This window comes from Streptomyces sp. NPDC111744 (genome assembly GCF_055634995.1).
This window is the reverse complement of sequence record NZ_JBVKCG010000005.1, coordinates 1-57,436: the sequence shown is the minus strand read 5'-3', so window position 1 is coordinate 57,436 and position 57,436 is coordinate 1. Positions and strand designations below refer to the sequence as shown.

At 71.0% G+C, this 57,436-nt stretch carries 42 protein-coding genes, 3 tRNA genes and 2 pseudogenes (1 of these 47 cut by a window edge); 22 read left to right on the top strand and 25 right to left on the bottom strand.

What is annotated here, in order from left to right:
- The 3 genes from ACZ7OO_RS12960 to ACZ7OO_RS12950 form a co-directional block, all read right to left on the bottom strand.
- Window positions 1–212, bottom strand: partial view of a hypothetical protein gene (locus tag ACZ7OO_RS12960; RefSeq protein WP_471504333.1) — the start only. 220 nt of this gene lie to the left of the window's left edge; 212 of the gene's 432 nt are visible here — the first part of the coding sequence; its start codon is at window positions 210–212; the stop codon falls past the left edge of the window.
- A gap of 189 nt (window positions 213–401) precedes the next feature.
- On the bottom strand, window positions 402–1,544 hold the full coding sequence (locus ACZ7OO_RS12955) for a serine hydrolase domain-containing protein (protein ID WP_471504913.1): 1,143 nt from the start codon (window positions 1,542–1,544) through the stop codon (window positions 402–404).
- A 61-nt stretch (window positions 1,545–1,605) separates the two neighbouring features.
- Complete coding sequence (locus ACZ7OO_RS12950; RefSeq protein WP_352218808.1) at window positions 1,606–1,824, bottom strand: hypothetical protein; 219 nt, start codon at window positions 1,822–1,824, stop codon at window positions 1,606–1,608.
- 720 nt (window positions 1,825–2,544) lie between these two features.
- Between ACZ7OO_RS12950 and ACZ7OO_RS12945 the strand changes: the two genes are divergently transcribed.
- Window positions 2,545–4,374, top strand: a complete 1,830-nt coding sequence (locus ACZ7OO_RS12945; protein ID WP_471504912.1) for an ATP-binding SpoIIE family protein phosphatase — start codon at window positions 2,545–2,547, stop codon at window positions 4,372–4,374.
- A 146-nt stretch (window positions 4,375–4,520) separates the two neighbouring features.
- Here the strand turns inward: ACZ7OO_RS12945 and ACZ7OO_RS12940 are convergent, their stop codons facing one another.
- Window positions 4,521–5,948 (bottom strand): MFS transporter, encoded by a 1,428-nt coding sequence (locus ACZ7OO_RS12940; RefSeq protein ID WP_471504331.1) that lies wholly within the window; start codon window positions 5,946–5,948, stop codon window positions 4,521–4,523.
- A 101-nt stretch (window positions 5,949–6,049) separates the two neighbouring features.
- On the opposite strand from ACZ7OO_RS12940, the gene ACZ7OO_RS12935 reads away from it, so the two are divergent.
- Together ACZ7OO_RS12935 and ACZ7OO_RS12930 are read left to right on the top strand one after the other, a co-directional pair.
- Complete coding sequence (locus ACZ7OO_RS12935) at window positions 6,050–6,934, top strand: helix-turn-helix transcriptional regulator (RefSeq protein WP_471504329.1); 885 nt, start codon at window positions 6,050–6,052, stop codon at window positions 6,932–6,934.
- A gap of 87 nt (window positions 6,935–7,021) precedes the next feature.
- A complete protein-coding gene (locus ACZ7OO_RS12930) occupies window positions 7,022–7,369 on the top strand; it encodes an SCO4225 family membrane protein (RefSeq protein WP_471504328.1) in 348 nt (115 codons plus the stop codon).
- A gap of 31 nt (window positions 7,370–7,400) precedes the next feature.
- Here ACZ7OO_RS12930 and ACZ7OO_RS12925 read toward each other — a convergent pair whose 3' ends face one another.
- Window positions 7,401–8,852 (bottom strand): MFS transporter, encoded by a 1,452-nt coding sequence (locus tag ACZ7OO_RS12925; protein ID WP_471504327.1) that lies wholly within the window; start codon window positions 8,850–8,852, stop codon window positions 7,401–7,403.
- Window positions 8,853–8,982: 130 nt separating this feature from the next.
- Here ACZ7OO_RS12925 and dusB point away from each other — a divergent pair, with 130 nt between their 5' ends.
- Together dusB and ACZ7OO_RS12915 are read left to right on the top strand one after the other, a co-directional pair.
- Window positions 8,983–10,125 carry a tRNA dihydrouridine synthase DusB gene (gene dusB, locus ACZ7OO_RS12920; RefSeq protein ID WP_471504325.1) on the top strand — a complete coding sequence of 381 codons (1,143 nt, stop codon included), beginning with the start codon at window positions 8,983–8,985 and terminating at the stop codon, window positions 10,123–10,125.
- A 130-nt stretch (window positions 10,126–10,255) separates the two neighbouring features.
- Window positions 10,256–10,384 carry a hypothetical protein gene (locus tag ACZ7OO_RS12915; RefSeq protein ID WP_471504324.1) on the top strand — a complete coding sequence of 43 codons (129 nt, stop codon included), beginning with the start codon at window positions 10,256–10,258 and terminating at the stop codon, window positions 10,382–10,384.
- Between the two features lie 311 nt (window positions 10,385–10,695).
- On the opposite strand, the gene ACZ7OO_RS12910 is transcribed toward ACZ7OO_RS12915, so the two are convergent.
- From ACZ7OO_RS12910 to ACZ7OO_RS12900, 3 genes are all read right to left on the bottom strand, one after another.
- Window positions 10,696–12,867, bottom strand: coding sequence for a sulfatase-like hydrolase/transferase (locus ACZ7OO_RS12910; RefSeq protein WP_471504323.1), 2,172 nt, complete (start codon window positions 12,865–12,867; stop codon window positions 10,696–10,698).
- Window positions 12,868–13,072: 205 nt separating this feature from the next.
- On the bottom strand, window positions 13,073–15,010 hold the full coding sequence (locus ACZ7OO_RS12905) for an amylo-alpha-1,6-glucosidase (protein ID WP_471504321.1): 1,938 nt from the start codon (window positions 15,008–15,010) through the stop codon (window positions 13,073–13,075).
- 64 nt (window positions 15,011–15,074) lie between these two features.
- A complete protein-coding gene (locus ACZ7OO_RS12900; RefSeq protein ID WP_471504320.1) occupies window positions 15,075–16,490 on the bottom strand; it encodes an MGH1-like glycoside hydrolase domain-containing protein in 1,416 nt (471 codons plus the stop codon).
- 119 nt (window positions 16,491–16,609) lie between these two features.
- On the opposite strand from ACZ7OO_RS12900, the gene ACZ7OO_RS12895 reads away from it, so the two are divergent.
- On the top strand, window positions 16,610–17,833 hold the full coding sequence (locus ACZ7OO_RS12895; RefSeq protein ID WP_471504318.1) for an ROK family transcriptional regulator: 1,224 nt from the start codon (window positions 16,610–16,612) through the stop codon (window positions 17,831–17,833).
- A 461-nt stretch (window positions 17,834–18,294) separates the two neighbouring features.
- Window positions 18,295–21,015 (top strand): pyruvate, phosphate dikinase, encoded by a 2,721-nt coding sequence (ppdK, locus tag ACZ7OO_RS12890; protein ID WP_471504317.1) that lies wholly within the window; start codon window positions 18,295–18,297, stop codon window positions 21,013–21,015.
- A gap of 557 nt (window positions 21,016–21,572) precedes the next feature.
- Here the strand turns inward: ppdK and ACZ7OO_RS12885 are convergent.
- Window positions 21,573–22,283: a rhomboid family intramembrane serine protease gene (locus tag ACZ7OO_RS12885; RefSeq protein WP_471504315.1), complete on the bottom strand. Its 711-nt coding sequence runs from the start codon at window positions 22,281–22,283 to the stop codon at window positions 21,573–21,575.
- Window positions 22,284–22,547: 264 nt separating this feature from the next.
- Here ACZ7OO_RS12885 and ACZ7OO_RS12880 point away from each other — a divergent pair, with 264 nt between their 5' ends.
- Window positions 22,548–23,711 carry an alpha-hydroxy-acid oxidizing protein gene (locus tag ACZ7OO_RS12880; RefSeq protein ID WP_471504314.1) on the top strand — a complete coding sequence of 388 codons (1,164 nt, stop codon included), beginning with the start codon at window positions 22,548–22,550 and terminating at the stop codon, window positions 23,709–23,711.
- A 459-nt stretch (window positions 23,712–24,170) separates the two neighbouring features.
- Window positions 24,171–24,794 carry a YciI family protein gene (locus ACZ7OO_RS12875; RefSeq protein WP_471504312.1) on the top strand — a complete coding sequence of 208 codons (624 nt, stop codon included), beginning with the start codon at window positions 24,171–24,173 and terminating at the stop codon, window positions 24,792–24,794.
- Between the two features lie 57 nt (window positions 24,795–24,851).
- Here ACZ7OO_RS12875 and ACZ7OO_RS12870 read toward each other — a convergent pair whose 3' ends face one another.
- Window positions 24,852–25,784 carry an aminoglycoside phosphotransferase family protein gene (locus ACZ7OO_RS12870; RefSeq protein WP_471504310.1) on the bottom strand — a complete coding sequence of 311 codons (933 nt, stop codon included), beginning with the start codon at window positions 25,782–25,784 and terminating at the stop codon, window positions 24,852–24,854.
- 124 nt (window positions 25,785–25,908) lie between these two features.
- Between ACZ7OO_RS12870 and ACZ7OO_RS12865 the strand changes: the two genes are divergently transcribed.
- A complete protein-coding gene (locus ACZ7OO_RS12865) occupies window positions 25,909–26,847 on the top strand; it encodes an oxidoreductase (protein WP_471504308.1) in 939 nt (312 codons plus the stop codon).
- Between the two features lie 97 nt (window positions 26,848–26,944).
- Here ACZ7OO_RS12865 and ACZ7OO_RS12860 read toward each other — a convergent pair whose 3' ends face one another.
- The 8 genes from ACZ7OO_RS12860 to ACZ7OO_RS12825 all read right to left on the bottom strand — a co-directional run bounded on the left by ACZ7OO_RS12860 (window position 26,945) and on the right by ACZ7OO_RS12825 (window position 36,528).
- On the bottom strand, window positions 26,945–27,730 hold the full coding sequence (locus ACZ7OO_RS12860; RefSeq protein WP_471504307.1) for an SDR family NAD(P)-dependent oxidoreductase: 786 nt from the start codon (window positions 27,728–27,730) through the stop codon (window positions 26,945–26,947).
- A 101-nt stretch (window positions 27,731–27,831) separates the two neighbouring features.
- On the bottom strand, window positions 27,832–28,416 hold the full coding sequence (locus ACZ7OO_RS12855) for a TetR/AcrR family transcriptional regulator (protein WP_471504305.1): 585 nt from the start codon (window positions 28,414–28,416) through the stop codon (window positions 27,832–27,834).
- Window positions 28,417–28,445: 29 nt separating this feature from the next.
- Complete coding sequence (gene nirD, locus ACZ7OO_RS12850) at window positions 28,446–28,829, bottom strand: nitrite reductase small subunit NirD (protein WP_471504303.1); 384 nt, start codon at window positions 28,827–28,829, stop codon at window positions 28,446–28,448.
- Window positions 28,826–31,435, bottom strand: a complete 2,610-nt coding sequence (gene nirB / locus ACZ7OO_RS12845) for a nitrite reductase large subunit NirB (RefSeq protein WP_471504302.1) — start codon at window positions 31,433–31,435, stop codon at window positions 28,826–28,828. Before nirB ends, nirD begins: the two co-directional genes overlap by 4 nt.
- Before the next feature lie 402 nt (window positions 31,436–31,837).
- Window positions 31,838–32,461 (bottom strand): class F sortase, encoded by a 624-nt coding sequence (locus tag ACZ7OO_RS12840; protein WP_471504301.1) that lies wholly within the window; start codon window positions 32,459–32,461, stop codon window positions 31,838–31,840.
- Between the two features lie 223 nt (window positions 32,462–32,684).
- A complete protein-coding gene (locus tag ACZ7OO_RS12835) occupies window positions 32,685–33,206 on the bottom strand; it encodes a hypothetical protein (RefSeq protein WP_352218787.1) in 522 nt (173 codons plus the stop codon).
- A 740-nt stretch (window positions 33,207–33,946) separates the two neighbouring features.
- Window positions 33,947–34,621, bottom strand: a complete 675-nt coding sequence (locus ACZ7OO_RS12830) for a YceI family protein (protein WP_471504299.1) — start codon at window positions 34,619–34,621, stop codon at window positions 33,947–33,949.
- Window positions 34,622–34,884: 263 nt separating this feature from the next.
- Complete coding sequence (locus ACZ7OO_RS12825; RefSeq protein ID WP_471504298.1) at window positions 34,885–36,528, bottom strand: M4 family metallopeptidase; 1,644 nt, start codon at window positions 36,526–36,528, stop codon at window positions 34,885–34,887.
- A 137-nt stretch (window positions 36,529–36,665) separates the two neighbouring features.
- Here ACZ7OO_RS12825 and ACZ7OO_RS12820 point away from each other — a divergent pair, with 137 nt between their 5' ends.
- Together ACZ7OO_RS12820 and ACZ7OO_RS12815 are read left to right on the top strand one after the other, a co-directional pair.
- A complete protein-coding gene (locus ACZ7OO_RS12820) occupies window positions 36,666–37,106 on the top strand; it encodes a gamma-glutamylcyclotransferase family protein (RefSeq protein WP_471504296.1) in 441 nt (146 codons plus the stop codon).
- A 259-nt stretch (window positions 37,107–37,365) separates the two neighbouring features.
- Window positions 37,366–38,757 carry an AMP-binding protein gene (locus ACZ7OO_RS12815; protein ID WP_471504295.1) on the top strand — a complete coding sequence of 464 codons (1,392 nt, stop codon included), beginning with the start codon at window positions 37,366–37,368 and terminating at the stop codon, window positions 38,755–38,757.
- A 66-nt stretch (window positions 38,758–38,823) separates the two neighbouring features.
- Here the strand turns inward: ACZ7OO_RS12815 and ACZ7OO_RS12810 are convergent, their stop codons facing one another.
- On the bottom strand, window positions 38,824–39,522 hold the full coding sequence (locus ACZ7OO_RS12810) for a SanA/YdcF family protein (protein ID WP_471504294.1): 699 nt from the start codon (window positions 39,520–39,522) through the stop codon (window positions 38,824–38,826).
- A 174-nt stretch (window positions 39,523–39,696) separates the two neighbouring features.
- On the opposite strand from ACZ7OO_RS12810, the gene ACZ7OO_RS12805 reads away from it, so the two are divergent.
- The 5 genes from ACZ7OO_RS12805 (at window position 39,697) to ACZ7OO_RS12785 (ending at window position 46,694) form a co-directional block, all read left to right on the top strand.
- The gene (locus tag ACZ7OO_RS12805) at window positions 39,697–40,431 is read left to right on the top strand and encodes a sirohydrochlorin chelatase (protein WP_471504292.1); all 735 of its coding nucleotides are present in this window, start codon (window positions 39,697–39,699) and stop codon (window positions 40,429–40,431) included.
- A gap of 192 nt (window positions 40,432–40,623) precedes the next feature.
- Window positions 40,624–41,904: a deoxyguanosinetriphosphate triphosphohydrolase gene (locus tag ACZ7OO_RS12800; RefSeq protein ID WP_471504291.1), complete on the top strand. Its 1,281-nt coding sequence runs from the start codon at window positions 40,624–40,626 to the stop codon at window positions 41,902–41,904.
- A 149-nt stretch (window positions 41,905–42,053) separates the two neighbouring features.
- Entirely contained in the window at window positions 42,054–43,319 is a 1,266-nt protein-coding gene (locus ACZ7OO_RS12795; RefSeq protein WP_471504290.1) for an NAD(P)/FAD-dependent oxidoreductase, read from the top strand.
- A 47-nt stretch (window positions 43,320–43,366) separates the two neighbouring features.
- Window positions 43,367–45,274, top strand: coding sequence for a DNA primase (gene dnaG, locus ACZ7OO_RS12790; protein WP_471504289.1), 1,908 nt, complete (start codon window positions 43,367–43,369; stop codon window positions 45,272–45,274).
- Between the two features lie 235 nt (window positions 45,275–45,509).
- On the top strand, window positions 45,510–46,694 hold the full coding sequence (locus ACZ7OO_RS12785) for an RNA polymerase sigma factor (protein ID WP_471504910.1): 1,185 nt from the start codon (window positions 45,510–45,512) through the stop codon (window positions 46,692–46,694).
- Between the two features lie 32 nt (window positions 46,695–46,726).
- Here the strand turns inward: ACZ7OO_RS12785 and ACZ7OO_RS12780 are convergent, their stop codons facing one another.
- From ACZ7OO_RS12780 to ACZ7OO_RS12765, 4 genes are all read right to left on the bottom strand, one after another.
- On the bottom strand, window positions 46,727–48,655 hold the full coding sequence (locus tag ACZ7OO_RS12780) for an ABC transporter ATP-binding protein (RefSeq protein ID WP_471504287.1): 1,929 nt from the start codon (window positions 48,653–48,655) through the stop codon (window positions 46,727–46,729).
- A complete protein-coding gene (locus ACZ7OO_RS12775; RefSeq protein ID WP_471504286.1) occupies window positions 48,655–50,388 on the bottom strand; it encodes an ABC transporter ATP-binding protein in 1,734 nt (577 codons plus the stop codon). Before ACZ7OO_RS12775 ends, ACZ7OO_RS12780 begins: the two co-directional genes overlap by 1 nt.
- Window positions 50,389–50,541: 153 nt before the next feature.
- Entirely contained in the window at window positions 50,542–51,996 is a 1,455-nt protein-coding gene (locus tag ACZ7OO_RS12770) for an FGGY family carbohydrate kinase (RefSeq protein WP_471504285.1), read from the bottom strand.
- Between the two features lie 170 nt (window positions 51,997–52,166).
- Window positions 52,167–52,478, bottom strand: coding sequence for a YtxH domain-containing protein (locus ACZ7OO_RS12765; protein WP_352218771.1), 312 nt, complete (start codon window positions 52,476–52,478; stop codon window positions 52,167–52,169).
- A 144-nt stretch (window positions 52,479–52,622) separates the two neighbouring features.
- Between ACZ7OO_RS12765 and ACZ7OO_RS12760 the strand changes: the two genes are divergently transcribed.
- From ACZ7OO_RS12760 to ACZ7OO_RS12750, 3 genes are all read left to right on the top strand, one after another.
- Window positions 52,623–52,695: transfer RNA gene (locus ACZ7OO_RS12760), tRNA-Asn, on the top strand.
- A 5-nt stretch (window positions 52,696–52,700) separates the two neighbouring features.
- A tRNA-Asn gene (locus tag ACZ7OO_RS12755) sits at window positions 52,701–52,773 on the top strand.
- Between the two features lie 189 nt (window positions 52,774–52,962).
- Window positions 52,963–53,039, top strand: a tRNA-Ile gene (locus ACZ7OO_RS12750).
- Between the two features lie 178 nt (window positions 53,040–53,217).
- Here ACZ7OO_RS12750 and ACZ7OO_RS12745 read toward each other — a convergent pair.
- Together ACZ7OO_RS12745 and ACZ7OO_RS12740 are read right to left on the bottom strand one after the other, a co-directional pair.
- Window positions 53,218–54,287: pseudogene (locus ACZ7OO_RS12745) on the bottom strand (IS110 family RNA-guided transposase).
- Window positions 54,288–55,749: 1,462 nt separating this feature from the next.
- Window positions 55,750–56,017, bottom strand: a pseudogene (locus ACZ7OO_RS12740) (transposase); the annotation flags it as partial.
- A gap of 266 nt (window positions 56,018–56,283) precedes the next feature.
- Here ACZ7OO_RS12740 and ACZ7OO_RS12735 point away from each other — a divergent pair.
- Both ACZ7OO_RS12735 and ACZ7OO_RS12730 read left to right on the top strand, forming a co-directional pair.
- Window positions 56,284–56,949, top strand: coding sequence for a hypothetical protein (locus ACZ7OO_RS12735; RefSeq protein WP_471504283.1), 666 nt, complete (start codon window positions 56,284–56,286; stop codon window positions 56,947–56,949).
- Between the two features lie 35 nt (window positions 56,950–56,984).
- On the top strand, window positions 56,985–57,436 hold a 452-nt coding region (locus tag ACZ7OO_RS12730), incomplete at its 3' end, for a transposase (protein ID WP_471504282.1).

Below are 57,436 nucleotides of genomic sequence, written 5' to 3'. Positions count from 1 at the left end.
GTCACCGTGTCACCGGCCTTGATCGAGGTCTTGCTCGCCCTGATCGTGATCGAGCCCATGGTGGACATGGACGGGCTCGGCTTCGGGCTGCTCGGCGCGGGGCTCGGCTTGGCCTCCGCGGCGAAGGCGCCGGCACTACCGGCCGACAGCAGGGCCAGGGAGAGGGCGCCGGCGGCGAGGGCCCGGGACACCGGGCGGTGGATGGGGTGCATGGCAGAGCTCCTGTCGACGGGGACGGGGGACGCCTCCAGGCTTGGCCGGGTCGCGCGCGGCGGCGACCCGGGAAGTTTCTCAAGCGGTGAACGCCACCCTTTGCTTCGGTAAAGTCCGCAGGTGGCGACATGTGGCGCTGACCTCGCGATACCTACCTGCGCTATCACCCGAATGCAGTAACGGGAGGGCTAGGCCGTGGCTTGCCAGAAGTCCCGCATCAGCGGTGTCGGCGTCGGGTTCGTCATGGCCACCTGGGTCAGCAGGACCGTGACCGCGCCGGTGGTGGGGACGAGGTGCGCCGTGGTGCCGGTGCCGCCCACCCAGCCGTAGCGGCCGGGGACGTTCCAGGGGGCGGCCGGGGTGACGTCGACCTGGCCGCCGTAACCCCAGCCCTGGCCCTCCAGGAAGAGGGTGGCGCTCTCGCGCTGGGCCGCCGTCAGATGGTTGGTGGTCATCCGGCTGACCGAAGTGACGGAGAGGAGACGGCGGCCGTCCGGGGCAGCGCCGGCGTTCAGCAGCAGCCGGGCGAAGGCGAGCCAGTCGTCGGCCGTGGAGACCAGGCCCCCGCCGCCCGAGGGGAATCGCGGCAGGCGGCTGTAGTCGCCGTCCGGGGTGTCCGTCAGGCGCAGGGAGCCGTCCTCGGCGGGGGCGTAGGCGGAGGTGAAGCGGTGCCTTTTCGACGCCGGCACCTCGAACGCCGTGTCCCGCATGCCCAGCGGCTCGAAGATCCGTTCCGCCAGGAAGTCGGGGAGGGTACGGCCCGACACCCGCGCGACCAGGATGCCCTGGAGGGCGGACGAGGTGCCGTACAGCCAGGCCTCGCCCGGCTGGTGGAGCATCGGCACCTGGGCGAGCAGGCCCAGCCAGGTGTCCGGGTCCGGCCAGTCCTGGAACGGGCGGCTGTGATCCTCCACCGCGAACAGGGCCTGTGCGGCGGGCAGGGAGAAGTCGTCGGGCAGGCCCCAGCCGGTGCGGAAGCTGAGCAGGTCCTCGACGGTCACCGGGCGGTCCGCCGGCACGACGTCGTCGACAGGGCTCGCGGGCGTCCGGACCACCACCGGCTTCGCGAGTTCCGGGAGCCACCCGGCCACCGGGTCGTCGAGCCCGACCCGGCCCTCGTCCACCAGCATCAGCACCGCCGCCGCGACGATCGGCTTGGTGATCGACGCGATCCGGAAGATCGACTCCCGGGTCATCGGCGTGGACCCCTCGGCATCCAGGTCGCCGACGGTCACGACCTCGACGTCGTCACCCCGGGCGACCAGCCCGACGGCTCCCGGGACCGTGCCGTTGTCCATATGACGGTGCAGGGTGGCATGGAGCGGGGTCATGGTCATCGGTCGTCCTTCCGTCGGGTGCGGTCGTGTGCACGACTGCCACGCCGGCGGAAACTCATCGGGAGGGCTGGGCTCCCGCGGGGTCCACGGTGGCCTGGTGGGCCTCGGCCAGATGCTCCTCCGCCTTCAGCCAGGGCAGGAACTGCGCGCCCTGCTGCCAGCCGCAGGTGTCACACCTGATCGTGCGCTGGATGCCGGTGCGCTGCACCCGCACGGTGTGTTCCCGCCCGTGCTGGTCCCAGCGGCTGACCTTACTCGAGTCGATCTGTGACATGACGCCTCCGAGTCCGTGCCTGATCTGCCGTTCGGCACGTGTCGACGGGAGGAGTGTGCAGCAAGACCAACATCAACAGGGATTTCTTCACAGCGAGTTGGCCAAGCCGTTTCCGGGCGGCCGGGTTTCGGCCGCTGGGCAGGCCGTTTCGTGTACATCCCAGCCGTCGGACCAACCGCCCGACCGTGCACCCGACTTGGTGTACCGGCGGAAACCCTGGACACGGCATTGACCAAGGCTCAAGATGAGAGCGACCTTAGCTGAAGCGGCCACCGGCACGGAGAGGCGATGCTGCCGGATCCTCAACGTTTCCTGGCCGTCTCCGGCCGCCGGATCGCTCGCGCCGAGGGCGCGGCCCAGGTCGTCAGGGAACTGTGCCTGTCGACCGTTCCGGACCTGGCGGACGGGGTGTTCGTCTACCTCGCCGACCAACGGCGGGACCCGGACGGCCCGTTGCGCCTGCTCCTCGACGGGCTGCCGGCCGAACTCGGCGGTCTGATGGGCGGAGCGCCCCCGGCCGTCACCCCGGTGCCGTCCGACGGTGCGCTGGCCGGGCTCCTGCGGTGCGGCAGAGCGCGCGGCAGAGGTCCGGACGACATCGAGGAGGCCCTCCGTGAGCTGCTGGGGACCACCCCCCGCCTGCCGCAGGGCAACAGGGTCCTGCTCGCCCCGCTGCGCGCGCCCGACGCCGTCGTGGGCGTGGCGGTGTTCCTGCGGCGCATGGACCGGGAGGACTTCGTGGTGGACGACATCGCCCTGGCCGACGCGCTGTCGGCACAGGCCGCGCTCGGCGTGAGCGAGGACACCGCCGCCCCGCAGGCCCGGCCCGCCGCCGCGCCCAGGGCCCCGGACGAGGACCGGCTGCGCTACGTCGGCGCCGCCACCCGCCGGATCGCCCGCGGGTTCGACACCGACGAGATCGTGCTCGGCCTGTGCCGGGCCGCCGTACCCACGTACTCGGACGCGGCCCTGGTCTATCTGCGCGACCCGCTGCCGGTCGGCGACGAGCGCCCCGCCGGCCCCGCCGTGCTGCGGCTGCGCCGCACCGACCGGATCAAGGGCCCCGGCGCCGAGGGCCTGGTCTGGCCGGCGGAGACCGTGGACGACGAACAGGACGACCTGGACGCGGCCGACTGGAGCGAGGTCGTACCCGGCGGCGCGCTCGCCGAGGTGCTGCGCGGGGTCCGGCCGGTGTTCGCGGACGACCCGGCGACCCGGGCCGCGCTGAGCGAACTCGTCGGCGAGGACAGCGCGTTGAACGGCTGGTCCGGTGCGCACGCGATCCTCGCCCCGCTGCGCGGCCGCCGCCGGGTCACCGGCGCGGTGATCTTCCTGCGCCGCCCGGAACGCCCGGCGTTCGAGCCCGCCGACCTGCTGGTCGCCGCCCAGCTGGCCACCCACACCGCGCTCGGCGTCGACAAGGCGGTGCTGTACAGCCGCGAGGCCTTCATCGCCGACCGGCTCCAGCGCGCGATGCTGCCGCATTCCCTGCCCCGACCCACCGGCGTCCGGCTGGCCGTCCGCTATCTCCCCGCCGCCGAGACCGCCCGTGTCGGCGGCGACTGGTACGACGCGATCCCGCTGCCCGGCAGCCGGGTGGCCCTCGTCGTCGGCGACGTCATGGGGCACTCCATGACCTCGGCCGCCGTCATGGGCCAGCTGCGCACCACCGCGCTGACCCTGGCCGGCCTCGACCTGCCCCCGCAGGAGGTGCTCCACCACCTCGACGAGCAGGCCCAGCGCCTCGGCACCGACCGCATGGCGACCTGCCTGTACGTCGTCTACGACCCGGTCTCGCACCGCATCACCGTCGCCAACGCCGGCCATCCGCCGCCGATCCTGCTGCACCCCGGCGGCAAGACGGAGGTCCTCGCGGTGCCGCCCGGCGCACCGATCGGCGTCGGCGGCATCGACTTCGAGGCGGTCGAGCTGGACGCGCCCGCCGGGGCGACCCTGCTCCTCTACACCGACGGCCTGGTGGAGTCCCGGCTGCGCGACGTGTGGACCGGCATCGAGCAGCTGCGGGAAAGGCTCGCCGCCACCGCCCAGTTGACCGGCCCCGACCGGCCGCCCCCGCTGGAGGCGCTGTGCGACGAGGTCCTGGACATGCTCGGGCCGGGCGACCGGGACGACGACATCGCGCTGCTCGCCGCCCGCTTCGACGGCATCGCGCCGAGCGACGTGGGGTACTGGACCCTCGAACCGGAGGCCGGCAGCCCCGGCCGGGCCCGCCGGCTGACCCGGCAGGCCCTGGCCGGCTGGGGCCTGGAGGAACTCACCGACACCGCCGAGCTGCTGGTCAGCGAGATCGTCACCAACGGCGTACGCCACGCCTCCCGCCCGATCAGCCTGCGGCTGCTGCGCACCGACGTGCTGCGCTGCGAGGTCGGCGACGACGTGCCCCAACTGCCCAGGCCGCGCCGGGCCTCGCCCGACGAGGAGCACGGGCGGGGCCTGTACCTCGTGAACAGACTGGCCCGGCGCTGGGGCACGACCCGGCTGGGCACCGGCAAGATCGTCTGGTTCGAACTGGGCGGCAGCGGAGCCTGAGCGTCCCGAAGGGGCGCGGGGCCGCATCGATCAGCGGCTCCGCCGCGGAGCGCGACCAGCCACGGCGGCGCCGCAGCCGGACGACGGCACTTCGCGGCGCTTGCGGCTGAGCGTCTGGTCCAGCGTGGCTGACGGCCGAGGTGCGGTCAGTTCACTGTGCGCGGCAGTCGCAGACTGAGCAGGCCGGTCACCACGACCAGGCCCAGTTGCACCAGCAGTGTGGTGACCAGGGCGTCCCGGGTGCCCTGGTGCGGGACCAGGGACAGGAACAGGGTGCCCAGGGTGGCCACGCCCAGGGCCAGGGCGGACTGCTGGGTGGTGACCATCACCCCGCTGCCGACGCCGGCCCGCGCGGGCGGCACCTCCGACATCACCAGCCGCAGCACGTTGGGGAGTTGGAGAGCCTGACCGGCTCCGGCGACCGCGACCCCGGGGAGCAGCCCGGTGAAGTCCAGGTGCGGCCAGTCCCGCCAGGCGGCCAGCGCGATGAGGGCGATGCCGATCCCCTGGACGACCGAGCCGGCGGACACCACCCGGCTGCCGTACCGGGCGATCAGCCGCGGCCCGGCCAGCGACACGAACAGGAAGGCGACGGCCATCGGCGCGAGCGCCAGCCCCGCCGGGACCGGGTCCATGTGCTCCCCGCTCTGCAGAGCCACGGCGATCACGAACATGAACCCGCTGAAGCCGATGGAGAACGGCAACATCAGCACCAGACCCCGGCGCAGCGAGGCGAGTTCGAACAGGCTCGGTGGGACCAGCGGGGTACGGCCGGCCCGGTCGGCGCGGCGTTCCACGGCGTAGAAGGCGGTGGCCACCCCCGGGAACGCGGCCAGCGACAGCCAGGTCCACAGCGGCCAGCCCGCCGCCCGGCCCTCGGTGAGCGGGGCGAGGAGGGTGAGCAGGGAGAGGGCGAGCAGCACGGTGCCGGCTCCGTCGACGGGCTCGGGCCGCTGCGACCGCGTCTCCGGCACGAACCGGGCGCCGAGCACCAGCCCGACGACCACGACCGGCACGTTGACGAGGAACACGGAGCGCCAGCCGGTACCCGCGATGTCGGCGGCGACCAGCACCCCGCCGAGTATCTGCCCGGCCACCATCGAGAGGCCGGCGGTGGCGCCGTACAGGCTCATGGCCCGGGCGCGGCGGCCGCCGCTGGTGGCGGCCTGGATGGTGGCCAGGACCTGCGGGAGCATCGCGGCGGCCGAGGCGCCCTGGGCGACCCGGGCGGCCACCAGCGACCAGGCGCCGGGCGCGAGTCCGCAGGCCAGCGAGGTCAGTCCGAAGGCGGCCATGCCGGCGAGGAAGAGCCGGCGGCGTCCGAACAGGTCGCCGAGCCGGCCGCCGAGTACGAGCAGCACGGCGTAGGCGACGCCGTACCCGGCGACGACGAGTTCCAGGACCGCCTCGTTCGCGTGCAGATCGGTCCCGATGGTGGGCAGGGCGACGTTGACGATGAAGAAGTCGATGAGGGGCAGGGCCGCGGCCAGCAGGACGGTGAAAAGTCCGGGCCCGCCGAGCGCGGGCGGCGTGGCCGGGGACCGTACGGCCGGAGTGGTGGCGGTTTCGGTCATGGTGCTGAGCCTGCTCCGGCGCCGAGACGGGTACCAGAGTCTCTTTATCCTGGTAGGAGAAATACCTGGCAACAGGATCCGCGAGGCGGCAGGCTGGGGGCATGACGACCACGGCTCGTGAGACGAAGGCTCAGCCGGTACGGAGCGCGTCTGTCCGGCGGCACGAACTGGGCGCGTTCCTGCGCAGCCGCCGGGAGCGGATCACCCCGGAGCAGGTGGGCCTGCCGCGCGGCGCCCGCCGCCGCACGCCCGGCCTGCGCCGCGAGGAGGTCGCGCATCTCTCCGCGGTCGGCGTCACCTGGTACACCTGGCTCGAACAGGCACGGGACATCCAGGTCTCCGTGCAGGTCCTGGACGCCCTCGCCCGCACCCTCCTCCTCGACGGCAGCGAGCGAGCCCACCTCTTCCAGCTGGCCGGTGCCGTCGACCCGACCCCGGCCGCGAGCTGCACGGGCGTCACCCCGGCGCTGTACGAGATGCTCCGGACCCTGGAGCCTCTCCCGGCCTGCATCCAGAACAGCCGCTACGACATCCTCGCCTACAACCGCACCTACGCCCGCCTGCTGTGCGACCTCGACGCGGTCCCGCCCGAGGACCGCAACTGCATGATCCTCGTCTACACCCACCCCGAGTGGTGCCGCTCCATCGTGCACCTGGAGGAGAGCCGCCGTCTGATGGCCGCGAAACTCCGCTCCTCCATGGTCGGCCACCTCGGCGAACCCGCCTGGAAGATGCTGGTCAAGCGACTGACGGCGGAGTCCCCGGAGTTCCGCGCGAACTGGGAGCGCTACGAGGTGGTGGACCGCCGCACCCGGACCAAGCAGTTCCTCAACCCGTACGTCGGCTTCCTCTCCCTGGACCACACGGACCTGTGGCTGACTCCCGAGACCGGGGCGCGCATGGTGACCTACATCCCGACGGACGAGGAGTCCCGTGAACGGCTGGAGAAGCTGTACGCACTGGCCGCCTCCTCCGGGCAGGGCTGAGTACGGGTACTCAGGACAGGGCGCCGTCCGGCGGCCGACCATGCACGGAGGAAGAGGAACCGACGACCGGCCCCGGGGGGACGACCGATGACAACCGGCCCTGCGCGCACCCTTGTCCGTCTGACGGTCGCCAACCGCGTCTCGATGGCCTATCTCGCCGTGGTCGCCGTCGTCGTCGCCAAGGCCACGGTCGACTCCCTCGCCGCCGCCGACGGGCCGGACCAGGATTTCGCCTGGCTCTGGCCGCGGCTTGTCACCTTCCCCGCGTTCCCGCTCGTCGCCGCCCTGGCCAGGGCGGCATGGGGCACGGCGGAGCTGCCGACCTGGGGCTTCATCGCCGTGATCGTCATATCGGCGTTACTCCAGTCCCTGGCCCTGGGCACTCTGGCGCGGGTGGTACGGACCCGCCACCAGCGCATGCTCCGCTCCTGCTGACCTCCACAGGCCGGTGGCGGGCCGGCCAGGACTACGCCGGCTCCCCGGCTCCCACGACCTGGCGTATCTCCGCCGACTCCAGACGCTCCGCCGTGCGCTCGGCCGTCGCCCGGGCCCAGCGGCCGTTCGTCACGGCACCGATGGTGAGGACCGCGAGGCCGCAGGCGGCGAGGATCCACCAGCCGGGGCGGGCGGCGGTCACGAAGGTCTGGTGGTACGAGGACGAGCCGATCCGCGACGCGAGGACCGCGCCGATGACCGCCACGCCCAGCGTCTGGCCCAGCTGCCTGCTGGTGGAGGCGACCGCGGCCGCGACGCCCGCCTGGGACCTCGGCATACCGGAGACCGCCGTGTTGGTGATCGGCGCGTTCACGAAGCCGAAGCCGATGCCGAACAGGACATAGCCGACGAAGAGAGTGGCGTTCGAGGTCTCCGCCTCGAAGGCCGCGAACAGCACCGCGCTCGCGGTCATCGCGACCCCGGCGATCACCAGCGGCAACCGCGGGCCGCGGCTGCCGACCAGGCGCCCGGCGAGCGGCGCGCACAGGAACATCGGGACCGCCATCGGCAGCATCCACAGGCCCGCGTGCAGGGCGTCCAGTCCGCGCACGTTCTGCAGGTAGAGCGTGGAGAGGAAGAGGAAGCCGCCCAGCGAGGCGAACGCGCTGATCGCGATCACCGTGGCCCCGCTGAACGGCGCGGAGCGGAAGAAACGCAGGTCGATGAGAGGTTCGTCGCGCCTCGGCTCGTACCAGAGCAGGCCGGTCAGGGCGGCGAGGGCCACCACTCCGAAGGGGACCACCGTGGCCGCGCTCGCCGTCGGCGCCTCGATGATCGAGTACGTCAGCGCGCCGAACAGCGCGATGACCAGCACCTGGCCGACCGGGTCGGGCCGGCGGGCCTTCGGCGCCCGGGACTCCGGCACGAAACGCAGCGTCAGCAGGAGTGCGGCGAGGCCCACCGGGAGGTTGACCCAGAAGATCGCGCGCCAGTCGACCGACTCCACCAGCAGGCCGCCGACCAGCGGGCCGGCGGCCATGGATATGCCGACCACCGCACCCCACACGCCGATCGCCCGGGCCCGCTCACGTGGGTCGGTGAAGGTGTTGGTGATGATCGACATCGCCACCGGGTTGAGCATCGAGCCACCGACCGCCTGGACCATGCGGAACGCGATCAGCGAATCGAGGTTCGGCGCCAGCGAGCAGAGCAGCGAGCCCAGCGTGAAGACGACCAGGCCCGTCATGAAGACCTTCTTGCGGCCGACCCGGTCGCCGGTCGACCCCGCGAGCATCAGCAGCGAGGCCAGGACCAGGGTGTAGGCGTCGATGGTCCACTGCAGACCGGCGGTCGAGGCGTGCAGCTCACGCTGCATGGACGGCAGGCCGACATTGAGGGCAGTGGTGTCGAGACTCACGATCAGCAGGCTCATACAGCAGATCGCGAGAACGAGCATGCGTCGGCGGGGGCTCAGCTCGGGCATGCGCCCCATCGTACGCCCATGTCGATAGTGCGTCTAACTAATGAGTGCTACATGATCGTAACGGAGGGTGCGGGAGGGGCGGTTGTCCACAGGCCGCCGAGCACCGCGCGCCATACGGGACAATGGGGGAATGCCCGAGTCCACGACCCTGCTCCAGATCGGCCCGCACCCCGTCCGGCCGCCGGTCGTCCTGGCCCCCATGGCCGGGATCACCAACGCGCCCTTCCGTACCCTGTGCAGAGAGTTCAGCGGTGGCAAGGGCCTGTTCGTCAGCGAGATGATCACGACGCGGGCGCTGGTCGAGCGCAACGAGAAGACCATGCAGCTGATCCGCTTCGACGCGAGCGAGAAGCCGCGCTCGATCCAGCTGTACGGCGTCGACCCGGCCACCGTCGGCAAGGCCGTCCGCATGATCGCGGAGGAGGACCTGGCCGACCACATCGACCTGAACTTCGGCTGCCCGGTCCCCAAGGTCACCCGCAAGGGCGGCGGCTCGGCCCTCCCGTACAAGCGCCACCTGCTCCGCGCGATCCTGCGCGAGGCGGTGAGCGGCGCCGGCGACCTCCCGGTCACCATGAAGATGCGCAAGGGCATCGACGACGACCACATCACCTACCTCGACGCCGGCCGGATCGCGGTCGAGGAGGGCGTCACATCCATCGCACTGCACGGCCGCACCGCCGCCCAGCACTACGGCGGCACCGCCGACTGGGAGGCCATCGCCCGGCTCAAGGAGCACGTCCCGGAGATCCCGGTCCTCGGCAACGGCGACATCTGGTCGGCCGAGGACGCGCTCAGGATGGTCCGGGAGACGGGCTGCGACGGAGTCGTGGTCGGGCGCGGCTGCCTGGGCCGGCCGTGGCTCTTCGCGGACCTCGTCGCCGCGTTCGAGGGTCGTCACGAAGACATCGCGCGCCCGTCCCTGCGCCAGGTCGCCGACGTCATGGTCCGGCACGCCGGCCTGCTCGGCGAGTGGCTCGGCGACGAGTCCAAGGGAGTGATCGACTTCCGCAAGCACGTCGCCTGGTACCTCAAGGGCTTCGCCGTCGGCAGCGAGATGCGCAAGCGCCTCGCCATCACCTCCTCCCTGGCCGAACTCCGTGCGGGCCTGGACGAGCTGGACCTCGACCAGCCCTGGCCCACGGGCGCCGACGGTCCCCGCGGCCGTACGTCCGGCAACAACCGGGTGGTGCTGCCGGACGGCTGGCTGAAGGACCCCTACGACTGCGCGGGCATCGGCGAGGACGCGGAGCTGGACACGTCCGGCGGCTGAGGCTCCAGGCGGCCTCGACAGTGGGCCGGGGTTCTCCGGCACTTGCCGCCATGGGGGACAGTGCGGTGTGGGTCGCGGCGCTCACCGGCGGTACGCGGTGCCGGCGGGCTGGGTCCCCAACCCGGGGAACGTGCGCGCGGCCAGAGTGCAGGCGGAGGCCTCGGCGCGGGCCCAGCAGCTGAGCCGAGCGCGGGAGTCACGCCGCGCGGCCTACGCGGACTTCATGGGGCAGGCCCACGCCAAGAGCGACCTGTACTGAAGGCCGACTTCTTCCTGACCACCGGTCCCGGTGTGCTGCCCACCAGCCTCGACGGACTGCGCGCGGAGCTCCGGAGCTCGTACGACCTGCTGCCGCACAGCGTCCGTATCGTGCCCTCGAAGGCCCCGTCACCGCCGCCGAGGCGCCCCAGGCGGTCCTGGAAGCTGCGACGCGCGCCAACCGGGCCCTGTCCGGCACTCCCTGGGCGAAGCCGGCGCCCGCGCCCGCTTCGACGAGACCCGCCAGGGATTCACGCGGTGCCTGGAGGAGTTCGTCGAAGTGGCGCGGGCGGCGACGGAGACGTCCTGAGGTCAGTTCGTCTTCGGGTGCGGCGTGGAGCCGTACGCCGTCAGGAACTTGTCGCGGAACGAGCTCATCTTCCACACCGGGGCGTTGTGCGCCGGGCGCAGACCGTCGGTCCAGTTCCAGGAGTCGATCTTCTCGAGCATCTTCGGGTCCTTGGCGACGATCGAGATCGGCACGTCACGGCTGGCGTGGTTGCCGCTGACCCGGGCGATCGGCTGGTGGTCGCCGAGGAAGACGAGCACCGTGTTGTCGTTGCCGTAGCGCTCCAGCCACTGGGTGAGCGCGGTCACCGAGTACTGGATCGACTTGCCGTACTCCTGTCGGGACTTGGTGGTGTCGGCGATGACGTCGGACGCCTTGTTGCCGGCCTTCTGGATGGCGTTGAAGACCGAACCGTCGCCCAGCTGGTCCCACGGCACCATCTTCGGGATCGGCGCCCACGGCTGGTGGCTGGAGGTCAGGATCAGGAACGACATCCGTGACTTGCCCTCGGCCGGCTTCTTGCTGTGCACCCGGTCCTGGAACTGCTGGAGCGCGTACTGGTCGGGCATGGTCGACCAGCTGAACTTGGGTCCCTTGTAGCCCAGCTGGAAGGCGTTGTAGACCTTGTCGAGGCCGTAGTAGCTCCGCTCGGGCCAGCCCTTCTGGATGCCCGGCATCACACCGACCGTGTCGAAGTCACCGGTCTTCTGGAACGCCTTGGTGATGCTGAGGTGGTCGCTGGCCATGACGGTCCGGTAGCGCTGCTGGTTGCTCACCCACAGCCCTGACATGGTCGTGGAGTGACCGAGCCAGCTGCTGCCGCCGTAGGTCGCCGACGTCAGCCAGCCGCTCTTCGCGGCGTAGCCGGCCTTGGCGAGAGACCGGGTCTGGGCGTCGAGCGTCCTGTCGACGCCGGGCGCCATGATCGGGTCCTCGACGGCGCTGCGGCCGTAGCTCTCGATGAACGTGAAGATCACGTCCTTGCCCCGCAGGTCCGGCACCAGCTGGCCGGCCGGGGTGTTCCCGAAGGCGTCGACCTTGGCGACCTTCTGGAACTCCGCCTCGTCGTGCAGGGTGTCCCGCACCTGGCGGGCCTTGATCTCCAGCGCGGTGGCGGTGCGGTCGGAGGCCAGCGGCACGCCGCCGGCGATCTGGAGACCGAAGGAGGAGCAGGTGATCCAGACGACACCCGCGATCAGCGTGGCCCGGGTGGCCCGCCCGGGATGCCGGGCCAGCAGATTGCTCAGCCGTACCGTCGCCAGGGCGAGCAGCACGAACAGCAGCAGCACCAGGACGACGGCACCGACGCTGACGGCGACGGTGGCCGTGCGGCCCAGGGTGTCCTCCAGGTACGACTCCGCGTCGGCGAGCAGGCTCCAGTCCAGGATGGCGTTGAAGCTCCGGCCCAGGTACTCGGTGAACCCCATGTCGAGGAAGTTGATCAGGGTCAGCGCACCGAGCACGACGCCGAACACCGCGGCCAGCACGATCCGGGGCCGCCGGGGCAGCGCCAGCGCGACGGCAGCCGCGATGATCCCCTCGGACGGTATTCGCAGGAACTTCGCCGGCCCGAGCCCGACGAGGGTGTTCGGCATCACCAGCGCGGCGATCACCAGCGCGGCGCAGAGCACGGTGACGCCGACGGACAGCGCGGAGGCGGTGGCGGGATGAGCGTCCCGCCAGGCCGCCCGCCGCTCACGAACGCGCCCGCTCCAGGAGGCCCAGCCGCGACGACGGGGGGTGGCGGGGGCCGGGTCGTCCGCGGCGTCCGGCGCGGAGGCGGGGGTGGGTTCGCGCTCGCCTTCGGCGGCGGACACGGCTTCCGGGCCGGCGGTGGACGCGGGTCGGGGGCCGGGAGCGGAATTGGACCCGGTCCTGGTGGACTCGGACTCGGCGCCAGGGGATTCGGCGACGGACGCCGACTGCTCGGCCGCGACGGCGGGTGCCGGTTCGGGCTCGGCGACGGATTCGAGTCCCGGTTCCGGGGGCTCGGCATCCGGGGCGGCGCTCTCCGCGGCCGGCTCCTCGGGCTCTGCCGGCAACGTTTCCGCAGTCGCCTCGGCGGTCGGCTCGCAGGTCTCGGGAGCCGCTTCCGGCTCGGACGTCAGGGCCTCGGACTCCTCCGGTGCGACCTCGCGTTCGGACGGCCCGGAGGGCGTGTCCGATGACTGGCGAATGCTCGTGTGCTGAGGCAACCCGGAGGTCCTTCCGTGCGAGACCCGTGAAACGGAATCGGCGGGCCAATGCCGGGGAGGCCCGGGCCCGCCATCTTCCGGTACGGCTCACACAAGGCCCCTGTTCAGGGCTTTCGGCAAACAAGGGGCAAATACAGCGGGCCCCTGAGGGGCACGGGGAACTGCGCGCTCAGCCCCCACCGGCCCGCAGTGAACCTCCGACCTTCTACGCCCCGCCCACGGCAGTGAGCAGCGCCAACGGAGCCGCTGCCGACCGGGACTCCCGCACACACGCATGCGGATAGGGCACCGGCTCCGGATGCGTGTCCCTCCCGTACCCGGCCAGCACCTCCGGCAGCCGATGCCCGCCGGCCGTCGCCGCGTCCACCAGCCCGTGTGCCACGGTCCGGGCCTCGTCGTGCAACCCGTACCGCGCCAGCCCCAACGCGATCAGCGCGTTGTCGTGCGGCCACACCGAACCCCGGTGGTACGACAACGGGTGGTACGCGGCCTGCCCCGCGGCCAGCGTCCGTACCCCCCACCCCGAGAAGAAGTCCGGTTCCAGCAGCCGCCGCCCGACCTCCTCCCCGTACTCCTTGTCGAGCAGCCCGGACCACAGCAGATGCCCGGCGTCCGAGGCGAGCGCGTCGACCTGCCGGCCCTCTCCGTCCAGGGCGAGCGCGGGGAAGGCGGACTCGGGCATCCAGAAGTCGCTTTGGAACCGGTCCCGCAGATCGGCGGCGGCCTGTTCAAGGAGCGCCGCGTACTTCTCGTCGCTCCACACCGTCCGCGCCACCCACGCCGTCCGGCGCAGCGCGTCGTAGGCGTATCCCTGCGCCCCCGCCGCCATCACGGTGCCCACCGGCCGGCTGCCGTCGGCGGAGCAGATCGCGCCGGGGGAGTCCTTCCAGTTCTGGTTGGCGAGGCCGCCCTTGTCGGCGCGGTAGACGAGATAGCCGCGTGAGGTCAGCCCGCCGTGGTCGAGCATCCAGCCGATGGCGGCGCGGGCGTTGGACTCGAGGCGCCGGGCCATGCCGGTGTCCCCGGTCTGCTCCACATACGCGCCCAGCAGGATCAGGAAGAGCGGGGTGGCGTCGACGGAGCCGTAGTAACGGCCGTACGGCACCTGCCCGAAGTGCGCCAGCTCCCCGTGCCGTACCTCGTGGACGATCTTCCCGGGCTGGGCCACGGAGTGCGCGCCGGTCTCGGTGGCCTGGGTGGCGGCGAGGGCCGGGAGGGTGGCGGCGGCCAGCCGGGGGCGGTAGGGGAGGGCGAAGAGGGAGGTGATGAGGGCGTCGCGGCCGAGGAGGGTGAGGAACCAGGGGGCGCCCGCGGCGGGGACCTTGAGCTCCTCGCCGTCCGGTCCGGTGGCCGGCACCTGGAGCGCGGCAAGGTCGGAGAGGCCGCGGGAGCAGGCCGCCGCCAGCTCGGGCCAGCCGGTCGGGAAGGCCACGCCCTCCACGAACTCGCCTTCCAGGGCGAGGAGCTGCTCGTTCAGCGCGGCCGGGTCGCGGGGCACGCGCAGCGCCCGCCGGTCGCCGTGCGGGCGCCCGATCACCCGTACGACCAGCTCGGTCGTGCCGTGCGGTGGGAGTTCCAGCGTCCACACCATCCGCCGGGCGCCGGTCCCGGTCTCCTCGACGCCGTCCGGGGCCGGCTCGGCGGTGATCGTCGTACAGGACCGCCACTCGCCCCGGCGGTAGCTGAAGTCGAGTCCGTCGTCGAGGACCTGGCGGGAGCGTACGGCGCCGGACTTGGTGTAGGTGCGGTGGTCGGCGCGGAGTTCGAACTGGTCGGTGAAGTCGGCGTCGGCGGTGATCGCGAGGCGGACGGTGGTCGGCACCGGACGGTTGCTGGTGACCCGCAGGGACTCGGCGAACGAGCCGTCGCCGACGGCCTGTTCACGGAAGATCGTGTGCGCGGGCGGTTCCCGGCGGCCGCCGCGCGGGACCAGGACACACCGGGTGCCGTCCCCGTCGGCCACCGGGGTGAGCACCTCGGGCAGCGCCCCGTCGACCGTGAGCTGCCAGCGGCTGAGGTGCCGGGCGTCCCGTACGAACAACCCGTCCGGGGAGCCGCCGCCCCGGACGCCGCTGATGTCTCCGCGGTCGTCCACGGCGGCGAACGTCGCGCCGTGCACGAGCAGATGATGCCGGTCCGTCATCCCCGGTCCCCTCCTCTGTCCCTCAGGTCGAACGTGCGGTGTCTGTGGAAGACACTCCGTTTTGTCAGCTCTTGTCTGCTTCTTGACGTTTTTGGCGTTCGTCGTGCGGTGCGTGCAGCCGGTGGTGCAGATCGAGCGCGAGCGCCGCCGTCCAGCTGAACCCGGTCGCGCCGCACGCCTCACCCGTGTACGGGTCGACGTACTCGGCGAACCCTGTCGCCTCGGCCGTCCGTACGACCGCCTCGCCCAGCGCGTCCGCCCGCTCCCGTTCGCCGTGCTCGCGCAGCCCCCGCTCCAGCAACCAGCCGGTGTTGGCCCAGGCCGGGCCGCGCCAGTACCGGTGCGGGTCGAAGGCCTCGCCGAGCAGGTCGTAGCTGGGGACCAGATGCGTGCCGGTGCCGAAGTGCGGGCCGCTCAGCGTCCGGACCAGCGCGGCGGCGATCTCGCGCGGCAACTCCGGGAGGATCAGCGGGATCAGACCCGAGACCCCGCGTTCGGCAATCAGTCCGCCGCCCCGCAGGTCCCGGCAGAGGAAGATCTCCCGCTCCGGATCCCACAGCCGGTCCACCAGCGCCGCCGTCAGCCGCTCCGCGCGCGCGTGCCGTGCCGTACCCGTGGCCCCCAGCTCCTGGGCGATCCGTGCGAGGGCGTGCTCGGAGGCGATGAGCAGCGCGTTGAACGCCGGGTCCTCGACGGCGAACTCCCGCTGCCGGTCGGTGTATTCGGCGTCCCGGTAGTCCGCCGCCAGCCGCACGTACCGCCCGTAGTCCAGATCCGTCGGCCGGTCCTCGGCGGCCCCGTGGTCCAGGTCGGCCCGTTGGAAGGAGCGCGCCGGAGCGGGCGCGACACGGGCCAGCGGGGCGTCCCAGCAGGGGCTGTTGTCCATACCCTGTTCCCAGGGGTGCACGACGGACGCGAGACCGCCGCCGCCGAGGTCCCGCCGGTGCAGCAGATAACGGTGCCAGGCGGCGAGCCGTGGGTGGACGGTGGCCAGGAAGCCGCGCGCCCGCGACAGGCCCGGGTCGGCCAGATGCACCAGCCAGGCCGCCAGCGCGTGCACCGGTGGCTGCACGATCCCGGAGGTCTGTACGGTGCGCGGGGCGCCCGCGGCGCGCCCCGCGGTCGAGGAGCGCCAGAAGTCGGGGCTCGGGAAGTACGCGTCGAGGGGCACGGAGGGGTTGAACACGATGTGCGGGATCCGCCCGTCGGCCCACTGGGCGGCCAGCAGCGTCTCCAGCTCCGTCTGGGCGCGCAGCGGCGAAAGATGCCTCAGGCCGATCGCGATGAACGCCGAGTCCCACGACCACTGGTGCGGATACAGGCTCCTCGACGGCACGGTCGAACTGCCGGTCCAGTTGTCGGCGAGCACGCCTGCGGCCCTGACGTGCAGGGATCCTGGGCCGGTGGTGCGGGTGGACGGTGGATCGTATGCGATCTCGCGATCGAGCGCAGGGGCTGTGAGCTGGGCAGTGCGATCCACTCGGGGCTCCCCGAAGACGTCCGGCCGGCCGGGTTCGGCTGTGGCTACCGTAGGGTTACGTCTATTTAACACGCAAAACTCAATATGTAATGCAAGCTTGAGAAACACAAGGGGTGCGCATGACCGGACGTCCCGGCAGAACCGGCAAGGGCGGCGGGCAGGCGAGCTCGGGCGAACTGCTGGAGCTGGTGCGCAGCGGACGGGCCGTGACCCGGGGCGCCCTCCAGCAGGTCACCGGACTCTCCCGTGCGACCGTCGGCCTGCGCCTGGACCGCCTGTTCCGCGCGGGCTGGCTGCGCGAGGGCGCGGGTGGCCCGGTCGACTCCCCGCTGGGCGGCCGTCCCTCCATCACCCTCGAATTCGACGACTCGCACGCGGTGGTCCTCGCCGCCGACCTGGAGACCCGTCATGCCCGGGCCGCCGTCCTCTCTCTGGCCGGCGAGATCCTGGCCGAACACTCCGGCACGCTGGCCGTCCACGACGGTCCGGACGCCGTACTCACCGAACTCGGCCGCTGGTTCGCCGAGCTGCTGGAGAAGGCCGGCCACCGGGCGACGGAGGTGTGCGGGATCGGCCTCGCGGTACCGGGCCCCGTCGACACCGAGACCGGCCGGGTCGTCCAGCCGCCGATCATGCCCGGCTGGGACGGCTACGACATACGCGGCCGCATGGCGAGGGCGTTCACCGAACACACGGGCGCACCGCCGAGGGTCCCGGTCCTGGTGGACAACGACGCGAACCTGATGGCGTACGGCGAGCAACGCACGGGGTACCCCGGCTGCTCGGCGTTCGTGCTGGTCAAGGTCTCGACGGGGATCGGCGCCGGGGTCGTGGTCGACGGCTCGATCTACCGGGGCGTCGACGGCGGCGCAGGGGACATCGGGCATATCCGGGTGGGCGCGGAGGCGCAGTGCCGCTGCGGTTCGTACGGCTGCCTCGCCGCCGTCGCGAGCGGCGGCGCCGTGGCCCGGCGGCTGGCGGAGGCCGGGGTTCCGGCGGCCTCCGGCTCAGATGTGCGCGATCTGCTCGCCTCGGGCCATCCGGAGGCGGCGGCACTGGCCCGGGAGGCCGGTCGCCTGGTCGGGGACGTACTGGCGACGGTCGTGACCCTGTTGAACCCGGGCGTGCTGATGATCGCGGGGGATCTGGCGGGCACGTCGTTCCTCACCGGCGTGCGGGAGCTGCTGTACCAGCGGGCACTGCCCCGCTCCACCGCCCACCTGGACGTCGTGACCTCGCGGCTGGGGGACCGGGCGGGAGTGATCGGTGCCGGGGCGCTGGTCGTGGAGCATCTGTACGCGCCGGAGCGGGTGGAGGAGCGGTTGCTGGCGCTGGGGATGTGAGGCGGCTGCCGGTCGCTGCGGCAGCGGCTGCGGCTGAGGTGACGCGGTTGTTTCCGTCCCCTTTCCGCGTCCGTTCCATGTCCGCATGGTGAAATCCCGGCGTCTGTGGCAGCGTGATTCTCGCCACCCTTGATAAGGGTTGTGCTCAGATGAGCGGATCATGAGCGACTGCACTTCTCCAAGGGGTGGCACTGGGTGCCACCCCTTGATCGTTCATCGATCGAAATCGGACGTGCAGTCACTCCGCTCATCTGAGCGAAATAGTGCGACAGTGAGCGGCCTTGCGTTCAAGAAATGAAAACATAGCCCGGTCTCTGCTTGCCAAGCTTTGACTTTCGATCCGGTGGCGGACGATCGGTTACGGGCGCATGACACGCAAGCAGACGTACCCAGAGGCCTTCGATCTGGGTATGTTCCTCAACGTCAGGGCAGCCGTCGCGTCCTTCAGGGAGTCGAGACCCGTGTCGGAAAACAAAGAACCCCACGGAGTGAAGTTCGTTTACGACTTCACCGAGGGAAACAAGGACCTCAAGGACCTCCTGGGCGGCAAGGGCGCGAACCTCGCCGAGATGACCAACCTCGGGCTCCCCGTTCCCCCGGGCTTCACGATCACGACGGAAGCCTGCAAGGTCTACCTCGACAGTGGCGAGGAGCCGGTGGCACTGCGTGACGAGGTGAGTGCGCACCTCGACGCGCTGGAGCAGCGGATGGGCAAGAAGCTCGGCCAGGCCGACAACCCCCTCCTGGTCTCGGTCCGTTCCGGCGCGAAGTTCTCCATGCCGGGCATGATGGACACGGTCCTGAACATCGGCCTCTCCGACAAGTCGGTCCAGGGCCTGGCCAAGCAGGCCGGCGACGACCGCTTCGCCTGGGACTCCTACCGCCGCCTCATCCAGATGTTCGGCAAGACCGTCCTCGGCGTCGACGGCGACCTCTTCGAGGAGGCCCTCGACGCGGCGAAGGACGCCAAGAAGGTCACCGTCGACACGGAACTGGAGGCGGCCGACCTCAAGAAGCTGGTCACCAAGTTCAAGAAGATCGTCAAGGCGGAGGCCGGCCGGGACTTCCCGCAGGACCCGCGCGAGCAGATGGACCTCGCGATCCGCGCGGTCTTCGACTCCTGGAACACCGACCGCGCCAAGCTCTACCGCCGTCAGGAGCGCATCCCCGGCGACCTCGGCACCGCCGTCAACGTCTGCTCGATGGTCTTCGGCAACCTCGGCCCCGACTCCGGCACGGGCGTCGCCTTCACCCGCGACCCCGCCTCGGGCCACCAGGGTGTCTACGGCGACTACCTCCAGAACGCCCAGGGCGAGGACGTGGTCGCGGGCATCCGCAACACGGTCCCCCTGGCCGAGCTGGAGAACATCGACAAGAAGTCGTACGACCAGCTGATGCAGATCATGGAGACCCTGGAGAACCACTACAAGGATCTCTGCGACATCGAGTTCACCATCGAGCGCGGTCAGCTGTGGATGCTCCAGACGCGCGTCGGCAAGCGCACCGCGGGCGCCGCCTTCCGTATCGCGACCCAGCTGGTCGACCAGGGCCTGATCGACGAGACGGAGGCCCTGCAGCGCGTCACCGGCGCCCAGCTGGCCCAGCTGATGTTCCCCCGCTTCGACGAGCAGGCGAAGGCCCGGCAGGTCGGCCGGGGCATCGCGGCGTCGCCGGGCGCGGCGGTCGGCAAGGCGGTCTTCGACTCGTACACCGCGGTCAAGTGGTCCCGCTCCGGCGAGAAGGTCATCCTGGTCCGCCGCGAGACCAACCCCGACGACCTCGACGGCATGATCGCGGCGGAGGGCATCCTGACCTCCCGGGGCGGCAAGACCTCCCACGCGGCCGTGGTCGCCCGAGGCATGGGCAAGACCTGCGTGTGCGGCGCGGAGGAGCTGGAGGTCGACACCAAGCGCCGGCGGATGACGGTCCCCGGCGGCCAGGTGGTCGAGGAGGGCGACGTCATCTCCATCGACGGTTCCTCGGGCAAGGTCTACCTGGGCGAGGTCCCGGTCGTGCCCTCCCCGGTCGTCGAGTACTTCGAAGGCCGGATGCACGCGGGCGCCCAGGACGCCGGCGAACTCGTCGAGGCGGTCCACCGCATCATGGCCTTCGCGGACCGCAAGCGCCGGCTGCGCGTCCGGGCCAACGCCGACAACGCGGAAGACGCTCTGCGGGCCCGCCGCTTCGGCGCCCAGGGCATCGGCCTGTGCCGCACCGAGCACATGTTCCTCGGCGACCGCCGTGAGCTGGTGGAACGCCTGATCCTGGCGGACACGGAGGCCGAGCGCGAGGAGGCCCTCGGGGCCCTGCTCCCCCTCCAGAAGAAGGACTTCGTCGAACTCTTCTCCGCCATGGACGGCCTCCCGGTGACGGTCCGCCTTCTCGACCCGCCGCTGCACGAGTTCCTCCCGGACATCACGGAACTCTCGGTCCGGGTGGCCCTCGCCGAATCCCGCCAGGAGCCCCACGAGAACGAACTCCGCCTCCTCCAGGCGGTCCACCGCCTGCACGAGCAGAACCCCATGCTGGGTCTGCGGGGCGTACGCCTGGGCCTGGTGATCCCCGGCCTGTTCACCATGCAGGTCCGGGCGATCGCCGAGGCCGCGGCCGAACGCAAGAACGCCAAGGGCGACCCGCGCGCGGAGATCATGATCCCGCTGGTGGGCACGGTCCAGGAGCTGGAGATCGTCCGCGAGGAGGCCGACCAGGTCATCGCGGAGGTGGAGGCGGCGACGGGCACCAGCCTCAAACTGTCGATCGGCACGATGATCGAACTCCCGCGCGCCGCCCTGACGGCGGGCCAGATCGCGGAGGCCGCGGAGTTCTTCTCCTTCGGCACCAACGACCTGACGCAGACCGTCTGGGGCTTCAGCCGGGACGACGTGGAGGCGAGCTTCTTCACGGCCTACCTGGAGAAGGGCATCTTCGGCGTCTCCCCCTTCGAGACGATCGACAGGGACGGCGTCGGCTCCCTGGTGGCAGCGGCGGCACAGGCCGGCCGTGCCACCCGCCCGGACCTGAAACTGGGCGTCTGCGGCGAGCACGGGGGCGACCCGGAGTCCGTCCACTTCTTCCACGAGGTGGGCCTGGACTACGTCTCCTGCTCCCCGTTCCGTATCCCGGTGGCCCGCCTCGAGGCAGGCCGGGCGGCGACCCAGTCGGCGGGCAGCGACCACCGCTGAGGCCGTCACAGGCCTCCCGTGAACCCCGGGTCCGCCGTCCGTCCCCGACCCTCAAGACCGATGGACGACGGCCCCGGCACGCAAGAGAGGGGCGGCATCCAGTGCGGGGGTGCCGCCCCTTGGTGCATGATCTGCGGTGCCTCTCAAGGCACGTCGCTGACCAGGCAAAACGGCGTCTGCTGGCGTTGGTTGCCGTTGAACTCGCCTGAAGCCGTCGTGCCCTGGTCGTGCCCTCGTCGTGCCCTCAGGGCACGGCTGGGGCCTGCGTGCTGTTGGCCACCGGCGCGGCGCGGCGCCGGGCGCGGGCCGCGGCAGCCCCGGTGAGGATCAGCAATTGACACCGCGACCGCTCGCGCCCCCCGCACCGGCCGTGGTTCGCGCCCGGCCTCGCGGGGGTCCGACCGGATTCGACCGGCCGAGCCGGGCCGTGGCGGCGTGCTCCGGGTGTCTCGTCAACCTGCCGGAACGGCTCGCGCACCCATGGACCGGGCAGGCGAGTTGGCCATCACCTGGACTCCGCTTTGCCTGGCGCCCCCGCTTGTTTCCAGGCTGACGTCTCAGAGCAGGCCGAGGTCGCCGAGTTCCTTGTAGAGGTCGGAGCGCGGCTGCGAGGCATCGCCGGTCACCGCTCGCGGGGCTCCCCCGCCGGTGCCGGCCCGCGGGCGCCGGTCCCGGAAGAGCCAGGCGCCCACCAGGCCTCCGAGCAGCCCGCCGAGGTGTCCGAGCCAGCTCACTCCCGGCGTGCCGGGCACGGCCACGGTAAGGAGGTAGGCGAAGGAGGCGCCCATGACGACGCCGATCAGCGTGTCGATCAGGTGCCGGTCGAAGAGCCCCCGTACGACGACGTAACCGAAGTACCCGAAGATCAGACCGCTGGCGCCGACCGTCGCCACATCGCCTTTCTCGAAGAACCACACCACGACGCCGCTGCTCAGCGCGATCAGCAGGGTAAGCCCGAGGAACCGCAGCACCCCGCGGTAGGCGGCGAGGAAACCGAAGACGAACAGTGGGCCTGAGTTGCTCTCGATGTGTGCCCAACTCCAGTGCAGCAGCGGCGCGACCAGCATGTCGGGCAGCGTGCCGACGTCGCCGGAGACCACGGCGTGGTCCCGGGAAAGGGTGTAGTGGTCGGCGTAGTTGGCGAGTTGCACCAGCCAGACGACGGCGAGCAGCGCGAACATCACGAAGAACGCCTTCCGCGCCTCCGCGATCATCTCATCGGGACTGACCGGCACCCCGCCGACCCGCTCCTTCTTCGGCGCACCCATGGCAGGCTCCCCCTCGAACGACGTCCACGTCCCCACCACGCCGCACTCTACGACAGCAGAGTTCGGTCCAGGAGGCGCGCGGGCGCAGTTGCAGGGCGTTGATCAGCGCCAGCTCGTCCTCGCTCAGGAAAGAGGGGACAGCATCCTGCGTCACGACCCCTCTTGCGCCAGAATCCTGCGTTTGAGGGCTTTGCCGCGTCACTCTCTCATTGTGGACCCGAGCGCCCGCACCCGGCGGGCGGGGGCGTGAAGGAGGTCTGGATCATGGCTTTCGCCGACTACCAGAACGAGATCTACCTCGACGGGCTGCGCGGGGTGATGCCGCGGTTCCCGATGACGTACGACGATCTGGAACCGTTGGCCCTGGCCGCGATGCCCGCCTCCCTGCGGTCGTATGTCGCGGGCGGCGCGGGCGACGAGCGGACCCAGCGGGCCAACGTCAGCGCGTTCGAGAGGTGGGGGCTGGTGCCGCGGATGATGGTGGGGGCCCGCGAGCGGGATCTGTCCGTCGAGCTGTTCGGGATGCGGCTGGCCGCGCCGCTGTTCATGGCACCGGTCGGGGTGATCGGGCTGTGCGCGCAGGACGGACACGGCGATCTCGCCGTCGCGCGCGCCGCCGCCCGTACCGGCGTACCGATGGTCGCCTCCACGCTGACCGTCGATCCGCTGGAGCAGGTCGCCGCCGAGTTCGGCGACACCCCGGGTTTCTTCCAGCTCTACACCCCCACCGACCGGGAGCTGGCCGAGAGCCTGGTGCACCGGGCCGAGAAGGCCGGGTTCAAGGGGATCGTGGTCACCCTGGACACCTGGATCACCGGTTGGCGGCCACGAGACCTGAGCACCAGCAACTTCCCGCAGCTGCGCGGTAACTGCCTGGCCAACTACACCAGCGACCCCGTCTTCCGCTCCCTGCTCGGCGGGCGGAGTCCCGAGGACGACCCGCAGGGCACGGTCGCCCTGTGGGCGGGCATCTTCGGCAACCCGCTCACCTGGGACGACCTGCCCTGGCTGCGGTCGATCACCGATCTGCCGCTGATCCTCAAGGGCGTCTGCCACCCCGAGGACGTCCGCCGGGCCAGGGACGGCGGCGTGGACGGTATCTACTGCTCCAACCACGGCGGCCGCCAGGCCAACGGCGGTCTGCCCGCCCTCGACGCGCTGCCCGGCGTGGTCGAGGCCGCCGACGGCCTGCCCGTCCTGTTCGACTCCGGGGTGCGGACGGGAGCCGACGTCATCAAGGCCGTGTCCCTGGGCGCGACCGCCGTCGGCGTCGGCCGTCCTTGTGCATACGGTCTCGCGTACGGAGGTGAAGCCGGCCTCGTCCATGTGCTGCGGGCCCTGCTCGCCGAGGCCGACCTGATCATGGCCGTCGACGGATACCCGACGCTCGCCGATCTCACACCCGAGGCCCTGCGCCGCGTCGCCTGACCTGCTGACCTTTCGACCTTGGCTTGGGGGATCCGGTTCGTCGCCGCCGACCGGTCCGACCATTCGTATACGCCGAGGGCATCCTGTGGATCGAGGCCCGGGCGGCGAAGAACCGGATCCTCGGCAACTCCGGGCCCGTCGGGGCGTCGGGCGGCTCGGCGATGTCACCTTCGGGGGCGCGCAGGCCACCGTCAAGTCGACGAGACCGGGGACCGGCGTCTCACCCTCCAGGCCGGCGACATCTCGGTCGGGCGCCTGGGCGGCCCCGCGGAGATCAGCACCCAAGAAGGGTCACATCACCGTCGCCGAGGCCGTGCGCGCGCCGTCACCCTGTCCACGCAGCACGGTGACATCTCGGTCGGCGCCGCCCGGGGGATCTCCGCCTCCCTGGACGCCGGCACCACCTGGGAAGGGAATTGTGTTGAGAGGCCGGCTCGCGTTGCGGAAGGGTGCCGTGCCATGGAGTTCTTCTGTTACCACCGTGACCGGGCCGGTTCGCCGGCGTTGCGCCAGGAGCTGGTGGAGGAGCACTGGTCCTACATGGACCGGTACGAGGCGGAGCTGATCGCCCGCGGACCGGCCTTCGGCGCCGACGGTGAGACGCCCACCGGCAGTGTGCACATCGTCGAACTGCCCGACCCGGCCGCTGCCCGCGCGTTCGCCTTCGACGAGCCCAACTACCAGGCCGGCGTGTACCGGGACGTGCTGCTGCGCCGGTGGCGGAACCTGCTGGGCCGCACCATGTGGGAGTTCCCCGGCGGCCGGGCCGGCGGCAACCGGTACCTGGTGCTCGGTCTGGGGCCGGTGCGGGCCGACCCCGGCGGCGACCCCGGCCTGCCGTCCGGCACCGGCACCGGCCCCGGCCTGCCGACCGGCATCGGCCCCGGCCCTGGCCTGCCGACCGGCATCGGCCGCGACGAGCTGATCGCCTTCGGCCCGCTGCTGTCCGACGACGCCACCAGCTGGCTGGGCACGGCGGCACTGGTCCGGGCCCCGGACCCGGACCGGGCACGGACCGTGCTGGCCCCGCACCGGTACGCGGAGACAGAGGTGCACGACTGGGAGTTCGGCGGACGACGGTGACGAGCGAGCCGAGCCGAGCCGGGGCGAACCGAACCGAACCGAGACGCCCCCCTGTCCCTAAACGGCCAGCAACTCCGCCAGGCCGTCGACGAATTGTGTGAGGCGGTCCAGTCGGGCACCGTCGCGCGCGATACGGAAGCCGTGCCGGCGGCCCCAGAACGCCGCCTGTACGGCGTGGAACTGCGCCCAGCGCCGAACGCGTTCGCGGTCGAGTTCCGCCGCCTCGGCGAAGATGTCGAGGAGGCGGTGGACCGTCTTCGGCAGATCGTTCGCCCGCATGAGGGACAGGCCGCGGGACTTGAGCAGCGTGCCGCCGTCGTACGCCGGGTCTCCCACACAGCCCTTCGGGTCGACCGCCAGCCACGGTTCCCGGTCCGCCCGCAGGATGTTTCTCGCGTGCAGGTCGCCGTGGACGAGGGTGTCCGGCTGGTCGTGGCCCAGTTCGCGCGCCGTGGCGACGGCCGCGTCCACCACGCGGGGCGGCAGCGCGTGCGTCAGCTCCGCCGCGTCCCTGCGCAACTCCGTCTCCCAGGTGCCGGCGTGGTCCCTCAGCCGGGGCAGCCCCGCCGGCGCCGGGACGGCCAGGCGGCGGCTCAGGCGGCCGGCGACGGTCACCACCGTCTCGTCGTCGGACTGGAGCGCTGCCAGCGTCGACATGTGGGCCCGCTCCAGGAGGAGGGCGAAACGGGCGTCGTCCCGCCGATGCAGGAGGACCGCTCCCCGGCCCTCCCACGCCTCGAACGCGTCCGGCTCGTGGACGTTGCCGGGGTGCGGGAAGGACACCTTCAGGACGAGCCGCCCGCCGGTGGGCCGCTGCCGTACCGGGACGACCACTGCCACGCCCCCGTGCGTCACCTCGCCGTCGGGTACGCAGTCCCAACGCTCCAGCAGTTCCTCGACGAGCGCGGGGAGCCCGGCGATCCAGGACGCCCCGCGGTCACCCTCGCGGTCGATCGTGCCGCGCGCCAGCGCCTGCGGAATGCCGATCATTCCGGCACTCTACCCGCGCGTCGCCGAGCGGTTCGTACGGCCTCCGGCCGCGTCCGGTGTCCTGCCGTGCCCCGCCCTCGTAGGCTGGCCGCGACACAGACCCCCACCTGTGGAGGGCGCCCTTATGCGCAGCAGCGGCTGGAGCAGCGGTGACGTCCCGGATCTCACCGGCCGCGTCGCCGTCGTCACCGGGGCCAACAGCGGGCTCGGGTACGTCACCGCGCGCGAGCTGGCCCGCAAGGGTGCCCGGGTCGTGCTCGCCTGCCGGAGCGAGGCGCGGGGACACGAGGCCGGGGACCGGATGGCCGCCGAAGTGCCCGACGCTCACATCGAGTTCGGACGGCTCGACCTCGCGGACCTGACCTCGGTAAGGGAGTTCGCCGACTCGTTCCCGTACGGCCGGCTCGATCTCCTCGTCAACAACGCCGGGGTGATGGCGCCGCCGTACGGGACCACCGCGGACGGGTTCGAGACGCAGTTCGGGGTCAACCATCTCGGGCACTTCGCCCTCACCAGGCTGCTCATGCCCGTTCTGCTGGGCACGCCCGCCGCCCGTGTCGTCACCGTCTCCAGCATTATGCACGTCCTCGCCAACATCGACCTGGACGACCTCAACAGTGCTCGCCGTTACCGGCGTTGGGTCGCCTACGGCCGGTCCAAGACCGCCAATCTGCTCTTCGTCCACGAGCTGGCCCGGCGCGTCGACGCCCACGGCGGCGACCTCGTCGCGGCCGCCGCCCACCCCGGGTACGCGTCCACCAACCTGCAGACCGCCGGGCCCCGTGCCGAAGGACGGCGCGGGGCCGAGCGGGTGGCGGCGGCCGCGAACGTCGTCTTCGCGCAGTCCGCCGAGGCCGGGGCGCTGCCCACGCTGTACGCGGCCACCGCCCGCGGCGTACGGCCCGACTCCTTCACCGGGCCCTCGATCGCGATGTGGCGCGGCGCCCCGGCCCCCTCCTGGCGGGCACCCTGGACCCTCAACGACACCATGGCGCAACGCCTCTGGGACGCGTCGCAGCGGCTCACCGGGGTCTCTTACGAGGACGTCCTGAAGGAGATCTGAGGAGATCTGAGGAGCGCCGAGGGGCGCCCCGAGGAACGCTCGGGATCCTGCCTGCGCAGCCCCGAGGAACGCCAGGAGCGCTGAGGAGCCCTGAAGGCTAAAGCGAGCCGCCGCTGTCCACCACCAGGTCGGTGCCGACCACCGACGCCGCGTCGTCCGAGGCCAGATACAGCACGGCCGCCGCGATCTCCTGCGTGGAGGAGACACGGGCCAGGGGGAGGGTGGCCCTCGCCCGTACCGCGCGGTCCTGGTCCGTCTCGCCCGGGCGCAGTGACATCGGTGTGGCCGTCGCTCCCGGGCTCACGACGTTGATCCGGACCCCGTCGCGGATGTGGTCCAGTGCCGCACCCCGGCTCAGCGCCGTCACCGCGGCCTTCGTCGCCGAGTACGCGGCGGCCCCGGGGGAGGTGGCATGGACGCCGAACGTCGAGGAGACGTTCACGATCGCGCCGCCCGCCGGCTGGGTGCGCATCCGGCGGATCTCCGCCTGCAGCGCCAGGTGTACGCCGGTGACGTTGACCGCCAGCTGCTCGTGCCAGTCGGCCTCCGGGAGGTCGGCCAGCGGCGCCCCGCCCCGGAAGATCCCCGCGTTGTTCACCGCCACGTCCAGCGAGCCGAAGTGCTCCACGGCAGCCGCCACCAGTGCCTCCGCGCCGCCCGCCCGGGAGACGTCGGCCGTCACCGCGAGCGCGTCGCCGCCCCGCTCCTCGATCAGCGCGACCGTCTCCTTCAGGGGCTGCTCACGGCGGCCCGCCACGACGACGCGCGCGCCCTCGGCGGCGAACGCCAGGGCGATGGCCCGCCCGATGCCGCTGCCGGCGCCGGTGACCAGGGCCGTACGACCCGTGAAACGACCCCTGGCAGCAGAGCCGGTAGCAGCCATGAGATATCTCCCCTTTTCTAGAACGATCGGTTCATTATCAAGGTGTGGAGAACCGCCCCGGCGTAGCAGCGCAGGGGCGTCGGTCAGCCGTTCGTCAGTCGTCAGTCCAGCAGTCGCAGTACCTGCTCCGCCGCGTCCCGGACCCGGGCCGGGTCCGTCGACGCCTTTCCCACCACCCGCAGGCCCTGGAGCAGCACCAGCAGGGTGCGGGCGAGGGCCAGCGGATCGCGGTCGGCGGGCAGTTCGTCCTGGGCCTGGGCCCGGGCCAGGGCCATGTGCAGGCCCGTTTCGACGCGGTCCCAGTCGTGTTCGACACTGCGCGCGGCGGCGAGGTCGTGCGGAGCGAGTTCGGCCGCCGTGTTGGTGACCAGGCAGCCGCGCAGGCGCAGGTCGTCGGCCGCGGACTCGTCGGCGTACTGCCGTATCAGCGCGCGTACGGCCGGCAGGGCCGGGCCCGGGCGGGACAGGTTCCGCAGTAGGGGCGGGAGGCGGTCCTGCTGGTAGCGCTCCAGCGCCTTCAGGTACAGGTCGTGCTTGCTGCCGAAGGTCGCGTAGAGGCTGGCCCGCCCGATGCCCAGGTGCTCGACCAGGTCGGCCATGGACGTCGCCTCGTAGCCGCGCCGCCAGAACAGCTCAAGGGCGGACAGCAGCGCGGCATCGGGGTCGAACTCCTTGGTCCTGGCCATGCGCCAGAGCCTAGGTTCATCCGGAACGATCAGTCAAGTATCGACGGTTCCTGTACGGCAGGTACGGCCGCCCGTACCGCGTAGGCCCTCACCCGCACCCTCTCGTCGTCCAGGCACTGGCCGGTCACCAGGTCGAAGCGCTGCTTCAGCAGGGGCGAGGCGACGAACGGGCGGCCCCGGTGGGTGCCGGTCAGGCCGCGGGAGAGGACCGCCGCGCCGCCGAAGGGGTCGCGGTTGTCGATCGCGTACAGACGGTCCACGCGGTCGCGGAAGACGGCGACCTGCCGGCCGTCCGGCAGCAGCGCGGCCACCCCCCGGCCGGGGGTCAGCCGGCTCAGGTCGCAGATCGTGAACCAGCTGTCGTCCAGCCGGAGTTGGACCTTCAGATCGGTGGTCTCGGGTGCCAGGGTCATCGCTGGGCGCTTCCTTCCAGAACGTCTTCGGCGGGGCGCATGCCGATCGACAGCAGCGGCAGGTCGGGCTTCATCTGGTCGCGTTCCGGCACGAAGCCGACGACCGGGTCGGGGGTGTCGGGGGCGTTGACGAAGGACACGAACCGGGCGAGCTTGTCGGGGTCGTTGACGGTCGACGCCCACTCGTCGGCGTAGTTGGCCACGTGCGCCGCCATCAGGGACTCCAGCTCCTCACAGATGCCCAGGGAGTCCTCGACGACCACCTCACGGACGTGATCCAGGCCGCCCGGGATCCGCTCCAGCCAGGTCGACGTGCGCTCCAGGCGGTCCGCCGTACGGATGTAGAACATCAGGAAGCGGTCGATCAGGCGGACCAGTTCGGCGTCGGTCAGGTCCTGGGCGAGCAGATCCGCGTGGCGCGGAGTGGCGCCGCCGTTGCCGCCGACGTAGAGGTTCCAGCCGTTGGAGGTGGCGATGACACCGAAGTCCTTCGACTGGGCCTCCGCACACTCCCGGGCACACCCGGAGACCGCCGACTTGAGCTTGTGGGGCGAACGCAGGCCCCGGTAGCGCAGCTCCAGGTCGATCGCCATCCGGACCGAGTCCTGGACGCCGTAACGGCACCAGGTCTGGCCGACGCAGGACTTCACCGTGCGCAGCGCCTTGCCGTACGCGTGCCCCGACTCGAATCCCGCGTCGACCAACCGTGTCCAGATCAGCGGGAGCTGCTCCACCCGCGCGCCGAACATGTCGATGCGCTGGCCGCCGGTGATCTTCGTGTAGAGACCGAAGTCACGGGCGATCTCACCGATCACGATCAGGCCCTCGGGGGTGATCTCACCGCCGGGGATGCGCGGTACGACCGAATACGAGCCGTTCTTCTGAAGGTTGGCCAGGAAGTGGTCGTTGCTGTCCTGGAGTGCCGCCTGTTCGCCGTCCAGGACATAGCCGCTCGCGCCGATCGTCGGAGCGAGGGAGGCGATGACCGACGCCACCGCCGGCTTGCAGACCTCGCAGCCGTCGCCGCCCCGGGCGGCCTCCCGGCCGTAACGGTCGAGCAGCTCCCCGTAGGTGTTGATGCGCAGGGCGAGGACGATCTCGTACAGCTCCTCGCGGGTCTGCGCGAAGCAGCCGCACAGGCCCTTGTCGACCTCGACGCCGGACGCCTCCAGCTCGGCCGTGACCAGCTGGCCGAGGACCTTGACGCAACTTCCGCACCCGGTACCGGCCTTGGTGCACTTCTTCACCTCCGGCACGGTGGTGCAGGAGTGCTCGGTCACCGCGTCGCGGACCGTGCCCTTGCTGACGTTGTGGCAGGAACAGATGACCGCGTCGTCGGGGAGCGCGGACGGGCCGAGCTGAGCGCCGCCGCTCGCACCGGCCGGCAGGACCAGGGACTCCGGGGAGAGGGGCGGGACCGAGCCGGTGAGGGCGCGCAGCGTGCCGTACGCGTCCGCGTCGCCGACCAGGATGCCGCCGAGCAGCGTGCCGTCCCGGCCGATGACCAGCTTCTTGTACAGGCCCGAGCGGGAGTCGGAGTAGACGACGTCCAGGCAGTCCTCGCTCGTGCCGTGCGCGTCGCCGAAGGACGCCACGTCCACGCCGAGCAGCTTGAGCTTGGTGGACAAGTCCGCGCCGGTGAAGGCGGATTCGTCGCCGGCGATGGTGGCCGCGGCCGTCGCCGCCTGCTCGTACCCCGGAGCCACCAGGCCGTACACCCGGCCGTCCGCCGCCAGCGCGCACTCGCCGATCGCGAACACCCGGGGGTCGTCCACGGTACGGCACTGCTCGTCGACGGCGATGCCTCCGCGTTCCCCCACGGACAGACCGCAGTCCCGGGCGAGTTGGTCCCTCGGCCGTACCCCGGCGCTGAACACCACCATGTCGGTGGCGAGTTCGGACCCGTCGGACAGTTTCATGCCGACGACGGCGCCCGCCTCGTCCGTCACGATCTCCTGGGTGCCCACGCCCGTGTGCACGCTCAGGCCCATCTCCTCGATGGTGCGCAGCAGGGCCACACCACCGCCCGCGTCCACCTGCACCGGCATCAGCCGGGGTGCGAACTCCACGATGTGGGCGGTGAGTCCGAGCCCCTTGAGCGCGCCCGCCGCCTCAAGTCCGAGCAGACCGCCGCCGACCACGGCACCCACGGTCGCCCTCGACTTCGCGTACTCCTCGATCGCCAGCAGGTCCTCGATCGTGCGGTAGACGAAACAGCCTTCGGCGTCCTTGTTGGGGACCGGCGGCACGAACGGGTACGAGCCGGTGGCCAGCACGAGCGTGTCGTAACCGAAGACCCTGCCGGACCTGGCCGTCACCTTCCGCGCCGTGCGGTCAACCGTCTCCGCCGGGTCGCCGACGTACAGCTCGATGCCGTGGGCGTCGATGAACTCCATGTCCGTCATGGAGAGTTCCTCGGCGGACCTGCCCGCGAAGTACGAGGTGAGGGCGACCCGGTCGTACGCGGGACGCGGCTCCTCGCACAGCACGACCACGCGGTGCGTGGCGGTCAGGCCGCGCTCGGCCAGCGCTTCCAGGAAGCGCTGGCCGACCATCCCGTGGCCGACGAGCACGATCGTGGGGGTGGCCCCCAGGGCGGTGGTCATCAGGAGCCTCCATCGTCGGTGAACGTGCCCCGGGTGGCTCCGCCGACTGGTAGGACATCGGGGCCGGGGCGTGCCCCGACGCGGGCGCCGATCACCACCACACGCGTATTCGAGGTCATGCCCAGGAGCGTGCGCGGCGGAGGTTACCCGGCCGCATCCCCCCTGTTTCCCGCACGGAACGCTGCCCTCTTCGGAGGTGGGGGTGGGGTGTGAGGGGTCTGGGGACGAGACGGGCGGGGCTGTGAGGTGGGGAAACCCGGCGAGCGGGCGCCCGGCGTCGTCGGTCGGCGGGTGCCTGCCGCTCGCGCGGGGGGAGCGGTTGTGTACGGCGCTGGGCGGCCGTACGTCAGCGGCTGGTCCGAGACGGGGGCGCGCCGGCGCGGTTGTGCGGGCCGCCGTCGGTCAGCGGCTTCCGGTCAGGTGGGCGAAGACGACGACGTTCCCCTGGTAGCCGGTGGCCCGGGAGTAGCCGCCGCCGCAGGTGATGACTCTCAGCTCGGGGCGTTGCGCGGCTCCGTAGACCTTCTCGTCGGGGAAGTTCCGGGCCTGGTACACCTCCACCGCGTCGACCGTGAAGACGGCGACGGCCTTGTCCTGCCGGTCCACCTCGATGGTCGCGCCGCGCTTGAGGGCGCCGAGGTCGTAGAAGACGGCGGGACCCTCGGTGTTGTCCACATGGCCGGCGACGATCGCGGTGCCCGTCTCTCCGGGTGCGGTGCCCGACTCGTACCAGCCGGCGAGGTTCTTGTTGCCGGCGGGCGGGACGTCGAGGCTGCCGGAGGGGGTGAGGCCGAGGCCCATGAGGGGGGCGTTCACATGGATGGCGGGGATGCGGATGCGGGTGGGCGGGGATGGCGGCAGCGCCGGCGCTTCGAGGCGTTCCTCGCCGGGGTCGGGGCGGCCCTCGGCGGCGGACGGCTGGGGTGGCGTGGTGTGCGGGCCGGAGCCGGGGCCGAGGAGCCAGACGCCTGAGCCGAGGGCAAGGACGGTTACGGCGGCTATCGCGGTGTCCCCGATCTTGCGCATGAGAACCCCTTTTTCGGAGGTTAGAGCTTCTAACGCGAGGGGGAGGGGTTAGCGGGAGCGCCCCGGTGTAGCGGGGGCGCCGCCTCTGACAAAAGTGAGAGGCTTCCCGAAGGTGACAACCTCTAACGAACCTGACCCCCTACCCCCTCCGGGCCGCGAGGGGCGTCGGACCCGGAGGGGGTGGGATGTGCGGTACCGGCGGACGGACAGCGGAGGGTGTCCGTCAGATCCCGTCGCCTCTCGCCCGGCGATGCAGGAGCCAGGTACCGCCCGCGGCGGCGACGGCCAGAGCCGTCACACCCGCCGCGGTCTGCACGGGGTCGGTGCCCAGGGCGCCACCGACCCCCGTCTTCACACTGCCGTGGGGCTGCACCTGCCCACCGGCCGGTGTCAGTGCCACCGTCAGGTCACCGGTCACCTGCCGGTTTCCCTCGGCGCACTTCGCGACGATCTCGTAGGTCCCCGGCTGCGCGCTGGGCGGCACCTGGAACTGGCCGATCGCCTCGCCCTCATGGGCACTGGGCGCGAGCGTGAACGTCCCGGCGCCCACCGAACTGGCGTCGCCGAGCGCGGACGACTTCTCCCCGCAGGCAGCCGTGTTCACCGAGACCTGGGCGCCCGGCGCCGTGGTCGACGGGTAGACGTCCAGGCTGCCGGTACTGCCGCCGTACGCCGGCGCGGCGGCGAGACCGGCCGCGGCCACGGCGAGCGCGGCCCCGGTCAGCGGACGGACAGTGCGTCGCATGGTGCTCCCTCGTCGAACTCGTCCCACTCCCTTGCTCTACCGAGGAAAGAGCCAACGGGCCGGGCCCGCTCCCCGAGATTTCGTCGGGTGTGGGATGAACGGGTGTCATGGAGGGGGCTCGGGGTGCCGGTTGCGGGGGAGTTCCGGCAGGTCAAGGGGGTTGCGAAGGGTCCGGTATGAAAAACACACGAATGGTGGGTCCGGGACGGGTGAACGGGTGAGGGGGCCGTCGGGCCACCCTCGCTCAGAGCCGAGGAGCCCTCGGGCCGGGCAGCGCCTGCCCCTCGGCTACGTCCTCGCCGTCGCCTGCGATCACCAGAGCACCGCGCGTGCGGGCGGCGCAGGAAAAAAATTCGCGCCAGGACATCCAAGCGGTCATGCGGCACTGGACGCTCGAAGCCGTTCCCGACCCGGAGACGGAGGCGCTGCTTCAAGGCCTGGCGGCGGACGAGGCCGAGAGGCGGGGCGTCGCTTGACCTACCGCGTCACTTACGCCCCGCATGCCGACGACACCCTGGCCAAGATGCGCGATGCCCATGCGTTCAGGGAAGCGATGGCGGCGACCATCAGACGAGATCCGTACGGGCACGGATCGACCGGCGTGAGGGGCGACCGCCGCGAGGCAACGGTCCTCGGTGCCATCACGCGCTACTACGTCTCCGGATCCGTCCTGACCGTGACCGCGGGCAGGCTCGTTCCATCGCTTGAACGGCTCCTGGCCCTGATGGCACAGCTGCAGCTCAGCCCCCCTCCGGCGTCATCCGGATCGCCGCGATGTCGAACTGCAGCCGCACCGTCTCGCTCACCATCGCGCCGCCCTCCGCCAGCCGGCTGTTGTACGACAGGCCCCAGTCCATGCGGTTGATGGTGGTCGTGCCGTCGAAGCCCACCCGCTGGTAGCCGAAGGGGTCCGTGACGTTGCCTATGTAGGTGAGTTCAAGGTCGACCGGGCGGGTCGTGTTCTTGATGGTCAGGTCGCCGGTCATGACGTAGACGTCGGGGGATTTGAGGCGGACCGCCGTGCTGGCGAAGCGCATGCGTGGGTACGTCGCCGCGTCCAGGAAATCGCGGCCCACCAGGTGGGCGTCACGCTGCTCCACACCCGTGTCGACGCTGCCCGTGGACAGGATGAGCTCCGCCTGGGAGCGGGACGGGTCGCGGCCGTCGAAGTAGAGGCGGCTCTTGTACTCGGTGAAGGCCCCGCGGACCGTCGTCACCATCGCGTGCCGGACCGAGAAACCGATTCTGCTGTGGGCCGGGTCGATGATCCATTCGCCGGTGAGGGCGGCGAGGGCGGGGTCCAGCAGGACGGGGGCGGAGGTGCGGGAGGAGGCAGCCGGGGTGACCGTGGGGCGCGGAGGAGCCGTGGGGGCGGCTGCGCGGCGGGACGTGAGGGGACGGCTGAACAAGTTCATGATTTATCTAGTTAGTGCACAACAAGAATTGCCGCAAGTACCTGGCCGGTCAACGGAGTTCGATTGTTCAGGGAGTCGTCACCGAAGCTGCACAACCTCCCCATGGGGTCTCCCCAGAAGTGGTTCGAGCATTCCTTAATTCCGCGTTCTCCTTAATTCCGTATGTTCCTTGAATTGCGCTGTTCCCTTTTGTCCGGGCCGTATGTGACGGCCGCCCCGGTTCGTTCGCCGGGGCGGCCGCCGTCACCCGCCGGATCGACGGGTCAGTTCACGTTCACCGCGCTCCACGCCGCGGCCACCGCGTTGTACTCGGTGCTGCCCGCCCCGTACAGGTCCTTCGCCGCGTTCAGGGTCGCCGTCCGCGCGCCCGCGTAGTTCGTCGAGGACGTCATGTAGACCGTGAGGGCGCGGTACCAGATGGCCCCCAGCTTGTCTCTCCCGATCCCGGTCACTGTCGAGCCGTTGTACGTCGGCGAGTTGTAGCTCACGCCGTTGACGGTCTTCGCGCCGCTGCCCTCCGCGAGGAGATACGCGAAATGGTTCGCGACTCCGGAGGAGTAGTGGACGTCCAGATTTCCGACCGACGAGCTCCAGTAGTCCGCCGAACTGCCGTCCTTCGACGGCTGGTCCATGAAGCGCAGAGCCGCCTTGCCGAAGCCGGAGCGGACGATCTTCTCGCCGATCAGGTAGTCGCCCGGGTCGGACGAGTTGTTCGCGTACCACTCCACCAGTGTGCCGAGGATGTCGGAGGTCGCCTCGTTCAGGCCGCCGGACTCGCCCGAGTACGTCAGGGCCGCGGTCTTCGCGGTGACGCCGTGGGTCATCTCGTGGCCGGCCACGTCCAGCGCCACCAGCGGGCCGAGGGTGGTCCCGTCACCGTCGCCGTACGTCATGCAGAAGCAACTGTCGTCCCAGAAGGCGTTGTTGTAGTTGCTGCCGTAGTGGACACGGTTGTACGAGCCCTTGCCGTCGCCCGCGATGCCGTTGCGGCCGTGGACGTTCTTGTAGTAGTCCCAGGTCTCGTTGGTGCCGTACTGGGCGTCGACGGCCGCCGAGGAACGGTCCGAAGTCGTACCTGTGCCCCAGTGGTTGTCCGTGTCCGTGAACACCGTCGACGGCGCCCGGCTGATGCAGATGCCGAAGACGCAAAGGTCCGTCTTGTTGGCCGCGTCGCCCGTGTACGTGTTGCCGCGCGTCGGGTCCGTGAGGTTGTACGTCGATCCGGAGAGCGTCGTCTCCAGCGGAACCGTGCCGCTGTACAGCGACCTGCCGTCGCCCGTCGCCGTCTCGATGCTGTCCCAGGCGTCGATCTGGGCGCCGGTGCGGGCGTTGGTCAGCACCGTGCGGGCGACCGGGTTGCCGAGCGAGTCCTTGGCGACCGCGTTGGTGCGCCAGGCCAGCTTCGGGGTGCCGTGCAGGGCGTCGACGACCAGCTCCGGCCTGGCCTGCACCTGCTTCAGCGCATCGCCGAGGTTCGCCGCCCGCAGCGCGTTCACCGCGAGGTCGGCGGCCTTCGGGGCGGATATGTCCGGGACGATCGAGGCGAGGGATATCGCGCTCCGGGTAGCCCGGTCGGCGCTGCGGTAGGTGCCGTCCGGCTTGAGATGGACGACGAAGTCGCCGCCCAGTACCGGGAGTCGGCGGTAGGTGCGGTCGTAACGGACGTGCTGGGTGCCGTTCTTGTCGACGACCACGTCCCGGACCTTGGTGTTCTCGGTGGCGGTGAGTCCGAGGGTGCCGGCGTACCGGACGAGCGCCTGGGCCGCGTTCTCGATCGCGGTGGCCCGGGTCGGTCTGGCGTCGGCGTGGGCGGCGGGGGAGAGTGCGGCGGCCAGCAGGGTCGCGGTGGTGGCGGCGACGCCGGCCGTGGCGAGACGGGAAACTCGGGCGTTCCGTGTCCGGCTCATCGATCTCCTTGAGAAGCGCCTCTGAGGCGTGGGGTGGCGCTGATGACGACAATGATTTAAGAGGCCATGACAAGTCCATGTCCATAGCGCCTCCATGGAGATGTGTGTGGGGGTGGAGGGGGTGCAGAATCCTTCCTGTGACCGCCCGGAACCCCCACCACCTCCCGTTCTTCGTCTACGGCACGCTCCGCCCCGGCGAGATCAACCACGACCTGTTCCTGCGGGGGCGGACCGCGTCCGAGGAACCCGGGCGCCTCCTGGACGCGGTGCTCTACGACGGGCCCGGCTACCCCTACGCCGTCGAGGAGCCCGGCGGGGAACTGAGCGGCGAACTGGTCACCGCCCGCCCGGAGTCGTACGACCGACTCCTCGTGGAACTGGACGAGTTGGAGGAGTGCGTGCCGGGGGACCCGCGCAGTCTGTATGTGCGCGTGCAGCGGGACGTCGTACGACGGCGGGACGGGGCCGGCGTCCGGGCCTGGGTGTACCTCGCGGGGGACGTGGTGGCCGACGAACTGCGCGCGGCAGGCCGTCGTATCGAGGGCGGTGACTGGCGGGCCCGCGGGCTGCCCGGCTGACCGGCGCGGCGCAGGGCGTGACAGCAGTGGTGCCGGCGACCTCGTACGGCCCATGTGGCTTGTTCCGTGCCGGGGTTGGCCGGTCGGCCACCGTTGAGACTTCAAGGGGCCGGACTACAGTCGTGCACCTGTTCGCGAAGCTCCGCGCACCACCCCGCACGGCGTTCGACATTGCGCCAGACGGCCCGGTCCGGGCCCCGCCGCACCCGGACCCGGCCTCCCCCCACGTACACGCATGCAGCCAGGAGGTCTCCGAGCCATGCCTCTGCGTCACCTCACCCCCCGCGACCAGCACCTCTTCTGGCAGTACGGCCGCGGCCCCAGCGCACCCGTCCACGAACCGCTCGTCCACCGCGCGATCGAGCGGCATGCGATCGCCCACCCCCACGCCGTCGCCGCGGAACACCACGGCGCGACCCTCACCTACGGCGAACTCGACCGCTACGCCGGTGCCCTCGCCGCCCACCTGGTCCGCGAGGGCGTCCGGCCCGGCGACCATGTCGGCCTGTTCGCCCGGCGTTCCATACCGATGCTGGTCGGCCTGCTCGCCGTCCTCAAGGCGGGCGCCGCCTACGTCCCCCAGGACATCGGCCGCACGCCCCCGGACCGGCTCCGCCACGTCATCCGTACCGCCCGCACCCGGGTGGTCCTCATCCAGAAGGAACACGCCCCCCGCGTCCCCGTCCCCGGCGGCCACCGGCTGATCGCCCTCGACGACCCGGTGCCGTACCAGCGGGCCGCCCCGATCCTGCCTCCGCACCCCGACGACGGCTGCTGCGTACTCTTCACCGCAGGCGCCTCCGCCCGTCCCGAAGGCGTGAAGGTCACCCACCGCAACGTCACCAACCTGCTGCTCACCGAACCCGGCGGCCTCGGCATCCGCCCTGGCGACCGGGTGGCCCAACTCCTCGGTGTGGCCTCCGGCCTGGCCCTCTGGGAGATCCTCGGCTGCCTCACCCGCGGCGCCACCCTGGTCATCCGCGGAGCGGACATCACCGCCGCGGCCGCCTCCGCGACCGTCCTGATCGCCACCCCGGCCGTACTGTCGGGCATCGATCCCGGCGCCTGCCCGCGCCTCCGCACGGTCGCCGTCACAGGGGAGTCCGGGGAGCCCTGCCCGCGCCCGCTCGCCGACCGCTGGGCGCGGCAGAGCGCCTTCTTCGACTGCTGCGGTTCGACCGAGACGACCGTCGTCCACACCATGGGCCGCCACGACCCGGCCGCCGGGCGACCGGCCGTCGGCCGCCCCATCCCCAACACCACGGTGTACGTCCTCGACGCCGACCGCCGGCCGCTGCCCGTCGGCGAGAGCGGCGAGGTGTGGGCGGGCGGCGACTGCGTCCCGGCGGGGCACCTCGGCGACAACAAGCCGAGCGCCGGGCGTTACGCACCCGACCCTTTCCTCGGCGAGGGCCGCGCCATGGTCCGTACCGGCGCGCTCGGCCGCTGGACCCCCGACGGCGGTCTCGAACACCTCGGCCGCGCGGACGACGACCGGGTCAAGGCCCACGCGTTCAGCCCGCGCGCCGGCGCCGACCGGCCACACCACCCGGCGACGACGTCGGCCACGGCGACGGCTGCGGCTGCGACCTCGGCCACGGCTGCGGTCCCGGCTGCGACCGCGTACGCCGATACCGCCCGGCGCTCGTGACCGGGCGACGGGCCGCGCCGATTTGACCGGCCTGACCGATCTGACCGGCCTGACCAGTCCGATGGTCTAACCCGTCCGACTGGCCTGACGGGCCGCCGCGGCCAAGGCCTTCGTGACCCCCGGTTCCTTCTTTCCGAGGAACTGGGGGTTCGGCTCGAAGACCACGTCAAGGGCCGCCTTTCCCGCCGCCAGGACCTCCCGCGTCCCGCCGTAGTACCAGGTCGCGTCGTGCTTGGCGTCGACGCCCACCCCGTACGACTCCACCCCCGCCGCCTCGCACAGCGCCACCGCGCGCCGGATGTGGAAGCCCTGGCTGATCAGTACGGCCCGGTCCACGCCGAAGATCTTCTTCGCGCGGACGCAGGAGTCCCAGGTGTCGAAGCCGGCGTAGTCGCTGACGATGCGCTTGTCGGGTACCCCGTGCCCGGTCAGGTAGGTGCGCATGGCGTCCGGCTCGTCGTAGTCCTTCCTGCTGTTGTCCCCGGTCACGAGGACGACCTTGATACGGCCCTCCCGGTACAGCTTCGCCGCGGCGTCCAGGCGGTGGGCGAGGTACGGCGACGGTTCGCCGTCCCACAGGCCCGCGCCGAAGACGACCGCGACGTCGGCGCGGGGTACGTCCGCCACCGTGTGCAGCCGGTCGGCCGTCGACACGTACAGCCAGGTGGCCGGCAGCAACGCCAGCACGCAGCCGGCCATCACGCCCTGCACCAGGCGGCGTCTGCCGGTGCGGGTGCGCGGCAGACGCGGTCGGCGGATCTTCATACGGTTGTCCCCCCTGCTTCCCCTTGACTTCCCCCTGGCGGCTCCGACCTTGGAGGACGCAGGTTGAGGCCTTTGGGTTCGCTCACAGCGGCCGGGTTCGCGCCGTGAAGCGTACGAAAACTCCCGTGACGGTCAGGCAACGGGGGTGCAATCCCGACCGGGGAGGATCTCCGCATGACCGTGTCCGACCTTCCTCCGCGCCCCGGTCCGCCCGCCCTGGTCCTGGTGGCCCACGGCAGCCGTGACCCGCGTGCGCTCACCACCGTGCGGGCGCTCATGGACCGGGTGCGCGCGCTGCGCCCCGGGCTGTCCGTGCGCCTCGGTCACATCGAACTGAACGAACCGCTGCTCCCGGACACCCTGGCGGCCCTCGGTCACACCCCGGCCGTCCTGGTCCCGCTGCTGCTGAGCCGCGGCTACCACGTAAGGCGGGACATCCCGGAGATGGCCGCGGCCTCCCCGGCCCGCACCCGCGTCGCCGCCCCGCTGGGCCCGCACCCCCTCCTGGCCGGCACCCTGCACGCCCGTCTGCTGGAGGCGGGCTGGCGCGCCCGGCCCGCGAGTGCCGTGGTCCTGGCGGCGGCCGGCTCCCGCGACCCCGACTCCAGGGTCGACACCAACCGCATGGCCCGGCTCCTCGCGGCACGCCTGGGTGTCCCGGTCCTCCCCGCCTACGCCTCGGCGGCGGCTCCGACCGTCCAGGAGGCGCTCACCGCTCTGCGGGCAAGGGGCCGCCACCGCATCGCCGTTGCCTCCTACTTCACGGCCCCGGGCCGCTTCTCGACGCAGTGCGCGGCACAGGCGCCATGGATGGCAGCGGCCCCCTTGGGAGCCCACGTCTCGATGGCGGAACTGGTTCTCCACCGTTACGAGCGTGCACTGGGGACGCAGGTGACCGCGGCCGCCTGAAAGGGGGCTCGCCAGGAAGGCGCGGGCCCGCGACGCGCCCTTTGAGGGCGCGGGGCTGTATCCGACATGCGGCTCCGCCGCGTGGGCGCGACCAGCCCCCACACATCCGCACTCGCGCACCGGGCCCAACCCACCCCGTGACTGGGCGACCTGAACCCCCCGTTTGTCACTATCGCCCCGTACTGTCGAACCATGGCAGTCCCCGCACCCGCCCCTTCCTCGGCCTACGACCCGGCGTCAGCCGACCGCTGGGCCCCCGAACCCGACAAACGCCCCGGCCGCACCGCCTTCCAGCGCGACCGTGCCCGCGTCCTGCACAGCGGGGCGCTCCGCAGGCTCGCCGGCAAGACCCAGGTCGTCACCCCCGGCAACCCCAGCCAGATGTGGGACGCCAGCCCCCGCACCCGCCTCACCCACTCACTGGAATGCGCCCAGGTCGGCCGGGAGCTGGGCGCTGCCCTCGGCTGTGACCCCGACCTCGTCGAGGCCGCCTGTCTCTCCCACGACCTCGGCCACCCGCCCTTCGGCCACAACGGCGAACAGGCGCTGAACGCGTTCGCGGACGACTGCGGCGGTTTCGAGGGCAATGCCCAGTCCCTGCGGCTCCTCACCCGTATCGAACCCAAACGGTTCACCCCCGAGGGCTCCGTCGGCCTCAACCTCACCCGCGCCGCCCTGGACGCGGCCACCAAGTACCCGTGGCCGCGCGGCGCGCACCCCACCGACCCGGCGTCCCCGAAGTTCGGGGTGTACGAGGACGACCGTCCGGTGTTCGACTGGGTCCGCAAGGAGGCCCCCGGCAGCCGTACCTGCTTCGAGGCGCAGGTCATGGACTGGTCCGACGACGTCGCCTACTCCGTGCACGACGTCGAGGACGGACTGCACGCCGGTCACATCGACCCCAACTGCCTGCACGCCGAGCCGGAACGGCAGGAGGTCTACGCGGTCGCCGTCGGCAGATACGTGCCGGCCGGCACCGACCCCGCCGAACTCGCCGCCGCCCTCGACCGGCTCCAGGACGAGGAGTGGTGGCCGCACGGCTACGACGGCACGGCGGTCGCCCAGGCCCGTCTCAAGGACGCCACCAGCCAGCTCATCGGCCGCTTCTGCCTGGCCGCGGAGGCCGCCACGCGCGAGACGTACGGCACCGGACGGCTCACCCGCTACGGCGCCGAACTCGTCGTACCGCGCGAGGCCCGGATGGAGTGCGCGGTGCTGAAGGCGATCGCTCACCGTTATGTCATGCAGCGTGCCGAGCAGGAGCGGATCCGTGCCGAACAGCGGGTCGTCGTCGCCGAGCTCGCCGAGGCGCTGACCCGCCGTGCCCCGGACGGTCTCGACCCGCAGTTCAAGGCGCTGTTCGACACGGCGGCCGACGACCACGCCCGCAAACGCGTGATCGTCGATCAGATCGCCTCGCTCACCGACGCCTCCGCACGGTCGTTGCATGCGAGGCTGACGGGGCATATGTGAACACTTTGTGACCCTCCGTGGCCTGATCGGGTCATGATCGGGCCACCAGGGGGCACTCCCTCTTCCCGCATCACGCTGCGTGCGGGAGGCTCACAGTGCTGGCGCATGTGGGCGGCATATGTGGCGGCACCCTTACGAGGAGGCATCAAGTGGTCGACGCGGACCAGACCTTCGTCATCGTCGGTGGCGGACTCGCCGGCGCCAAGGCGGCCGAGACGCTCCGAGCGGAGGGTTTCAGCGGCCGGGTGATACTGGTCTGCGACGAACGCGACCACCCGTACGAGCGGCCGCCGCTCTCCAAGGGCTATCTGCTCGGCAAGGAGGAGCGCGACAGCGTCTTCGTGCACGAGCCCGCCTGGTACGCGCGAAACGACATCGAACTGCACCTCGGCCAGACCGTGGACCGGATCGACCGCGCCGCCCGGACCGTCCGCTTCGGCGACGACGGCACGATCGTCCGCTACGACAAGCTGCTGCTCGTCACCGGCGCCGAGCCCCGCCGCCTCGACATCCCCGGCACCGACCTCGCCGGCGTCCACCATCTGCGCCGCCTCGCGCACGCCGAGCGCCTCAAGGGCGTCCTCGCCTCCCTCGGCCGGGACAACGGGCACATCGTCATCGCGGGCGCCGGCTGGATCGGCCTGGAGGTCGCGGCGGCGGCACGGACGTACGGCGCCGAGGTCACCGTCATCGAACCCGAGCCGACCCCGCTGCACGGCGTCCTCGGACCGGAACTCGGCAATGTCTTCGCCCGGCTGCACCAGGAGCACGGGGTCCGGTTCCGCTTCGGGGTACGGCTCACCGAGATCGTCGGCCAGGACGGCATGGTCCTCGCCGCCCGCACGGACGACGGCGAGGAGCACCCGGCGCACGACGTCCTCGCGGCGATCGGCGCGGCGCCGCGCGTCGGCCTCGCCGAGGCGGCGGGGCTGGAGATCGCCGACCGGGCGCAGGGCGGCGGCATCGTCGTGGACGAACGGCTGCGGACGTCCGACCCCGACATCTACGCGGCCGGTGACGTCGTCTCCTTCCCGCACGCCCTGTTCGGCACGCGGCTCCGGGTGGAGCACTGGGCCAACGCTCTGAACGGCGGCCCGGCGGCGGCCCGCTCGATGCTGGGCCGGGACGTGAACTACGACCGGGTGCCCTACTTCTTCTCCGACCAGTACGACCTCGGGATGGAGTACAGCGGGTGGGCGCCGCCCGGGTCGTACGACGAGGTCGTCATCCGGGGGGACGCGGGGAAGCGGGAGTTCATCGCGTTCTGGGTGAAGGAGGGGAGGGTGCTGGCCGGGATGAATGTGAACGTGTGGGATGTCACAGAGCCGATCCAGAAACTGATCGCTTCGCGGGCGGCCGTGGACACGGACGCCCTGGCGGACCCGAAGGCGGCCCTCGAGAGTCTGCTGTCCTGACCTCGTCGGGCGCGGGGACTGTCACATCACCCCCGTAGGATTCATCCGTGGCAGGACGGATCAATGACGAGGATGTGAAGGCGGTACGGGACGCGGTCCCGATCGACGCCGTTGTGTCCGAGTACCTCCAGCTGCGCAACGCGGGCGGCGGGAACCTCAAGGGACTCTGCCCGTTCCACGACGAGAAGTCGCCGTCCTTCCAGGTCAGCCCGAGCAAGGGACTCTTCCACTGCTTCGGCTGCCAGGAGGGCGGCGACACCATCACCTTCGTGATGAAGGTGGACCACCTCTCCTTCTCGGAGGCGGTCGAGCGGCTGGCCGGGCTGGCCGGTATCACCCTGCGTTACGAGGAGGGCGGATACAACCCCTCCCACCAGCGCGGCGAGCGGATCCGGCTGGTCGAGGCGCACAAGATCGCCGCCGTCTGGTACGCGGAACAGCTCGCCACCAGCCCCGAGGCCGAGACCGGCCGGGTCTTCCTCGCCGAGCGCGGCTTCGACCAGGCCGCCGCCGTCCACTTCGGCGTCGGCTACAGCCCCCAGGGCTGGGACCACCTCACCCGCTATCTGCGCGGCCAGGGCTTCACCGACAAGGAACTGCTGCTCTCCGGGCTGTCGCAGGAGGGTCGGCGCGGCCCCATCGACCGCTTCCGCGGCCGCCTCATGTGGCCGATCCGGGACATCGGCGGCGAGGTCGTCGGCTTCGGCGCCCGCAAGCTGTACGAGGCGGACAACGGGCCCAAGTACCTCAATACGCCCGACACCGCGATCTACAGGAAGTCCCAGGTCCTGTACGGCATCGACCTCGCCAAGCAGAGCATCGCCAAGGCCAGCCGCGCGGTCGTGGTCGAGGGCTACACGGACGTCATGGCCTGCCATCTGGCCGGGGTGACGACCGCGATCGCCACCTGCGGTACGGCCTTCGGCGGCGAGCACATCAAGATCCTCCGCCGGCTGCTGATGGACAACGGCAGCGCCCGGGTGATCTTCACCTTCGACGGGGACGCGGCCGGGCAGAAGGCCGCCCTGCGCGCCTTCGAGGACGACCAGAAGTTCGCCGCCGAGACGTACATCGCCATCGCCCCGGACGGCATGGACCCCTGCGAGCTGCGCCTGGCCAAGGGTGACGAGGCGGTCGTCGACCTCACCGAACCGCGCACCCCGCTCTTCGAGTTCGCGCTCCGCCAGATCGTGGCCCGCTACGACCTGGACACCCCGGCGGGCCGCGCGGCCGCCCTGGACGAGGCCGCGCCGATCGTCGCCCGGATCAAGAACAGCGGCGCCCAGCACGAGGTCGCCGTCGAACTGGCCGGCATGCTCGGCATCCTCGACACCCAGTTCGTGGTGAAGAGGGTGGCCCAGCTGGCCCGTTGGGCACGGGACAAGGGCGGCAGGGGATCCGCCCCGGCCCGTGGCCCGCAGCAGCCGTCGTACGACACCGGCGCCTCGCGCCCGGCCGTCTCAGGACCCGCCCTCAATCTGCGCAACGCCGTCTACGCCACCGAGCGCGAGCTGCTGAAACTCGCTCTCCAGCGGCCCGAGTTGGTCTCCCCGGCCTTCGACGCGTACGGCATCGACGAGTTCACCGCCCCGCCCTACGCCGCCGTGCGCCAGACCATCATGGAGGCGGGCGGCTGCGAGTGGGGCGTCCAGGATCCGCAGGAGTACCTGGTCCGGGTGCGTGAGGCGGCGCCCGACGACGCGGTCCGCGCGATGGTCACCGAGCTCGCCGTCGAGGCGATCATGCGCCGCACCGTCGACGAGAACTACGCGGGCGAGCAACTCGTGACCGTCCGCCGCCGGGCCGTGGACCGCCGGATCCACGAGATCCAGATCACCCTCACCCGCCTCGGCAGCACCGGCGACCCGGCCCAACTCGCAGCCGTGCAGAACGAGTTGTGGGTGCTCCAGCAGTACGGTCAGGCGCTGCGCGAGCGCGGCGTCGCCGCCCTGTGAGCTTCGAGCGGCCGACAGGATAACCACGCGGTCACGGACCGGACGCAAAAAGTCACCGCACGCCCCTCGTGGCAGCGATGTGTCTTACCCCACACTGGGGTGCGGTGCCTGAGTCCTCGGAGCGCGGCCGGCCCGTCCCGGACGGGTCCCACACCCCCGCCGTTCCACTCATCGCGTACGGGACGGACAGCGGCGAGGCCGTCGTCTCCGCTCCCGAAGTACCGCTGCCGTACCCCTGGCAGCGATCATCCTGGAGGTCGCCCCCGTGCAGACCCAGACCCTGACCCAGACCGACAGCACGCTCACGGACGAACCGGAGGCCGACGCCGACATCTACCCCGGCCTACCACCGCAGAGCCGGGTCGCGCTCCACCCCGAGACGGAGACCGAGCTGCCTGCGCAGGCCGAGGGCCCGGCCGTGGCGGAACTCGCGGCCGACATCCCGGAGACCGAGCCCGAGACCGAGCCGGAGCCCGAGCCGGCCGCCGTCGCCCGCGTCGACAACGGCAGCCCCTCCTCCGACCTGTTCCGGCAGTACCTGCGCGAGATCGGCCGTATCCCGCTGCTCACCGCCGCCCAGGAGGTCGAACTCGCCCGTCGCGTCGAGGCCGGTCTGTTCGCCGAGGAGAAGCTGGGCAGCGCCCCGGACCTCGACAGCGAGCTGGCCCTCGACCTCGACCGGCTGGTCGTCATGGGCCGCATGGCCAAGCGCCGCCTCATCGAGGCCAACCTGCGGCTCGTCGTGTCGGTGGCCAAGCGGTACGTCGGCCGCGGCCTGACCATGCTCGACCTGGTCCAGGAGGGAAACCTGGGCCTGATCCGCGCCGTCGAGAAGTTCGACTACGCCCGCGGCTACAAGTTCTCGACGTACGCCACCTGGTGGATCCGCCAGGCCATGTCCCGCGCCCTGGCCGACCAGGCCCGCACCATCCGCGTCCCGGTGCATGTAGTGGAGCTCATCAACCGGGTGGTGCGCGTCCAGCGCCGGATACTCCAGGAGCGGGGCTACGAGCCTACGCCCGAGGAGGTCGCCGCCCACCTCGACCTCGCGCCGGAGCGGGTCGGCGAGGTGCTCCGCCTCGCCCAGGAACCGGTCTCCCTCCACGCCCCGGTCGGTGAGGAGGACGACGTGGCCCTCGGCGACCTCATCGAGGACGGCGACGCGGCGAGCCCCGTGGAGTCGGCCGCGTTCCTGCTCCTGCGGGAGCACCTGGAGGCGGTGCTGTCGACGCTGGGGGAGCGGGAGCGGAAGGTCGTACAACTGCGGTACGGGCTCGCCGACGGGCGTCCGCGCACGCTGGAGGAGATAGGCCGGATCTTCGGCGTCACGCGGGAACGGATCCGCCAGATCGAGTCCAAGACCCTGAACAAACTGCGGGACCACGCCTTCGCCGACCAACTGCGGGGCTACCTGGACTGAAAGGGGGCCGCCCGCCGGCGGCCCCCTCCCGGTCAGTCCACCTCGGCCACCGCCTGCGCGAACTGCGCCTTGTACAGCCGCGCGTACGCCCCGTCCGCCGCCAGCAGCTCGGTGTGCGCGCCCTGCTCGACGATCGAGCCGTTCTCCATCACCAGGATGGTGTCGGCGTCACGGATCGTCGACAGCCGGTGGGCGATGACGAACGAGGTGCGCCCGTGGGCCAGCTTGGCCATCGCCTTCTGGATCAGCACCTCGGTGCGGGTGTCGACCGAGGACGTCGCCTCGTCGAGGACCAGGATCGTCGGGTCGGACAGGAACGCCCGCGCGATGGTGATGAGCTGCTTCTCACCCGCGCTGACACCCGTGCCCTCGTCGTCGATCACCGTGTCGTAACCCTCGGGGAGGGTACGGACGAACCGGTCGGCGTGGGCCGCCCGCGCCGCCTCCTCGATCTCGCCCCGGGTGACCTCGCGCGAGGCGCCGTACGCGATGTTCTCCGCGATGGTGCCGCCGAACAGCCAGGTGTCCTGGAGCACCATGCCGATCCCTGCCCGCAGTTCGTCACGGGACATCCGGGCGATGTCGACGCCGTCGAGGGTGATCCGGCCGCCTGAGACGTCGTAGAACCGCATCAGCAGGTTCACCAGGGTGGTCTTGCCGGCGCCGGTCGGGCCGACGATCGCCACCGTGTGGCCCGGTTCAACCGTCAGCGAGAGGTCCTCGATGAGCGGCTTCTCCGGGTCGTACCGGAACGAGACGTGCTCCAGCGCCACCCGACCGCGCAGCTCCGCCGGACGCTCGCCCGGCACCGGGTCGGCCTCCTGCTCCTCCGCGTCGAGGAGTTCGAAGATCCGCTCGGCCGACGCGACACCCGACTGCACCAGGTTGGCCATCGAGGCGACCTGGGTCAGCGGCATCGAGAACTGCCGGGAGTACTGGATGAACGCCTGCACGTCACCGATCGACAGCGCACCCGAGGCCACCCGCAGACCGCCGACGACCGCCACCAGCACATAGTTCAGGTTCGACACGAACATCATCAGCGGTTGCATCACACCGCTGTTGAACTGCGCCCGGAACCCGGCCTCGTACAGCGCGTCGTTCTGCTCGGCGAACTGCTGCGCCGACTCGTCCTGCCGGCCGAAGACCTTCACCAGGGTGTGCCCGGTGTACATCTCCTCCACATGGGCGTTCAGCTTGCCGGTGGTGCGCCACTGCTGCACGAAGTGCGGCTGCGAGCGCTTGCCGATCCGGGTGGCGATCAGGAACGACAGCGGCACGGTCGCCAGGGCCACCAGCGCCAGCAGCCAGGACACCCAGAACATCACCGCGAGCACACCGATGATGGTGAGCAGCGAGTTGATGAGCTGACCCATCGACTGCTGGAGCGTCTGGCCGATGTTGTCGATGTCGTTGGTCGCCCGGGAGAGCACCTCGCCGCGCTGCCGCTTGTCGAAGTACGACAGCGGGAGCCGGGACAGCTTCCCCTGGACGTCCTCGCGCAGCCGGTACATCGTGCGGTTGACGGACCGGTTGACCAGCCGGGTGGCCACCGCCATCAGCAGGCCGGCGGCGACGTAGGTGCAGAGCGCGAACAGCAGGACGTCGCCGACCTGGCCGAAGTCGATGCCCTTGCCCGGAGTGAAGTCGGTGCTCTTGAGCATGTCGGCGACGGTGCCCTGGCCCCGCTCGTGCATGGACTGGAGCACCTGGTCCTTGGTGGCCCCGGCCGGCATCTGCTTGCCGATGACACCGGCGAAGACCAGGTCGGTGGCGCGGCCGAGGATCTTGGGGCCGATCACGCTGAGGGTGACGCTCGCGACCACGCAGAACAGCAGCACATAGATGGTGAACTGCTCGGGTTTGAACCGGGCGAGAAGCCGTTTGCCCGAGTTCTTGAAGTCCATCGAGCGCTGGTCGGGGCCGCCCCCGGCCATCATGCGTCCCATGGGCCCGGCCATCAGGCAGCCTCCGCTTCCGTCAGTTGGGAGAGCACGATCTCCCGGTAGGTCTCGTTGCCGGCCATGAGTTCGTGATGCCGGCCGACGCCGACGACACGGCCCTCGTCGAGTACGACGATCCGGTCGGCGTCTCTGATGGTCGCCACCCGCTGGGCGACGATGACGACGGTCGCCTCGGCCGTCTCCTGGGCGAGCGCGGCGCGCAGGGCGGCGTCGGTCGCGTAGTCGAGGGCGGAGAAGGAGTCGTCGAAGAGGTAGATCTCCGGGCGCTGCACCAGTGTGCGGGCGATGGCGAGACGCTGGCGCTGGCCGCCCGAGACGTTCGTTCCGCCCTGGGCGATGGGCGCGTTGAGCCCCCCCTCCAGCCTCTCCACGAAGCCCTTGGCCTGCGCCACCTCCAGCGCGTGCCACAGCTCCTCGTCGGTGGCGTCCGGGTTGCCGTACCGCAGGTTGGTCGCGACCGTCCCCGCGAACAGGTACGGCTTCTGCGGCACCAGGCCCACCGTCTTGGCGAGCAGCTTCGGGTCGAGCCCGGAGACCTCCTCGCCGTCCACGAGGACAGAGCCGTCCGTGGCGTCGAAGAGGCGCGGCACCAGGCCGAGCAGGGTGGACTTGCCGCTGCCGGTGGAGCCGATCACGGCGGTCACCTCGCCGGGCCGGGCCACCAGGTCGACGGCCCTGAGCACCGGCTCCTCGGCACCCGGATAGCGGAAGCCCGCGCCCCGGATCTCCAGGTGCCCGTGCCGGCGTAGCTCGACGACTGGCGCGATCGGCGGCACGACGCTGGACTCGGTGTCCAGGACCTCCTCGATGCGCTCGGCACAGACCTCCGCGCGCGGCACCATCATGAACATGAAGGTGGCCATCATCACGGACATCACGATCTGCATCAGATAGGCGAGGAACGCCGTCAGATCGCCGATCGCCATGTCACCGCTGTCGATGCGGTGGGCGCCGAACCACACCACCGCGATCGAGGAGACGTTCACCGTCGTCATGACGATGGGGAACATCAGCGCGAGCATGTTGCCGGTGGCCAGCTGCATCTCGGTCAGGTCCTTGTTGGCCTTCCCGAACCGGCCCTGCTCGTACTCGTCGCGGACGAACGCGCGGATCACCCGGTTGCCGGTGATCTGCTCGCGCAGCACCCGGTTCACGGTGTCCAGCCGCACCTGCATGGCCCGGAACAGCGGACGCAGCCGGCGCACGATCAGGGCCACGGAGACGGCCAGCACCGGGACGACGGCGACCAGCACCCCGGACAGCGGAACGTCCAGGCCGAGGGCGAGCACGATGCCGCCGACACACATGATGGGCGCCGACACCATCAGCGTGAACGTCATCAGGACCAGCATCTGGACCTGCTGAACGTCGTTGGTCGTACGGGTGATGAGGGAGGGCGCTCCGAAGTGACCCACCTCACGTGAGGAGAAGGACTGCACCCGGTCGAAGACGGCGGCCCGCACATCCCGGCCGAGTGCCGACGCGGTCCTGGCGCCGTAGTAGACGGCACCGATGTTGCACACCACCTGGGCCAGGGAGATGCCGATCATCAGGGCGCCGAAGGACAGGATGTAATCCGTGTCACCCTTCACGACGCCGTTGTCGATGATGTGTGCGTTGAGCGTGGGCAGGTAGAGAGTGGCGCAGGTCTGCAGCAGCTGCAGCAGCACCAGGATCGAGATGGGTTTCCTGTAGGGCCTGAGATAGGTCCGCAGAAGTCGTATGAGCACGCTACGTCTCTCGGAGTCGGCGGTGGGGGCGGGTTCGCTTGCCCGATCGGGCGGTGTCGCTTGCCCTAGGCCCCTATCGTCCGACACTGCACCCGCGTTACCTCAACCGATTAACCCGACAGCGGAAGTCTTACGGCACCGGGGGGTGCACGATCACGCCCGAAACGCCCCCGGATGGGTCTGTTCGCGCACCGACATGAACTGCTGCCGCACCGCCTGCCCGACGGCCAGTTCCTCCCCGGGCTCCAGCACCTGCGCCGCCGCACCCTGCCAGACGGGCGGAGTGCGCGGATCCACGGTCCCCTGCGAGACCCCGAGTGCCCAGGCCGCCTGCCGGGCCGCGCCGATCGCCGCGTAGTCCGCCGGCTGCGGTACGACGACCTGCGCGCCGAACAGCATCGGCGCCGCCGCCTGTACGGCCGGCAGCTCGGCGGCCTTCCCCAGCAGGAAGATCCGCCGTACCTCCACGCCCCGGCCGCGCAGCACGTCCAGCGCGTCGGCGAGCCCGCACAGCATGCCCTCGAAGGCGGCCCGCGCGAGATGCTCGGCCTTCATGGACTCCCGGCGCAGCCCGGCCAGCGTCCCTGCGGTGTGCGGCAGGTTCGGCGTCCGCTCACCCTCCAGATAGGGCAGCATGACCAGCCCGTGCGAGCCGGGCGTCGACTTCATCGCCAGGTCGGAGAGGCTCTCCAGATCCGAAAGCCCGAGCAGCTCGGCGGTCCCGCGCAGGGTCCGTACGGCGTTCAGGGTGGTCACGACCGGCAGATGCATCCCCGTGGCGTCGGCGAGCGAGGTGATCATCCCGGAGGCGTCGGCGAGCGCCTCCGGATGCACGGCCATCACGGACCCGGACGCGCCCAGGGACACCACGGCGTCGCCGAAGCCCAGCCCCAGCCCGAAGGCGGCGGCCATGGTCTCGCCGGTTCCCGCGGAGATCAGCAGCCCCTCCGGGGTCGTACCGGCCGCGTCGGACGGTCCGATCACCTCGGGGAGCATGGCCTGGTGGCCCAGGGCGAGTTCGGCGAGGTCGGGCCGGTAGCCGCCGGTGGCGGCCGACCAGTAGCCGGTCCCGGAGGCGCCCCCGCGGTCGGTGGTCCTTCTGGCCGGCCGCCCGAGCAACTGCCACACCAGCCAGTCATGGGCCTGCAGCAGTACGGCGGTCCGCCGGGCGTTCTCCGGCTCGGCCTTCGCCAGCCAGCGCAGCTTGGTCACGGGCTGCGCGGCCTGCGGCACGGACCCCACCGCCTGCGCCCAGGCCTCCCGCCCGCCGAGCGCGTCGATCAGATCGGCCGCCGCGACCTGGGCGCGCCTGTCACCGCCGACGATCGCCGGACGCACGGTGTTGCCCTGGGCGTCCAGCGGGATCAGCGCGTTCTGCTGCGCGGACACGCCGATGGCCTGCACGCCCTCCAGGAGCCCGCCGCCGGCGGCCTCACCGAGCGAGAGCAGCCAGGCCTGCGGGTCGACGTCACTGGGGCGCGCCGCGCCGTCCGGCGTGTCGACCGGGTGCGGTGCGTATCCCTGGCGGAGCACCGCACCCGTGTCCGTGTCGCAGACCACGATGCGAGTGAAATCCGGTGAGCTGTCCAACCCGGCGACTATCCCCATGCCCGAAATTCTGCCGCACGCGCCGCCGTGGTTTGGCCGAGGGCGCGGTTGGGGTTCGCGTGGTCGTGTGGTGCGGGTGCGTCGGGGCTGGTCGCGTCATGCGGCGGAGGCCGCAATTCACCACAGCCCCGCGCCCCTGGGGTTCGCGCGCGGGCGCCGAAAGGCGACCGCTACGTGTCGCTGCTGCCCCTGCCCCAGTCGTCCGCCGCTGCGCCGTTGGTGTTGCGCTCGCGCAGGGAGCGGACCCGGGCGGTCACCGAGTCGGGCATGCGGTCGCCCACCTTCTCGCTGACCGTGTGGAAGGCCTTGCCCGCGTAGACGCGGCCCTGCTGGGCGGCCGTCTCCGCGGTGTTGCGGACCGCCGGGTTCTGGGCGACCTGGCGGGCGGACTTCTTCAGCTGCTCGTATCGCTCGCGCCCGGCCCTGGTACCCAGCACGTAACCCAGAGCGAGCCCGGCGACGAACGTGAGCTTGTAGCGCATGGCGGCCACCCTTCCCTCGGCGGGAGTCTTGTCGGGGAGTACCGATTGGCGGAGCACCCCCCTGCTTGCGCTAATGTATGTGTCGCAGCGAGCGGGCGCCCCCTGGCGAATACCCAGGTAGGTACGTTCGATGCAACGAGGCATTCCTCCGTAGCTCAATTGGCAGAGCAGCCGGCTGTTAACCGGCAGGTTACTGGTTCGAGTCCAGTCGGGGGAGCTCGGTCCTCCGTAGCTCAATTGGCAGAGCAGCCGGCTGTTAACCGGCAGGTTACTGGTTCGAGTCCAGTCGGGGGAGCATGCTGAACGAGGACCCCTGGCGGGGTCCTTTTTCATGTCCGTTCCGGGTCCGCGGGAACCGCTGGGCCTGCGCCGATGTCCTCATGGTCATGAGCGTCCGCAGAAGCCGACCATCCGAAGCAGGAGATCGTATGAGCGGCTATGCTGCGGCAGACGGCGCGCACACTTGTACGCGACACGCCGCTATGGGGCGGTAGCTCAGCCGGTTAGAGCAGCGGACTCATAATCCGTCGGCCGTGGGTTCGAGTCCCACCCGCCCCACCAACGCAGGGCTGTGACCTGCGGAAACGTTCATTTTGTCCTGTCGGATCGTCAACTTTGCATGAACGGACTGAATCCGCTGCTCGTGGGTTTGAGGCGCGGTGCAGCTCGGGGGGGGGTGCCTCTATGTCCTTCGTCAAGGCACTCCTGTCGGGTTTGGGGTAATTCGGTCTTGCTGGAGTCATGCGGCGAGTTCGACGTCCGCAGGCGTTCGGGATTCGTAGAAGGTGCCGTCTCGGAGCATGGCGAACAGGACGCTGATGCGTTGGCGGGCGAGGCGGAGGAGGGCCTGGGTGTGGGTCTTGCCGCGGGCGCGTTGCTTGTCGTAGTAGGCGCGGGAGGCGGGATCGGCGTTCATGCAGGCGAAGGCGGACAGGAACATGGCACGTTTGAGCTGCCGGTTGCCGCCCCGGGGTGCGTGTTCGCCGTGGATCGAGGTCCCCGACGACTTCGTGGTGGGGGCGAGTCCGGCGTAGGAGGCGAGGTGGGCGGCGGTGGGGAAGCTGGTGCCGTCGCCGACGGTGACCAGCAGGACGGCGGCGGTCCTGACGCCGACACCGGGCATCGACGTCAGGACCGGGGAAAGAGGGTGGGCCTCCAGCAGGGTGTTGATCTGGGCTTCCATCGCCCGGCGCTGTTCGTGGACGGCCGCGAGCGAGCGGGCCAGGGAGGGCACGACGATGTCGAGGGTGCCGGTGCCGGGCACGACGACGGTCTGTTCGTCGAGGGCGTCGAAGACGTCGTCGATCAGCCGCTGGGCCATGCGCGGGGCCTTGGGCCGGATGAGCTCGACGAGTCTGCGGCGGCCGGCTTTGCGCAGTGCGGCGGGGGAGCCGTAGCGCTCCAGGAGCCAGGTGACGGCCTGGTGGTCGAGGCGGGGGGCCCAGGACGCGGCATGGTGCGGGCCGCATCCGCGATGACCGCAGCGTCCTTCGCGTCGGTCTTCGCCTCACCGGGGTAGAGGTCGGCGATCCGCCGCATCGCGAGTCCGGGCAGGTAGGCGACCTTGCAGCCGGTGTCCCGGGCCACGGTCAGCGGGAGGGCTCCGATGGAGGCGGGCTGGTCCACGATCACCAGGACGGTGCCGAACTTCGCGGCCAGTTTGTCGAACACGGCCCGCAGTTTCGGCTCGCTGTTGGGCAGCGGCTTGTCGAAGATCTTCTTCCCGGCCGGAGTGAGGCCGTGCCCGTGGTGAGAGGTCTTGCCGACGTCCAGGCCGAGGAACACGCCCACGTCTTCGGTGTCGAACATCGCGCCCTTCCAGGGGAGTTGACAGTGCCGGCCTCGGCAGTGGTGTCGTACGCGCGCATCCACGTTATGCAGACCTGCCGCCCGCGAGCTGTCCGGCATTGCGCCGGACCGGGTGGTGGCCGGACCTCTGATCAGCGTCTCCGACGGCACCTCCCGGGCCCGGTGACACCACCCCCCAGGTCATCTGTTCGACAGGGGGCAACAGTCATGCCGGGCCCGGAGGCCAGCGGCCCTCTTGCAGGACCGCGGAAAACATAACGGGGGGGACTTCTCTGACCTGCGACGATGCGAGCGATTGTGGCTGCCGTAGACTGTCTGCGCCGAGCCTCTAGGGCTTCATTTCAAGATCGTGAGGCCGTGTTGAGGCCGAAGGGTCTGGGTAAAGGCGTGTAACTGACTCCGCTGCGCCCGTTCTGGGGTGCTCTGGCAGCAGGTTCCATGTGTGGGGTTCGGTGCTGCTGAGCCGAGCAAGATCACGTTCGAGACGCTGCTCGTCGAAGGACCGGTATGCAACGGTCATCTGGCGGGAGTGCTGCACCGGAAACGGCCCGTACTGAAAACGGCCCCGATGGAGCACCGCGACCTTGTAGTACTCCGCCGGCTGGAGACCGAGGCCGGGGGTACTGGGTGATGCACCCTCTGATCCAACCGAGCCTGCGGCGGCTCCGTGTACCCCAGGGCGTCATCTCGCGGGTGGCTGCCGGAGCTGGGCTGTGTATGTTCGGCCAGACTTGCCATCGCCCAGCGTGCGCTATCCGCCGGCGGAAGGGCGAGCCGCGCTCAGCTGCGGGTCGGGTTGGGGTTGGGGCTGCGGGGTGGGTGCTTGTCAGGAGTTGTCGTCGGGGTCGATGAGGGCGGCGAGCTCAGTTGCGGAAGCGAGTTCGTGATCGTGCTCGGCCAGGGTGTGCAGGCGAATGGCGTAGGCGCGGCGCTGGATGGGCGTGCCGTGCTGGGCGATAAGTTCTGCGAGACGGCGGGCTTGGCCGCTGTGGCCACCAGCCGTGCTTATGACCGTTGCGAAGAGTGCTCCAGTGATGCCTGTCAGTGGGCGTTCGTGGGCATACAGGATGCTGCGCAGACGCGGGATGTCGCCGCAGGTAGTTGCGCGGCCTGGCTGGCGTCCTACTCCAGTCCTGTCTGCCGGGCCTCTCCAACTGCTGCTCGGCTCACCCGCCGTGGGTGTTGGCGTCTTCTGCGCCGTCCAGACGATAGGCAGCTCCAATGTGGCGGGCGGTAGACACCATCGGGCATGGGGCACCACACGTAGTGGGCGTCGAGTGCCGCCTTCAGGCGTGCGCGGTCCGCAGCCGAGCGGGCGGAGTAGAGGACCTCGAGTTCGGTGATGTCGCAGATCGCGACGAGGCCGGTGGCGATCCTGTCGTCCCACTCGCTTGTGTTCTGGCCGAGCAGGACGCGGGCGAGGGCAGAGGCGTCGATGAGGCGGCGTGCTTCGCTCTGATCAGGACTTCGGCAGCTGGGTCACCCCGAGGGACTCGGCGAGCTTTTCGACTCGGCGGGTGGAGACACCGAGCAGGGTAGGCGGCGGCGACCACCGAGAAATGGGCCTGCTCGGCCCGGCGACGCCGCTCAAGGAGCCAGTGCGGGAAGCAGCTGCCGGAGCGGAGCTTGGGAATGGCCAGCTCCACCGTGCCGGCCCTCGTGTCCCACTCGTGCGTGCGGTAGCCGTTGCGGTGGTTGACTCGCTCGTAGCTGACCTGCCCGTACTCGGCGTGACGCAGGCGCACTATCACCCAGACGCCCGCACCTACCTAAAGCGCCGACGAGAGGCCGGGAACACCAACACCGAAACCGTTCGTGCCCTCCGGCGCCGTCTATCGGACTGGTCTACCGGGCCCTCCTCCGCGACGCCCAACCCAGTACCGAGCAAGCTGACCTCACGCAGGCGCCTGATTGACATGCTCTCGATCGCCAAGAGCTTGTGATCGATTCGTCAAGTGCTCGGGGGTGGCTTGTGGGGGATTCGAGGGGTAGACGTGTGCGGCCGTTGCATTTTGCGTGGTTGGCCGCGGCGGTCTTGTTGATTCAGCCTGTCGCGACGGGCGCCGCGCACACGGCCGTCGCCGACGGCCAGGACGCCAGTTCCGCCAGCACGGCTTCTCTCTCGCCGGAGGCCGCCGCCTCGCAGAAAGCGGTGGCGAGCGGTTCTCCCGTCGAGGTCACAGACGACCGGACCGAGTACAAGACGACGTACGCCAATCCGGACGGCACGACGTTCACGTTGGACCAGTCGACCGTGCCGGTGCGGGTGCACCAGGGCGACGGGTCGTGGGTGTCCCCGGACCCGACCCTGGAGGTCCGGTCGGACGGTACGGTCGGGCCGAAGGCGGCCGTGGTGGACCTGGCGTTCTCCGGCGGCGGTGACGGCTCGGGACTGGTGGACATCGCCCAGGGCGGCAAGTCGTTGCGGCTGGGCTGGCCGGGCGCGCTTCCGAAGCCCACGCTGGACGGCGCCAGCGCGGTCTACACCGATGTGCTTCCGGGTGTGGACTTGCGGATGACGGCGACGGCCGAGGGCTTTCGTGAGCTGCTCGTGGTGAAGAGCCCGCAGGCCGGAGCAATGCTCATTACCTGTGGATCGGCTCGGGAGGGCACACGCGGAGGGCGTACCTTCCCGAGTGATCGATTGACTGGTATCGAGTAGGCCCGCGTTGCCGCGCGGGTCGGGAGGGCACGCCTGTGCTCAGCGTAGTGAACGCCGACGGCACCACCGCCAACGGCTCCTCTCTGATCGACGAGATCGTCCGTGAGGGCGCACGGCGGATGCTGGCCGCCGCGCTGGAGGCCGAAGTCGACGCATACATAGCCGAGTTGGCCGATAAGCGGGACGAGAAGGGCCACCGCCTGGTCGTGCGCAATGGCTACCACCAGCCGCGCACGGTGACCACGGCGGCCGGGGTGGTCGAGGTGAAGGCGCCGCGGGTGAACGACAAGCGCGTCGATGAGGCGACGGGCGAGCGCAAGCGGTTCTCCTCGGCGATCCTGCCGCCGTGGTGCCGCAAGTCCCCGAAGATCAGCGAGGTGCTGCCGCTGCTCTACCTGCACGGCCTGTCCTCCGGCGACTTCGTGCCCGCCCTGGAGCAGTTCCTGGGCAGCGCGGCCGGGCTCTCCCCGGCGACGGTCACCCGGCT

Coding starts and splice junctions, on each gene's coding strand:
- ACZ7OO_RS12955 (WP_471504913.1), bottom strand. CDS start 1,544: ATGACCCCGCTCCATGCCACCCTGCACCGTCATATGGACAACGGCACG.
- ACZ7OO_RS12950 (WP_352218808.1), bottom strand. CDS start 1,824: ATGTCACAGATCGACTCGAGTAAGGTCAGCCGCTGGGACCAGCACGGG.
- ACZ7OO_RS12945 (WP_471504912.1), top strand. CDS start 2,545: ATGGACCGGGAGGACTTCGTGGTGGACGACATCGCCCTGGCCGACGCG.
- ACZ7OO_RS12940 (WP_471504331.1), bottom strand. CDS start 5,948: ATGACCGAAACCGCCACCACTCCGGCCGTACGGTCCCCGGCCACGCCG.
- ACZ7OO_RS12935 (WP_471504329.1), top strand. CDS start 6,050: ATGACGACCACGGCTCGTGAGACGAAGGCTCAGCCGGTACGGAGCGCG.
- ACZ7OO_RS12930 (WP_471504328.1), top strand. CDS start 7,022: ATGACAACCGGCCCTGCGCGCACCCTTGTCCGTCTGACGGTCGCCAAC.
- ACZ7OO_RS12925 (WP_471504327.1), bottom strand. CDS start 8,852: ATGCCCGAGCTGAGCCCCCGCCGACGCATGCTCGTTCTCGCGATCTGC.
- dusB (WP_471504325.1), top strand. CDS start 8,983: ATGCCCGAGTCCACGACCCTGCTCCAGATCGGCCCGCACCCCGTCCGG.
- ACZ7OO_RS12905 (WP_471504321.1), bottom strand. CDS start 15,010: ATGACGGACCGGCATCATCTGCTCGTGCACGGCGCGACGTTCGCCGCC.
- ACZ7OO_RS12895 (WP_471504318.1), top strand. CDS start 16,610: ATGACCGGACGTCCCGGCAGAACCGGCAAGGGCGGCGGGCAGGCGAGC.
- ACZ7OO_RS12885 (WP_471504315.1), bottom strand. CDS start 22,283: ATGGGTGCGCCGAAGAAGGAGCGGGTCGGCGGGGTGCCGGTCAGTCCC.
- ACZ7OO_RS12880 (WP_471504314.1), top strand. CDS start 22,548: ATGGCTTTCGCCGACTACCAGAACGAGATCTACCTCGACGGGCTGCGC.
- ACZ7OO_RS12875 (WP_471504312.1), top strand. CDS start 24,171: ATGGAGTTCTTCTGTTACCACCGTGACCGGGCCGGTTCGCCGGCGTTG.
- ACZ7OO_RS12870 (WP_471504310.1), bottom strand. CDS start 25,784: ATGATCGGCATTCCGCAGGCGCTGGCGCGCGGCACGATCGACCGCGAG.
- ACZ7OO_RS12865 (WP_471504308.1), top strand. CDS start 25,909: ATGCGCAGCAGCGGCTGGAGCAGCGGTGACGTCCCGGATCTCACCGGC.
- ACZ7OO_RS12860 (WP_471504307.1), bottom strand. CDS start 27,730: ATGGCTGCTACCGGCTCTGCTGCCAGGGGTCGTTTCACGGGTCGTACG.
- ACZ7OO_RS12855 (WP_471504305.1), bottom strand. CDS start 28,416: ATGGCCAGGACCAAGGAGTTCGACCCCGATGCCGCGCTGCTGTCCGCC.
- nirD (WP_471504303.1), bottom strand. CDS start 28,829: ATGACCCTGGCACCCGAGACCACCGATCTGAAGGTCCAACTCCGGCTG.
- nirB (WP_471504302.1), bottom strand. CDS start 31,435: ATGACCACCGCCCTGGGGGCCACCCCCACGATCGTGCTCGTCGGCCAC.
- ACZ7OO_RS12840 (WP_471504301.1), bottom strand. CDS start 32,461: ATGCGCAAGATCGGGGACACCGCGATAGCCGCCGTAACCGTCCTTGCC.
- ACZ7OO_RS12835 (WP_352218787.1), bottom strand. CDS start 33,206: ATGCGACGCACTGTCCGTCCGCTGACCGGGGCCGCGCTCGCCGTGGCC.
- ACZ7OO_RS12830 (WP_471504299.1), bottom strand. CDS start 34,621: ATGAACTTGTTCAGCCGTCCCCTCACGTCCCGCCGCGCAGCCGCCCCC.
- ACZ7OO_RS12825 (WP_471504298.1), bottom strand. CDS start 36,528: ATGAGCCGGACACGGAACGCCCGAGTTTCCCGTCTCGCCACGGCCGGC.
- ACZ7OO_RS12815 (WP_471504295.1), top strand. CDS start 37,366: ATGCCTCTGCGTCACCTCACCCCCCGCGACCAGCACCTCTTCTGGCAG.
- ACZ7OO_RS12810 (WP_471504294.1), bottom strand. CDS start 39,522: ATGAAGATCCGCCGACCGCGTCTGCCGCGCACCCGCACCGGCAGACGC.
- ACZ7OO_RS12805 (WP_471504292.1), top strand. CDS start 39,697: ATGACCGTGTCCGACCTTCCTCCGCGCCCCGGTCCGCCCGCCCTGGTC.
- ACZ7OO_RS12800 (WP_471504291.1), top strand. CDS start 40,624: ATGGCAGTCCCCGCACCCGCCCCTTCCTCGGCCTACGACCCGGCGTCA.
- ACZ7OO_RS12780 (WP_471504287.1), bottom strand. CDS start 48,655: ATGGCCGGGCCCATGGGACGCATGATGGCCGGGGGCGGCCCCGACCAG.
- ACZ7OO_RS12770 (WP_471504285.1), bottom strand. CDS start 51,996: ATGGGGATAGTCGCCGGGTTGGACAGCTCACCGGATTTCACTCGCATC.
- ACZ7OO_RS12765 (WP_352218771.1), bottom strand. CDS start 52,478: ATGCGCTACAAGCTCACGTTCGTCGCCGGGCTCGCTCTGGGTTACGTG.